Source organism: Mesobacillus subterraneus (assembly GCF_003937825.1).
Lineage (GTDB): Bacteria > Bacillota > Bacilli > Bacillales > Cytobacillaceae > Mesobacillus > Mesobacillus subterraneus.
The window spans coordinates 1-57,671 of the sequence record NZ_RSFW01000010.1 but is presented as its reverse complement, the minus strand read 5'-3'; the positions used below and the strand labels follow the sequence as shown (position 1 = coordinate 57,671).

Annotated in this window: 55 protein-coding genes and 1 riboswitch (1 of these 56 running past the window's edge); of the genes, 46 read left to right on the top strand and 9 right to left on the bottom strand. The window is 40.5% G+C overall.

Annotated elements, in window-relative coordinates; translation table 11 throughout:
- On the top strand, nt 1-732 hold the 3' end of the coding sequence (gene pheT / locus EJA10_RS07730) for a phenylalanine--tRNA ligase subunit beta (RefSeq protein ID WP_125479445.1). 1,683 nt of this gene lie to the left of the window's left edge; the window shows 732 of its 2,415 coding nt (coding positions 1,684-2,415); its start codon lies beyond the left edge, outside the window; the stop codon is at nt 730-732.
- 110 nt (nt 733-842) lie between these two features.
- Here pheT and rnhC read toward each other — a convergent pair whose 3' ends face one another.
- Nucleotides 843-1,772, bottom strand: a complete 930-nt coding sequence (rnhC, locus tag EJA10_RS07725) for a ribonuclease HIII (RefSeq protein WP_125479444.1) — start codon at nt 1,770-1,772, stop codon at nt 843-845.
- A gap of 236 nt (nt 1,773-2,008) precedes the next feature.
- On the opposite strand from rnhC, the gene zapA reads away from it, so the two are divergent.
- From zapA to EJA10_RS07700, 5 genes are all read left to right on the top strand, one after another.
- On the top strand, nt 2,009-2,272 hold the full coding sequence (gene zapA, locus EJA10_RS07720) for a cell division protein ZapA (protein WP_425462081.1): 264 nt from the start codon (nt 2,009-2,011) through the stop codon (nt 2,270-2,272).
- A gap of 8 nt (nt 2,273-2,280) precedes the next feature.
- Nucleotides 2,281-2,823: a CvpA family protein gene (locus EJA10_RS07715; protein ID WP_125479443.1), complete on the top strand. Its 543-nt coding sequence runs from the start codon at nt 2,281-2,283 to the stop codon at nt 2,821-2,823.
- Nucleotides 2,824-3,024: 201 nt separating this feature from the next.
- The gene (gene polX / locus EJA10_RS07710) at nt 3,025-4,746 is read left to right on the top strand and encodes a DNA polymerase/3'-5' exonuclease PolX (RefSeq protein WP_125479442.1); all 1,722 of its coding nucleotides are present in this window, start codon (nt 3,025-3,027) and stop codon (nt 4,744-4,746) included.
- A gap of 89 nt (nt 4,747-4,835) precedes the next feature.
- The gene (locus tag EJA10_RS07705) at nt 4,836-7,190 is read left to right on the top strand and encodes an endonuclease MutS2 (protein WP_125479441.1); all 2,355 of its coding nucleotides are present in this window, start codon (nt 4,836-4,838) and stop codon (nt 7,188-7,190) included.
- 84 nt (nt 7,191-7,274) lie between these two features.
- Nucleotides 7,275-7,679 (top strand): DUF350 domain-containing protein, encoded by a 405-nt coding sequence (locus EJA10_RS07700; RefSeq protein ID WP_125479440.1) that lies wholly within the window; start codon nt 7,275-7,277, stop codon nt 7,677-7,679.
- 382 nt (nt 7,680-8,061) lie between these two features.
- Here EJA10_RS07700 and EJA10_RS23300 read toward each other — a convergent pair whose 3' ends face one another.
- Nucleotides 8,062-8,232 (bottom strand): hypothetical protein, encoded by a 171-nt coding sequence (locus tag EJA10_RS23300; protein ID WP_170169091.1) that lies wholly within the window; start codon nt 8,230-8,232, stop codon nt 8,062-8,064.
- Nucleotides 8,233-8,422: 190 nt separating this feature from the next.
- On the opposite strand from EJA10_RS23300, the gene EJA10_RS07695 reads away from it, so the two are divergent.
- The 16 genes from EJA10_RS07695 (at nt 8,423) to EJA10_RS07620 (ending at nt 26,877) form a co-directional block, all read left to right on the top strand.
- Nucleotides 8,423-10,126: a long-chain-fatty-acid--CoA ligase gene (locus tag EJA10_RS07695; protein WP_125479439.1), complete on the top strand. Its 1,704-nt coding sequence runs from the start codon at nt 8,423-8,425 to the stop codon at nt 10,124-10,126.
- Nucleotides 10,127-10,342: 216 nt separating this feature from the next.
- A complete protein-coding gene (locus EJA10_RS07690; RefSeq protein ID WP_125479438.1) occupies nt 10,343-10,945 on the top strand; it encodes a fatty acid metabolism transcriptional regulator FadR in 603 nt (200 codons plus the stop codon).
- Nucleotides 10,946-11,064: 119 nt separating this feature from the next.
- The gene (locus EJA10_RS07685) at nt 11,065-11,838 is read left to right on the top strand and encodes an enoyl-CoA hydratase (protein ID WP_125479437.1); all 774 of its coding nucleotides are present in this window, start codon (nt 11,065-11,067) and stop codon (nt 11,836-11,838) included.
- A gap of 85 nt (nt 11,839-11,923) precedes the next feature.
- Nucleotides 11,924-12,697: an electron transfer flavoprotein subunit beta/FixA family protein gene (locus tag EJA10_RS07680; RefSeq protein ID WP_125479436.1), complete on the top strand. Its 774-nt coding sequence runs from the start codon at nt 11,924-11,926 to the stop codon at nt 12,695-12,697.
- Between the two features lie 39 nt (nt 12,698-12,736).
- The gene (locus EJA10_RS07675) at nt 12,737-13,714 is read left to right on the top strand and encodes an electron transfer flavoprotein subunit alpha/FixB family protein (protein WP_125479435.1); all 978 of its coding nucleotides are present in this window, start codon (nt 12,737-12,739) and stop codon (nt 13,712-13,714) included.
- Between the two features lie 198 nt (nt 13,715-13,912).
- Nucleotides 13,913-14,227 carry a thioredoxin gene (trxA, locus tag EJA10_RS07670; protein ID WP_125479434.1) on the top strand — a complete coding sequence of 105 codons (315 nt, stop codon included), beginning with the start codon at nt 13,913-13,915 and terminating at the stop codon, nt 14,225-14,227.
- A gap of 240 nt (nt 14,228-14,467) precedes the next feature.
- Complete coding sequence (locus tag EJA10_RS07665; RefSeq protein ID WP_125479433.1) at nt 14,468-15,682, top strand: hypothetical protein; 1,215 nt, start codon at nt 14,468-14,470, stop codon at nt 15,680-15,682.
- A 91-nt stretch (nt 15,683-15,773) separates the two neighbouring features.
- Entirely contained in the window at nt 15,774-16,727 is a 954-nt protein-coding gene (locus EJA10_RS07660) for an NAD-dependent epimerase/dehydratase family protein (RefSeq protein ID WP_125479432.1), read from the top strand.
- The gene (locus tag EJA10_RS07655) at nt 16,711-17,631 is read left to right on the top strand and encodes a lysylphosphatidylglycerol synthase transmembrane domain-containing protein (protein ID WP_125479431.1); all 921 of its coding nucleotides are present in this window, start codon (nt 16,711-16,713) and stop codon (nt 17,629-17,631) included. Before EJA10_RS07660 ends, EJA10_RS07655 begins: the two co-directional genes overlap by 17 nt.
- On the top strand, nt 17,628-19,094 hold the full coding sequence (locus tag EJA10_RS07650; RefSeq protein ID WP_125479430.1) for an alkaline phosphatase family protein: 1,467 nt from the start codon (nt 17,628-17,630) through the stop codon (nt 19,092-19,094). The genes EJA10_RS07655 and EJA10_RS07650 overlap by 4 nt, the downstream gene beginning before the upstream one ends.
- Nucleotide 19,095: 1 nt before the next feature.
- Nucleotides 19,096-19,869, top strand: a complete 774-nt coding sequence (locus tag EJA10_RS07645) for a glycosyltransferase family 2 protein (protein WP_246017719.1) — start codon at nt 19,096-19,098, stop codon at nt 19,867-19,869.
- Nucleotides 19,870-19,919: 50 nt separating this feature from the next.
- A complete protein-coding gene (locus tag EJA10_RS07640) occupies nt 19,920-20,672 on the top strand; it encodes a hypothetical protein (RefSeq protein WP_125479428.1) in 753 nt (250 codons plus the stop codon).
- A 36-nt stretch (nt 20,673-20,708) separates the two neighbouring features.
- Complete coding sequence (locus EJA10_RS07635) at nt 20,709-21,641, top strand: FTR1 family iron permease (protein ID WP_125479427.1); 933 nt, start codon at nt 20,709-20,711, stop codon at nt 21,639-21,641.
- Nucleotides 21,642-21,737: 96 nt separating this feature from the next.
- Nucleotides 21,738-23,198: a glycosyltransferase family protein gene (locus EJA10_RS07630; RefSeq protein WP_125479426.1), complete on the top strand. Its 1,461-nt coding sequence runs from the start codon at nt 21,738-21,740 to the stop codon at nt 23,196-23,198.
- Nucleotides 23,199-23,213: 15 nt separating this feature from the next.
- Nucleotides 23,214-24,986 (top strand): excinuclease ABC subunit UvrC, encoded by a 1,773-nt coding sequence (gene uvrC / locus EJA10_RS07625; protein ID WP_125479425.1) that lies wholly within the window; start codon nt 23,214-23,216, stop codon nt 24,984-24,986.
- 70 nt (nt 24,987-25,056) lie between these two features.
- A riboswitch (Lysine riboswitch) is annotated at nt 25,057-25,234 on the top strand.
- A 410-nt stretch (nt 25,235-25,644) separates the two neighbouring features.
- A complete protein-coding gene (locus tag EJA10_RS07620; protein WP_125479424.1) occupies nt 25,645-26,877 on the top strand; it encodes an aspartate kinase in 1,233 nt (410 codons plus the stop codon).
- Between the two features lie 100 nt (nt 26,878-26,977).
- Here the strand turns inward: EJA10_RS07620 and EJA10_RS07615 are convergent, their stop codons facing one another.
- Entirely contained in the window at nt 26,978-27,433 is a 456-nt protein-coding gene (locus tag EJA10_RS07615; RefSeq protein WP_125479423.1) for a YslB family protein, read from the bottom strand.
- 467 nt (nt 27,434-27,900) lie between these two features.
- Here EJA10_RS07615 and EJA10_RS07610 point away from each other — a divergent pair, with 467 nt between their 5' ends.
- The 7 genes from EJA10_RS07610 to EJA10_RS07580 all read left to right on the top strand — a co-directional run bounded on the left by EJA10_RS07610 (nt 27,901) and on the right by EJA10_RS07580 (nt 35,268).
- Entirely contained in the window at nt 27,901-28,509 is a 609-nt protein-coding gene (locus tag EJA10_RS07610) for a succinate dehydrogenase cytochrome b558 subunit (protein ID WP_125479422.1), read from the top strand.
- A gap of 92 nt (nt 28,510-28,601) precedes the next feature.
- On the top strand, nt 28,602-30,359 hold the full coding sequence (gene sdhA, locus EJA10_RS07605) for a succinate dehydrogenase flavoprotein subunit (protein WP_125479421.1): 1,758 nt from the start codon (nt 28,602-28,604) through the stop codon (nt 30,357-30,359).
- Between the two features lie 6 nt (nt 30,360-30,365).
- Nucleotides 30,366-31,127 (top strand): succinate dehydrogenase iron-sulfur subunit, encoded by a 762-nt coding sequence (sdhB, locus tag EJA10_RS07600; protein ID WP_125479420.1) that lies wholly within the window; start codon nt 30,366-30,368, stop codon nt 31,125-31,127.
- A 156-nt stretch (nt 31,128-31,283) separates the two neighbouring features.
- Nucleotides 31,284-31,865, top strand: a complete 582-nt coding sequence (locus EJA10_RS07595) for a class D sortase (protein ID WP_125479419.1) — start codon at nt 31,284-31,286, stop codon at nt 31,863-31,865.
- A gap of 225 nt (nt 31,866-32,090) precedes the next feature.
- On the top strand, nt 32,091-34,367 hold the full coding sequence (locus EJA10_RS07590) for a DUF6359 domain-containing protein (protein ID WP_125479418.1): 2,277 nt from the start codon (nt 32,091-32,093) through the stop codon (nt 34,365-34,367).
- Between the two features lie 114 nt (nt 34,368-34,481).
- Nucleotides 34,482-34,949 carry an acyl-CoA thioesterase gene (locus tag EJA10_RS07585; protein ID WP_125479417.1) on the top strand — a complete coding sequence of 156 codons (468 nt, stop codon included), beginning with the start codon at nt 34,482-34,484 and terminating at the stop codon, nt 34,947-34,949.
- Nucleotides 34,950-35,091: 142 nt separating this feature from the next.
- The gene (locus EJA10_RS07580) at nt 35,092-35,268 is read left to right on the top strand and encodes a helix-turn-helix domain-containing protein (protein ID WP_125479416.1); all 177 of its coding nucleotides are present in this window, start codon (nt 35,092-35,094) and stop codon (nt 35,266-35,268) included.
- Nucleotides 35,269-35,459: 191 nt separating this feature from the next.
- On the opposite strand, the gene EJA10_RS07575 is transcribed toward EJA10_RS07580, so the two are convergent.
- Nucleotides 35,460-36,347, bottom strand: coding sequence for a hypothetical protein (locus tag EJA10_RS07575; RefSeq protein WP_125479415.1), 888 nt, complete (start codon nt 36,345-36,347; stop codon nt 35,460-35,462).
- Nucleotides 36,348-36,608: 261 nt separating this feature from the next.
- On the opposite strand from EJA10_RS07575, the gene EJA10_RS07570 reads away from it, so the two are divergent.
- The 5 genes from EJA10_RS07570 (at nt 36,609) to EJA10_RS07550 (ending at nt 41,590) form a co-directional block, all read left to right on the top strand.
- Nucleotides 36,609-37,223 (top strand): recombinase family protein, encoded by a 615-nt coding sequence (locus EJA10_RS07570; RefSeq protein ID WP_281274480.1) that lies wholly within the window; start codon nt 36,609-36,611, stop codon nt 37,221-37,223.
- A 336-nt stretch (nt 37,224-37,559) separates the two neighbouring features.
- Nucleotides 37,560-38,648 carry a helix-turn-helix domain-containing protein gene (locus EJA10_RS07565; RefSeq protein WP_125479413.1) on the top strand — a complete coding sequence of 363 codons (1,089 nt, stop codon included), beginning with the start codon at nt 37,560-37,562 and terminating at the stop codon, nt 38,646-38,648.
- A 594-nt stretch (nt 38,649-39,242) separates the two neighbouring features.
- Nucleotides 39,243-39,602: a helix-turn-helix domain-containing protein gene (locus EJA10_RS07560; RefSeq protein ID WP_170169090.1), complete on the top strand. Its 360-nt coding sequence runs from the start codon at nt 39,243-39,245 to the stop codon at nt 39,600-39,602.
- A gap of 12 nt (nt 39,603-39,614) precedes the next feature.
- The gene (locus EJA10_RS07555; RefSeq protein WP_125479411.1) at nt 39,615-41,327 is read left to right on the top strand and encodes a DUF262 domain-containing protein; all 1,713 of its coding nucleotides are present in this window, start codon (nt 39,615-39,617) and stop codon (nt 41,325-41,327) included.
- Between the two features lie 29 nt (nt 41,328-41,356).
- Nucleotides 41,357-41,590 carry a 3-ketosteroid-delta-1-dehydrogenase gene (locus EJA10_RS07550; protein WP_125479410.1) on the top strand — a complete coding sequence of 78 codons (234 nt, stop codon included), beginning with the start codon at nt 41,357-41,359 and terminating at the stop codon, nt 41,588-41,590.
- 27 nt (nt 41,591-41,617) lie between these two features.
- Here the strand turns inward: EJA10_RS07550 and EJA10_RS07545 are convergent, their stop codons facing one another.
- The gene (locus tag EJA10_RS07545; protein ID WP_125479409.1) at nt 41,618-43,105 is read right to left on the bottom strand and encodes a DUF2779 domain-containing protein; all 1,488 of its coding nucleotides are present in this window, start codon (nt 43,103-43,105) and stop codon (nt 41,618-41,620) included.
- 380 nt (nt 43,106-43,485) lie between these two features.
- Here EJA10_RS07545 and EJA10_RS07540 point away from each other — a divergent pair, with 380 nt between their 5' ends.
- The 9 genes from EJA10_RS07540 (at nt 43,486) to EJA10_RS07500 (ending at nt 51,637) form a co-directional block, all read left to right on the top strand.
- Entirely contained in the window at nt 43,486-43,992 is a 507-nt protein-coding gene (locus tag EJA10_RS07540) for an RAP domain-containing protein (RefSeq protein WP_125479408.1), read from the top strand.
- Nucleotides 43,993-44,052: 60 nt separating this feature from the next.
- Nucleotides 44,053-44,424, top strand: a complete 372-nt coding sequence (locus EJA10_RS07535; RefSeq protein ID WP_125479407.1) for a hypothetical protein — start codon at nt 44,053-44,055, stop codon at nt 44,422-44,424.
- A 149-nt stretch (nt 44,425-44,573) separates the two neighbouring features.
- Nucleotides 44,574-44,879, top strand: a complete 306-nt coding sequence (locus EJA10_RS07530) for a hypothetical protein (RefSeq protein ID WP_125479406.1) — start codon at nt 44,574-44,576, stop codon at nt 44,877-44,879.
- A gap of 6 nt (nt 44,880-44,885) precedes the next feature.
- Nucleotides 44,886-46,049 carry a competence protein CoiA family protein gene (locus EJA10_RS07525; protein WP_125479405.1) on the top strand — a complete coding sequence of 388 codons (1,164 nt, stop codon included), beginning with the start codon at nt 44,886-44,888 and terminating at the stop codon, nt 46,047-46,049.
- Between the two features lie 33 nt (nt 46,050-46,082).
- Entirely contained in the window at nt 46,083-47,123 is a 1,041-nt protein-coding gene (locus EJA10_RS07520) for an SIR2 family protein (protein WP_246017718.1), read from the top strand.
- A gap of 284 nt (nt 47,124-47,407) precedes the next feature.
- Nucleotides 47,408-48,238 (top strand): ATP-dependent DNA ligase, encoded by an 831-nt coding sequence (locus EJA10_RS07515; protein ID WP_125479404.1) that lies wholly within the window; start codon nt 47,408-47,410, stop codon nt 48,236-48,238.
- Between the two features lie 241 nt (nt 48,239-48,479).
- Nucleotides 48,480-50,054 carry an AlwI family type II restriction endonuclease gene (locus tag EJA10_RS07510; RefSeq protein ID WP_125479403.1) on the top strand — a complete coding sequence of 525 codons (1,575 nt, stop codon included), beginning with the start codon at nt 48,480-48,482 and terminating at the stop codon, nt 50,052-50,054.
- Between the two features lie 125 nt (nt 50,055-50,179).
- Entirely contained in the window at nt 50,180-51,412 is a 1,233-nt protein-coding gene (locus EJA10_RS07505) for a DNA cytosine methyltransferase (protein ID WP_125479402.1), read from the top strand.
- A 12-nt stretch (nt 51,413-51,424) separates the two neighbouring features.
- Nucleotides 51,425-51,637 carry a hypothetical protein gene (locus EJA10_RS07500; RefSeq protein WP_125479401.1) on the top strand — a complete coding sequence of 71 codons (213 nt, stop codon included), beginning with the start codon at nt 51,425-51,427 and terminating at the stop codon, nt 51,635-51,637.
- Nucleotides 51,638-51,653: 16 nt separating this feature from the next.
- On the opposite strand, the gene EJA10_RS07495 is transcribed toward EJA10_RS07500, so the two are convergent.
- From EJA10_RS07495 to EJA10_RS07485, 3 genes are all read right to left on the bottom strand, one after another.
- A complete protein-coding gene (locus tag EJA10_RS07495) occupies nt 51,654-51,854 on the bottom strand; it encodes a hypothetical protein (protein WP_125479400.1) in 201 nt (66 codons plus the stop codon).
- A gap of 50 nt (nt 51,855-51,904) precedes the next feature.
- A complete protein-coding gene (locus EJA10_RS07490; protein WP_125479399.1) occupies nt 51,905-52,324 on the bottom strand; it encodes a very short patch repair endonuclease in 420 nt (139 codons plus the stop codon).
- Nucleotides 52,325-52,877: 553 nt separating this feature from the next.
- Nucleotides 52,878-53,195: a hypothetical protein gene (locus EJA10_RS07485; protein WP_125479398.1), complete on the bottom strand. Its 318-nt coding sequence runs from the start codon at nt 53,193-53,195 to the stop codon at nt 52,878-52,880.
- Between the two features lie 271 nt (nt 53,196-53,466).
- On the opposite strand from EJA10_RS07485, the gene EJA10_RS07480 reads away from it, so the two are divergent.
- From EJA10_RS07480 to EJA10_RS07470, 3 genes are all read left to right on the top strand, one after another.
- Entirely contained in the window at nt 53,467-54,330 is an 864-nt protein-coding gene (locus EJA10_RS07480; RefSeq protein ID WP_125479397.1) for a GIY-YIG nuclease family protein, read from the top strand.
- Between the two features lie 182 nt (nt 54,331-54,512).
- The gene (locus EJA10_RS07475) at nt 54,513-54,968 is read left to right on the top strand and encodes a hypothetical protein (RefSeq protein WP_125479396.1); all 456 of its coding nucleotides are present in this window, start codon (nt 54,513-54,515) and stop codon (nt 54,966-54,968) included.
- Nucleotides 54,955-55,761, top strand: a complete 807-nt coding sequence (locus EJA10_RS07470) for a DUF6575 domain-containing protein (protein ID WP_125479395.1) — start codon at nt 54,955-54,957, stop codon at nt 55,759-55,761. The genes EJA10_RS07475 and EJA10_RS07470 overlap by 14 nt, the downstream gene beginning before the upstream one ends.
- A gap of 136 nt (nt 55,762-55,897) precedes the next feature.
- Here EJA10_RS07470 and EJA10_RS07465 read toward each other — a convergent pair whose 3' ends face one another.
- Complete coding sequence (locus tag EJA10_RS07465) at nt 55,898-56,884, bottom strand: hypothetical protein (protein ID WP_125479394.1); 987 nt, start codon at nt 56,882-56,884, stop codon at nt 55,898-55,900.
- Between the last annotated feature and the right edge of the window lie 787 nt (nt 56,885-57,671).

Sequence of the window (57,671 nt, the reverse complement as noted above, 5' to 3'; positions counted from 1 at the left end):
CTTGAAGTATTGAAATACAATATTGCACGCCAGAATGACAGTGTTGCTGTGTATGAAACAGGTGCAGTCTTCCTGAAGAACGGAGAAGATGAGCTTCCTGAGGAGCGCGAGCATCTGGCAGCAGCAATTACCGGCCTGTGGGAAAGCCACCCTTGGCAGGGAGAGAAAAAGCCAGTAGACTTCTTCGTCCTGAAAGGAATCGTTGAAGGATTGTCCGCTAAGCTTGGCCTTGACAGCCAGCTTGGTTTCCAGAAAGCTGAGCTGGATGGACTGCACCCGGGACGAACCGCTGAGATTTTGCTTAATGGAACTGTGATCGGCTTCATCGGCCAGGTCCACCCGACTATGCAAAAAGCACTCGACCTGAAAGAAACGTATGTATTCGAGCTTTCTCTTAAAGCTTTATTGGAGGCAGAAACAGCACCGCTTCAATACACAGCGATCCCGCGTTTCCCATCGATCACAAGGGACATCGCCCTCGTTGTTGAAAAAGATACGGCAGCAGGAAACCTGAAGCGAGTGATCACCGAAGCAGGCGGAACATTGCTGAAAGAAGTCCAGGTATTCGACTTGTATGAAGGAGAGAAAATGGAACCAGGCAAGAAATCCATCGCATTCTCATTGAAATACTTCGATCCAGAAAAGACATTGACAGATGAAGATATTGCAAAAGCTCATAACAAGGTACTTAAAGCCCTTGAAGAACAGGCAGGAGCAGTATTAAGAGGATAAGACATGTAAAAAGGCAGCCCGTGGGCTGCCTTTTGTTTTTTATTCCGTAATAATAGAGAGGATTCCAGTGGGAATCAACAGCAGAATTTATCAGATTCTAAAAAAGTGATTTACACCCTCGCAATCTTCTTCGCTTTTTCAGTGTTGGCAAAATGGAGCTTGACGAACTCAGGCAATACATCCAAGCCTTTTTCCAGGATCAGTCTGGCTGCTGCCTTATCCACAGCTGCGCCGGCTCCTTTTGGAATCGTGAAGCCAGCCCGTTTGCTCAGATTTTCAAAATGGCGCACAAACGCATAACGGGCAATCATCGATGCGGCTGCGACCCCAAGATGGATGCTTTCAGCTTTCGTGCTGAACAAAACATTTTCCCTGATGATCTTTCTCTGTCCCTTTAAGTGTGCATAATAGATTTGTTCCTTGGCAAACTCATCAATCAAAATTGCCTCGGGCTTTTCTGGCGCTATTTTTTCAAGAACATGGTTGATGGACTGATTATGGAGGAGGGCTTTCATTTTCCCCTGCGACATGCCTTTCATTTGCATTTGATTGTACTTTTCATTATGTAAGGTCAGCAGGCTGTGTGGCAGGAAGGTAACGAGCTGTTTGGCGATTTCGATGATTTTGTCATCCTTGAGATTTTTTGAATCCTGAACACCCAGCTCTTTCAAGATCGGAATATCCTGTCGCCTGACATAGGCTGCGACGACCGTGATCGGGCCGAAAAAGTCACCAGTTCCTACTTCATCTGAACCGATGATGGCAATCTCGCCAATATTCTTGGGCAAATGAGACCCGGGTGCGGGTGCCACTTTCTTCTTTGCTGCAGGAGCGGAGGAGATCCCCCACTTTGCTGCCTCGCTTTCCCCATCTTTTCCCTGGAACAATACTTTTCCTGATTTATAGGCAGTGATCGCACAGGTAGGTGTTTTTGCCGCAAAAACGCTGCCCGGAGGAAGCTTATCGATCAGGAACCTGCTGTAATACTCTTTCATCTTTCTGATTTCGTCCGGACTCTTTTGAAGGACACTATTTCCCATTGCATGACACTCCCTGTATTTACATTTGGTGGTTTCACATTTGCATATTACACATTTTTCTCGCATAAAAAGCCTTTTTGCTTCATCGTTTTACTTTGGGAGATAAACTAAAAAGATCGCATTTCAAAGTTAGACATTTTCTTCCATAAAACATACAGATTTGACAGCCATGTACTTCCCAGCCTTTTGTGTTCATGATATAGTATAAAATAGGATTCTTATGAATGGGGGCATAAATGTTGTCAGACACGAAAAAAAATAAGTCGACTGTCGATATATATGGACAGCAATATACGATTGTCGGCAAAGAAAGCACCAGCCATATCCGGCTCATTGCCTCGATGGTAGACGATAAAATGCGCGAGATAGGCTCAGCGAATCCTTCACTTGATACTAGTAAGCTAGCTGTATTGACTGCAGTCAATGCTGTTAATGATTACATAAAAATGAAAGACCGTGTTGAAGCGCTTGAAGCGGAAATTAAAAGGTTAAAGGACTGAAATCATTCATGCTTGATCTTGCTTTAATAGCTATATTGATTATTGGCTTTTTCGTAGGCTTGAAGAGGGGATTCATCCTCCAGACAATCCATCTGGCTGGATTCATCGCCGCCTTCGTGGTTGCCTATATTTATTACGACCAGCTTGCGCCAAAGCTTACCATGTGGATTCCGTACCCAAACCTGGGCAGCAACTCCACATTGAATCTGCTTTTTGAAAGTACTAATCTTGAAGATGCCTATTATCGGGCAATTGCCTTCGCAGCGATTTTCTTCGCTGTGAAAATTTTGCTTCAAATCATCGGATCCATGCTGGATTTTGTTGCGCACCTGCCAGTCCTGAAGCAGCTGAATGTGTGGGCGGGCGGATTCCTCGGATTTGTGGAAGTCTATCTTCTAGTGTTCATCGTTCTCTACATCGCAGCACTCTTGCCAATCCAGGCAATCCAGGGACCATTGAACGATTCAATTCTTGCCGAAAACATCATAAAAAATACCCCGGTATTTTCCCAGCAAATCAAACAACTCTGGATTGAATATATGGCTGCATAACTTCTCTGTTGCGGAGAAGTTTTTCTTTTATTTGGCTATGTTGAAGCACAATGCTCAAATCAACAGCAAATTGAATATAGTACTTCCTGCCACAGAAATTTTTCATAAGATTTCACAGTTGGGCTTGTTTTCTATAAAATAGAAGGCAATGACCGTTATCGGCAAAAGCGGGAACAGATTTGAAAAAGGCAGGTGGGCTTTATGTCTGTAAATAAGAAAGATATTGTACAATTGCTTGAAACGATTGCTATATATATGGAACTAAAAGGAGAGAACCCGTTCAAAGTATCTGCGTTTCGCAAGGCTGCTGCTGCTCTGGAGGCAGATGAGCGCAGTATGTCAGAGATGGGCGAACTAACGGAACTAAAAGGCATAGGAAAAGGGACTGCCAGTGTCATAATGGAATTCATGGAAACCGGGCAGTCGACAGAACTAAAAGAATTGCAGGAAGAGGTACCGAGCGGGCTGATTCCGCTGCTGCAGCTTCCTGGAATGGGCGGCAAAAAAATAGCCAAGCTGTATAAGGAGCTTGGTGTGGAAAGTATCCATGACCTTGAGGAAGCAGCGAAGGCAGGGAAAATCCGTGACCTTGCCGGCTTTGGCAAAAAGTCTGAGGAAAAGATCCTGGCAGCGATTGAAAACTTCGGCACAAGACCGGAACGTCTTCCACTTGCTTACATGCTGCCGGTGGCAGAATCAATTGAATCCTACCTTCAAAAGATAGAAGAAATCGCTCAATATTCCAGGGCGGGCAGTTTAAGAAGGATGAGGGAGACGATTAAAGACCTAGACTTCATTATCGCAACAGCTAACCCGGCTGCAGTGAAGGATGAGCTGGTCAAGCTGCCCGGCATCAGGGAAATCATCGCTGCGGGTGATACAAAGGTTTCCATTACACTCGGGCTCGATTATGATGTGAATATTGATTTCCGTCTTGTCTCTCCTGAAGAGTTTGCAACCGCGCTTCATCATTTTACCGGTTCCAAGGACCACAATGTCCGGATGCGCCAGCTGGCAAAGGAAAAAGGAGAAAAGATCAGTGAGTACGGGGTGGAGAATGTTGAAACGGGTGAAGTGACGACATTTACATCGGAAGAGGAGTTCTATCAGTATTTCGGTCTTCCATTCATACCGCCAGAGTTGCGTGAGGATGGGTCAGAGGTTGAGCAATATAAGGAAGATTCGAAGCTCATCACCCTGGCTGCGATTAAAGGTGACCTTCATATGCATTCAACCTGGAGCGATGGCGGCCATTCGATCGAAGAAATGGCCAGGGATTGTATCTCTCGCGGTTATAAATATATGGCGATCACAGATCACTCCCAGTACTTAAGGGTAGCGAACGGACTGACCCCGGAACGATTGAGAAAGCAAATCGAAGAAGTGAAGGAACTGAACAAGAAATTTGATAATTTCACGATTCTTACAGGAATCGAGATGGACATTTTACCGGATGGCACACTGGATTTTGAAGATGACCTGCTTGCAGATCTAGACCTGGTCATCGCCTCAATCCACTCATCTTTTTCACAGCCAACCGAAAAAATCATGAACCGTTTAAAGACCGCACTGGTCAATGCCCACGTAGACATCATCGCTCATCCGACCGGAAGGCTGATTGGCCGTCGTGAGGGCTATTCAGTGGACATTGATATGCTGATTGAGCTGGCAAAGGAAACAAATACAGCACTGGAACTGAACGCCAATCCAAACAGGCTCGACCTGGCTGCGGAATACCTGAGGAAAGCCCAGGATCAAGGCGTTAAGATTGTCATTAATACGGACGCGCATAAAGTGGATACACTTGAACATATGGCAATAGGTGTAATAGCTGCAAGGAAGGGCTGGATCAAAGAATCCTCTGTATTGAACGCTTTGGATTTGGATGATTTGCTTGATTTCCTGCACGGCCGTCATCAATAAGGGTTCCTGTTCGTCGTCAGGTGCAATTTCAACTGACGGGAAAGGACCTTACTATAAGAACCTTCGATTGAGAAGAAGGAGGAAATTTTGTGCAGCAGAGAGTTTTGAAAACCCTTGAATTTGATAAAGTCAGGGCCCAGCTGATTGAACATACATCATCTTCTTTAGGAAGAGAAAAAGCAATTGCGCTTGTGCCGTCTGCAGACTTTGCAGAAGTTTCGCGTCTGCAGGAGGAAACGGACGAGGCGGCAAAGGTATTGAGGCTTAAGGGAAATGTGCCTTTAGGTGGAATCCATGATATACGGCCACATGTGAAGAGAGCGCAAATCGGCGGCATGCTCAGTCCGCATGAATTGATCCAGGTGGCAAGCACCGTCCATGCGAGCAGACAGATGAAGAGGTTTGTGGAGGATTTGCAGGAAGTGACGGAAGTCCCGATTTTAGTGGGCTATACGGAAGGGATCATTGTACTTGCAACGCTGGAGGAAGCGATCAGAAATGCAATCGATGAGGGCGGCGAAGTGCTTGATGGTGCAAGTGAAACGCTTCGCTCCCTCCGCCAGCAAATGAGGACGAGAGAAGCCAGAGTGCGTGAAAAACTGGAGAGCATGATTCGTTCTTCAAGCGCAGCAAAAATGCTCTCGGATGCAATCATCACGATCCGGAATGATCGATTCGTCATTCCGGTCAAACAAGAATACCGCTCTCATTATGGCGGAATCATTCACGACCAGAGTTCCTCTGGCCAAACATTGTTTATCGAACCTCAATCCGTTGTTCAGCTGAACAATGAACTGCAGAGCATCAGGGTAAAAGAACAGCAGGAAATCGAGAGAATCCTGGCGGAACTTTCTGCCTTGACAGCTGAATACCATGATGAACTTTTGCAAATTGTCGTTATCTTGGGCGAGCTGGATTTCATGTTCGCTAAGGCTCGCTATGGCAGCAAAATCAAAGCATCAAAGCCAACTGTAAATGATGAAGGACGGATCAACCTGGTCCAGGCACGTCATCCGCTGATTCCAATGGACGAAGTTGTCCCAAACAGCATCGCTCTGGGTCAGGACTATACAACCATCGTCATCACTGGTCCGAATACAGGTGGTAAAACGGTTACCCTGAAAACATTGGGACTTTGCACGCTGATGGCTCAGGCAGGCTTGCAAATTCCGACGCTGGATGGTTCTGAAGTGGCCGTATTTGGATCGGTCTACGCCGATATTGGGGATGAACAATCGATTGAGCAAAGCTTGAGTACTTTTTCATCCCATATGGTCAATATTGTTGAAATTCTAAATAAGGTCGACTATAACAGTCTCGTTCTTTTCGATGAACTGGGGGCTGGTACCGATCCTCAGGAAGGTGCAGCACTGGCAATCTCAATTTTGGATGAAGTTTATAAACGTGGCGCAAGAGTGATCGCCACGACCCACTATCCCGAGTTGAAGGCGTACGGGTACAATAGGGAAGGCGTTATTAATGCTAGCGTGGAATTTGATGTGGAAACACTCAGCCCAACTTATAAATTGTTGATCGGTGTTCCTGGCCGAAGCAACGCTTTTGAAATTTCCAAAAGACTGGGGCTGAAGGACTCGGTCATTGAAACCGCACGCTCCTATATTAGTGCTGACAGCAACGAGGTCGAAAATATGATCGCTTCCCTTGAAACTAGCCGAAAGCGGGCGGAGAGAGACCGGGAAGAGGCCGATCAGCTCTTGAAGGATGCCGAGCACCTTCATAAAGACCTGCAGAAACAGATCGCAGCCTATTATGAGAAAAAGGATGAAATGGCCGAGAAGGCAAAGATCAAGGCTGCATCCATAGTTGAAAAAGCAAAAGAAGAAGCGGAGGAAATCATTCGTGATTTGCGCAAGCTCCGTCTCGAAAAAGGCGCGGAAATCAAAGAACATGAATTAATTGATGCAAAAAGGCGCTTAAGTGAAGCAACGCCTGAATTAAAACAGGTGAAAAAGGGTGGCAAAGCAAAGGCGGCCAAATATGAGTATAAGGCTGGAGACGAAGTCCAAGTCCTGACATTCGGCCAAAAGGGCCATCTTGTAGAACGTGCAAATGAAAAAGAATGGCAGGTGCAAATCGGTATCCTGAAAATGAAAGTGAAAGAATCGGACCTGGAATATATCAATTCGCCAAAGCCGGTCGAGACCAGGCCAATAGCCACGGTAAAAGGCAAGGACTTCCATGTCAGCCTTGAACTCGACCTTAGGGGAGAACGCTATGAGGATGCCCTGATGAGAGTCGAGAAATATATCGATGATGCCCTGCTCGCCGGGTACCCGAGGGTCAATATCATCCATGGTAAAGGGACGGGAGCATTGAGACAGGGAGTGCAGGAATACCTGAAAAACCACCGTTCCGTCAAGAAAATCAGGTTCGGTGATGCGGGAGAAGGCGGAACCGGTGTAACCGTCGTGGAGTTCAAGTAGGAACATTCTAAAAATAGCGTGTAAATCCTCCATTAATCGTCTTATAATGGGGATAGGGGTAAAATAAGTTCAGGGAGAATGGATATGGATCAATTCTGGGAAAATGAATATGTCGTAACAGCTGGATACTATAGTGTAGCGATACTCTGCATGGTGGTATTCCTGGCGGTTTTTGAACTGGTGACAAAGTACCGCAATTGGGATGAAATCAAGAAAGGAAATATTTCCGTTGCAATGGCCACCGGGGGGAAGATCTTCGGTGTCGCCAATATATTCCGTCATTCCATCAATCAGCATGACACCCTGCTGACCATGATCAGCTGGGGAGTATTTGGCTTTGTGCTGCTTCTGATCGGATATTTCATTTTTGAATTCTTGACGCCAAAGTTCAACATCGACAAAGAAATAGAAAATGACAACCGTGCAGTAGGCTTGATTTCCATGGTCATCTCGATTGGATTGTCCTATATCATCGGTGCAGGAATATAACAGGGGGAACAAAACAGATGGAAACACTGGCAAAAGTACTGCTGATTTTTTGTGGAGTATTCCTGTTAGTCGGCATGATTTATATGTTGTTTTTTGCTTGATCGTGAAAACCGCCCTAGTGGCGGTTTTTTTATGTTTCTGTTTATGAAAGATTTCCATTCCAGTGAGAGTAAGGATTATGCTCTCTGCGAAAAAAGTATATCAATACGCCAGCAAAGAAAGAAATGCTTCGAGTCATTGTGAAAGTTAGCTTCATCGTAACGAGTATGCAGAATGTTGACTTCTTCACTGCAAAAAAGGAGCTAATCACTGCGAAGAGAGGGTTCATTATTACAAAAAAGGAGCTAATCACTACGAATATTAGATAAATTGCTACAAAAAATTAGCCATTCACCACCACGATTGGCTTCATCACTACGAAAATTTTGCATATCACTACGAAAAATGGCTTTTGCACTACGAAAGTTGGCTTTTTCACTACGAAAATCCGTCCATTCACTACGAAAAACCACTTATTCACTACGATTTCCGCAATTTCCACTACTTTTTCCATATAATGGGCCCCGGAGCATCCCAAAGCATGTTCGACTACTTCTTCTTCCCAAAAAAATCTCTTACAAACTAGATTTTCAGGAGTTTGTCCCTATAATCCACCAAAAAACTATTCTAATTGTCATAAAAAGTCCATTATAATATAATGAGAGAAAGAATTTTCAAAAAATTTTAAATAAGGAGGCAACAAGATGGTAGTAGAAAAGCCTTGGCTGTCGCAATATCCCCCGGAAATTCCAGCACATTTGGACCTTCAGGAAGCACCGGTGCAGGATTATCTTAAGCAGACTGCCGAAATGTTCCCTGATAAAGTGGCAATCCATTTCATGGGCAAGGAACTTACGTATAAGCAGGTCTACAACTATGCGAAAAAATTGGCTGCTTATCTTCAATCGCTAGGGATTGAAAAAGGAGACAGGGTGGCAATCATGCTCCCGAACACTCCGCAATCCATCATCAGTTACTATGCAATCCTGATGGCTGGCGGTATTGTCGTCCAGACGAACCCTCTGTACATGGAACGTGAGATTGAATACCAGATGAAGGACTCTGGTGCCAAAGCGATCATTACGCTCGACCTTCTTTTCCCGAGGGTATCCAAAGTCATTGCAAATACAGACATTGAGAATGTAATTGTAACCGCTATCAAGGATTATCTGCCATTCCCGAAGAATCTTGTCTACCCATTCATCCAGAAAAAGCAGTATGGCATTATCGTAAATGTGAAGCATGAAGGCCAAAATCACCTATTCACTGAGATCATGAAAATGCCTGCAGGTAATATAAAAGAATATGAGATTGATTTCGAAGAAGATTTAGCACTTTTGCAGTATACTGGCGGAACAACCGGATTCCCGAAAGGCGTCATGCTCACTCATAAGAACCTGGTCGCGAATGCGGCGATGAGCAATGCCTGGCTGTATAAGTGCAAAGAAGGCGAAGAAACAGTTCTCGGCATCCTGCCATTTTTCCATGTATATGGAATGACTGCCGTCTTGATCCTGTCTGTCATGCAGGGACAAAAGATGGTGCTGCTGCCAAAGTTCGACCCTGAAACAACCTTGAAGACTATCCAAAAGCAAAAGCCGACGCTATTCCCAGGTGCTCCAACAATTTATATTGGGTTGCTAAACCATCCTGATATCAAAAAATATGATTTGTCATCGATTGATTCTTGCATCAGCGGATCGGCACCGCTTCCTGTGGAAGTCCAGGAGAAATTCGAGGAAGTCACAGGCGGGAAGCTTGTTGAAGGTTATGGCCTGACCGAATCATCCCCGGTCACACATGCCAATTTCCTCTGGGATAAAAAGCGCGTGAAGGGGAGCATCGGTGTTCCATGGCCGGATACGGATTCTGTAATTCTATCAATGGAAACGGGAGAGCCGCTGCCGCCTGGAGAAATCGGAGAAGTTGCTGTGAAAGGCCCTCAAGTCATGAAAGGCTACTGGAACAGACCTGAGGAGACGGAACAGGTCCTGAAGGATGGATGGCTGCTGACCGGAGACCTTGGCTATATGGATGAAGAAGGATATTTCTACATTGTTGACCGTAAGAAGGATATGATCATTGCGGGCGGTTTCAACATTTACCCTCGTGAAATCGAAGAGGTCCTATACGAGCATCCTGCAGTACAGGAAGTAGTGGCAGCTGGTATTCCAGATCCATACCGCGGTGAAACGGTTAAGGTATACATCGTTCTTAAAGAAGGGGCAAAGGCGACGGAAGAGGAACTGAATGAATATTGCCGCAAGCATCTTGCCGCATATAAGATTCCAAGATTGTATGAATTCCGCAGTGAATTGCCTAAAACAGCGGTTGGTAAAATCCTCAGAAGAGCACTTGTAGACGAAGAAAAAGCGAAAATACAGGAAGACCAGCAGAAGCGAGCTTAATTTTAAAAGCCGGCTCATCAATCGGCTCTTTCTTTTTGAAAATTAAGGGTTGTCCAAATGAAACACAAATTCTTGACAGATATGTGAGTGAATACTATTATAAAAATATGAATGACGATTCATTCAGTAAAAAGAGTTGCAGACTAAAATCGTAAACGGGAGTGTGCCACTGTAGCATTTAATGCTTGTGCTTTTCCTGGAGCGGGAGTGAAACAAATGAAAAAAAACAGGCCGAAATATATGCAAATAATCGATGCAGCAGTGGTCATTATCGCAGAAAACGGCTACCACCAGGCGCAAGTGTCTAAAATAGCGAAGCAGGCTGGAGTGGCCGATGGGACCATTTATTTGTATTTCAAGAACAAGGAAGACATACTGATTTCTCTGTTCCAGGAGAAAATGGGTTACTTCGTGGAGAATATCGAAGAAAAAATAGCAGGAAAAAAGACCGCCACGGAGAAATTATATATGTTGGTCGAAACGCATTTCAAAATGCTTTCACAGGACCGGCATCTTGCAATTGTAACCCAGCTGGAGCTAAGGCAGTCCAATAAGGATCTCCGGCATAAAATCAACGAGGTGCTGAAGGGCTACTTAATGCTGATTGATAAAATCATTGTGGAAGGCATAGAGAATGGAGAGTTTTCAAGCTCCCTTGATTTGCGTCTTGCAAGACAGATGATTTTTGGGACGGTAGATGAAACTGTGACTTCATGGGTGATGAATGAACAGAAATACAGTCTTCCCGACCTGGCAAAAGCGGTACATCAGCTGTTGATCAATGGCTGTGGTTACCAGGACACCAAACCAGTCCTTTAATCAGTCCGTCCATTCCTGCATCTTTGGAATGGATGGGAAAGAGCATTTCAAAAGGCTTATTTCGCAGGCAATATATGTCTGCGAATGTAACTCGCCTTTATGTAAAAGGAGGGGAAAATGTGGAGTATCTCAAATGGTCATCGGAGGACAGGATTGCAACGATTACGATTGCCCGTCCGCCAGCGAATGCACTTGCATCCGGTCTGTTAAAAGAGCTTTCCGCAGTACTGGACGAAATTGAGGGAAACGATGAAATCAGGGTGGTCCTGATTCATGGTGAAGGCCGTTTCTTCTCGGCAGGAGCAGACATTAAGGAATTCACCACAATCAAAACTGGCGAAGACTTTGCAAAGTTGGCTGAATATGGCCAGGACTTGTTCGAGAGAATGGAGCATTTTCCAAAGCCGATCATTGCCGCCATCCATGGTGCAGCACTTGGCGGAGGACTCGAGCTGGCGATGGCATGCCACTTCCGTCTGGTTGCGGAAAACGCGAAACTGGGCTTGCCAGAGCTGCAGCTTGGATTGATCCCGGGATTTGCAGGGAGCCAGCGTCTTCCACGCTATGTGGGAGTAGCCAGGGCAGCGGAGATGCTGTTTACAAGCGATCCAATCACGGGTGTGGAAGCAGTCCAGTACGGATTAGCCAACCATGCTTACCCTGAAGAGCAATTGCTTGAAAACGCATACAAGATGGCGGGCAAGATCGCAAAGAAAAGTCCGGTCTCCATCGGAGCGGCCATTAAGCTGCTCAACCATTCCAAGACAGAATCCTTCTATAAAGGTGTGAAGGAGGAAGCGAAGCTGTTCGGCGATGTTTTCCTGTCAGAAGATGGACAAGAAGGAATCAAGGCATTTCTTGAAAAAAGGAATCCTGAATTCAAGGGCAGATAAGCAAACTTTTAGCAATATTTTTTTGAAATAAATTTTTTTAATCTTTAGAACAGCTAAAATGTTTGAATACTTAGGAGGGGAACACATGAATATCTACGTTCTAATGAAAAGGACATTCGATACAGAAGAAAAAATCACGATCTCTAACGGCAAAATCAATGAAGATGGAGCTGAATTCATCATCAATCCTTACGATGAGTATGCCATTGAGGAAGCCATCCAGGTAAGGGACGCTCACGGCGGGGAAGTGACAGTTGTTTCAGTTGGCAACGAGGAAACAGAAAAGCAGCTGCGTACGGCACTTGCGATGGGTGCTGACAAAGCGGTGTTAATCAACATCGAGGACGATGTAGAAGACGGAGACCAGTTCACGACTGCAAAAATTCTTTCTGAGTACCTGAAGGACAAAGAAGCAGATTTGATCCTTGGCGGAAATGTTGCAATCGATGGCGGATCAGGCCAGGTGGGACCTCGTGTTGCCGAACAGCTTGGCATGCCATATGTAACGACCATCACGAAACTCGAAATCAACGGAACAACTGCGACGATTACAAGGGACGTAGAAGGGGACTCAGAAGTCATTGAGACAAGCCTCCCTGTTCTTGTCACTGCACAGCAAGGCCTGAATGAGCCGCGCTATCCATCTCTTCCAGGAATCATGAAAGCAAAGAAGAAGCCTCTTGATGAGCTTGAACTCGATGATTTGGATCTGGAAGAAGACGATGTAGAAGCAAAAACTAAGACAATTGAAATTTATCTTCCTCCTAAAAAAGAGGCAGGAAAAGTCCTTCAAGGCGAACTTGCCGATCAGGTAAAGGAACTTGTCAACCTGCTTCATACAGAAGCGAAAGTCGTTTAAAACACTCAAGGAAGAATAAATACGCAGGAGGTAAATCAAATGGCTAGAAAAGTATTGGTATTGGGAGAAGCGCGTGACGGACAACTAAGAAACGTATCCTTCGAAGCAATTGCAGCAGCTAAAACCGTTGCAGAAGGCGGAGAAGTGGTTGGAGTATTGATCGGTGATTCTGTTAGTTCATTAGGAAACGACCTTTATCAGTTTGGTGCTGACAGAGTGGTGGCAGTAGAAGATGCTAAGCTTGCCCAGTATACGCCGGATGGCTACTCACAAGCCTTGATTGCAGTAATCGATCAGGAAAACCCAGAAGGCCTGATTTTCGGTCATACATCCCTTGGAAAAGACCTTGCTCCTAAAATCGCAGGCAAACTGAATTCTGGTCTTATTTCGGATGCAGTTGCTGTAGAGGAAGCAGGAGGAAACCTTGTTTTCACACGCCCAATCTATTCAGGCAAAGCTTTTGAAAAGAAAATCGTTACAGATGGATTAATTTTTGCAACAATCCGTCCTAATAACATCGCTCCGCTTGAAAGGGATGGAGGCAAATCAGGCGAAGTTTCAACTGTAAGTGCCGAAATCAAAGATTTAAGAACCATCATTAAAGATGTTGTCCGCAAGGCTACTGAAGGTGTCGACCTTTCTGAAGCGAAGGTGGTTGTCGCTGGCGGGCGCGGAGTGAAGAGCGAGGAAGGTTTCGAGCCGCTCAAGGAACTGGCAAACGTTCTTGGAGGCGCTGTTGGAGCTTCCCGTGGAGCATGTGACGCTGACTATTGTGATTATTCATTGCAAATTGGCCAGACTGGTAAAGTTGTCACTCCGGACCTTTATATCGCTGCCGGAATCTCTGGCGCAATCCAGCACCTTGCCGGCATGTCCAACTCTAAAGTGATCGTGGCTATCAACAAAGATCCAGAAGCCAACATCTTTAAAGTTGCTGACTATGGAATCGTCGGAGATTTGTTTGAAGTCATTCCAATGCTGACGGAAGAGTTCAAGAAGCTTAAAGTAAACGCTTAATAATCAATAATGTTGATGCTCTAATAGATGAGCACAACAGTCGAAAAACGGACGTAAAACACGTCCGTTTTTTCATGGTTTTTATGGAATATTCGCGCTCGAAAAGGGTAAATTACAACGAGAGCAAATAAATAGCATCAATTGGTAAACGGTGATATACTGACGATAATATTCAGATTTCATTTAGGAGGCATTTAAATGGCTATTACACACGCTACTGACGCAAACTTTGAAAACGAAACAGGATCAGGCCTAGTGCTTGTTGACTTTTGGGCACCTTGGTGCGGACCTTGCAAAATGATCGCTCCAGTGCTTGAAGAACTAGATGCAGAAATGGGCGACAAAGTAAAAATCGTCAAGCTTGATGTTGATGACAACCAGGAAACAGCTGCTAAATACGGTATCATGAGCATCCCGACACTTCTAGTGCTTAAGGATGGTCAGACAGTGGATAAAGTTGTCGGCTTCCAGCCGAAAGAAGCTCTAGCTGGCCGCCTGCAACAGCATATCTAAGCAATCAAGAAATCCCGTCTTCTCCGGAAGGCGGGATTTTTATGTTTTTCTGATTGTTTTCTAACAAATCAGCAAAAATTATAAAGAAATACAATATGAGCAAAACTAAGTGTTCACCTGTTTGTCAAAGTTTTCTCATAAAGTCCGTTGACAGTGAAAATCATTCTCGATTATAATTACAATTGTTAATGAAAATCATTATCACTTAAAAACACGAATTTACATAGGGGGATATCTAAGATGAAGAAAAAGCACCTGAAAGCGGTTTTCGCAAGTTTCTTAATGGCAAGCACAGTACTGGCGGCTTGCGGAGGAAACGAGAGCGCGGAGAAGCCGGAAGAGAAAAAGCAAACTGAAACAGAAAATAAAACAGATAATAATGCTGAAGAAACAAAAGAAGTCAAAGTTGAAGATACAGATGCAGCCAAGCAAGCAAACGCATATGCAGAAATGACTGCTGAAATGGGGAAAGCCAAGGAAAACCAGGAAGTTGATTGGAACCTCGTAGAAGAGCGATATAATGCCGGTCTCCAGAAAGATGTAGCGGAACTGACACCTGAATTTGACCAGGCAATCCAGGCTGCCATCACTGCTGGAAAAGGCGGAGAAATGGAGCCGATCATCGCCGTCCAATTGATCGATAAGACAACGCAATCATATTTCTACCAAAATCAAAAGGCACTTCAAAAAGAAGCGGTTGCTGCTATGACAGAAGATAAAAAAGATGAAGCAAACGTAGCTTTCATGCAAATCAAGCACCTTGCAGAAAAAGTTTTCGTTCCAACAGCTGAGAAGCGTGATACTTATTATGAGTTAAGCGGTGATTCCAGCCTGGTTGAAAATATCAATGCTGGCCTTTCCGCACAGGAAGAAGCGCTAAACGCAGGAAACGCGGATGATTTCCAGGTCTTCCTTCAAGTAACGGATAAGTCAATCTACAGAAGCTATTACCTTGCAGCGAAATCCTATGCCGAGAAAATTGAAGCGGGAGCAAAAGAAGGCAAGGATTCGAAGGAATTATCCATTATGCAGGCAGAGGCATGGGGATTCTATCAAGCCATTAAGGGCTCACTTGGCGGTGGCGATGAAGCTGCTGCAGCCAAACTTGACGAATTGTTCACATTAAATACAACGGACCCTGCAACGATCAAAGCGTCCGAAACCAATGCATTGTTCGCGAAAGCCATTGCTGGAAAAATCAGTGGTTACTATGAAAAAGCTCCCCAGCTATTAACTGAAGGCAATGAAGTGGAAGCGAAAGTAGGCGCAATGGAAGGAAACATGTTCTTGAAAATGCTGCAGGGACAGCTGACAGAAGCATTAGGGGAAGAAAAAACGAATGCTGTCTTCGCTGATGCTGAAGCGTGGTTTACCGCAATTTCCGATAACAAACCTGAAGAAGCGGAAGCCAAGGGTGAAGCTGTAATGTCTGCAGTGAACGAGTTGGCAAAATAAAAACAATAGAGCCGCAGCGATGCGGCTCTATTTTCGCTTTTAACATGAAATACTATGTTAAAATGGCTAGAGAAAGAAAGAGGTGGCATGAGTGAGGATTTTGATCACAGGAGGAGCAGGGTTTATCGGAAGTCATTTGGCCGTGAAGATGCTGAAGGAACAGCATGAACTGGCCATCCTCGATAATCTGCATCCGTACTACTCTGTGGAGAGGAAAAAACAGCACCTGGAAGTCATAAAGCTCGCAGGGGATTTTGAATTCTATCAATCCGATCTCCTTGATCGTGAGGAAACCATTAGAATCATCGAAAAGTTCTCTCCTGAAGCCATTGTCCACCTTGCTGCATTGCCAGGAGTGGCATATTCGATACTGCGTCCGCTTGAATACATCGATTATGATGTAAAGGCAACCGTCAATGTCCTTGAGGGAGCCGGGAAGGCAGGCGTCAGGCAGGTGGTTTTCGCTTCGTCTTCGTCGGTTTACGGGATGCAGAATCAAGAGATTCCTTTTAAAGAGGACATGGCGACAGGAAAGCCGATTTCACCATATGCCGCATCAAAATATGCCGCCGAATCGTTTTGCCATGTATACGGGCATCTATATGGGCTGGACATGAAAATATTGAGATTTTTTACGGTGTATGGCCCTTGGGGAAGACCTGATATGGCAATCGTCAACTTCATCAAAAAACTAAAGCAAGGTGAGGAGATCACTGTTTTTGGACAGGGAGGATCTCGGGACTATACATATGTAAGCGATATTGTGGCGGGAATTGAACGGGCTATTGAAAAGCTGCAGCACAGTGCCATCCTCAATATTGGATCAGGCAGGCCTATCTCGATGGAACAGCTGCTGGCCGAGCTGAAGCTCTACTATCCAGACATGGTGATTAGACGAGACGGGGAGCGTGCCGGTGATGTCGACAGGACATGGGCCGACATATCGGCAGCAAGGGAATTGCTTGGCTATGAACCAAAGATGGATTTTAGCAAAGGAATCGCAGAAACAGTAGCCTGGGCAGAGCAATATGAAAAATTCCTTTAAGAAGATAATCTCCATCCTGCTGATCACTGCTTTTTTTGTCATGACAGCTTATTACCTTGATGTAGGCAGCATGATGGATGAAATAAGAAGCCTTGCGTCAAATTCAGTTGCACTGTTCCTTATATTGATCAGCTATTTTTCGGCCTTTCTGGCGAGGGGAATAGCCTGGCAGATCTATCTGAAAGGAAAAGCAACTCTTAAGACGTGTATGTATGGATTGTTTTACAGTCTGTTGCTGAATCATCTGCTGCCGGTAAAAGCCGGGGATTTTGCGAGGGTTGGCATCCTGAAAGCAAGGGAACCTCATATCACTGTACATGAAGCCTTTAATTCAGTCGTTGTCCTGCGGCTGCTTGACACGGCGATATTATTTGGAATGGCGATGGCCGGCTTGGCATTCCTTGAGCTTCCTGTCAATGGGATGCTTTTTGTGTGGCTGATGGCTGCTGGTGCTGGATTGTCTGTGGTAGTTTATTTTAAATTCCGGGTGTTTTTTAACAAGCATATCATCATCATGAAAAGCGCTATTTCCGGGTGGAAAGGAATGGCCATCCTTGCTTTGACTTTGGCCAGCTGGATCATGGAAGCGGCTGTCATATATGGTGTGGTGATGAATGGCGGCAGCAGTTTTGGATTTATACAGGCCATCTGGGTGAACAGCATTACAGTGGCTGGTCAGATTTTTCAGATCACTCCTGGCGGGATTGCCAGCTATGAAGCGGTGATGGTCTTTGCGCTGGGAGCAGCAGGAATTGCTGGGGAAAAAGCCTATACCGCAGCGGTCATTACCCATGGATTGAAATATGTGTTTTCGTTTATTGTCGGGGGAATCGCACTGGCTGCCTACCCTGTACCGATACATTTACTGAAAAAATGGACTAAAGAAAGGGGCAACGAATCATGAAGAGTGCATCAAAGTTTGAAAAATTCGCGGCCCGAAGCTGGAATTTACTGAATGAAGGCAAGCCTTTTACGCAGATTTTCACGGTTGGCACGATGGTGTTATTCCATCTTGGGGATTTAGGAAGTGCGGATAGGGCAGGTGGCCTGCTGCTGTCGCTGCTGGCTGTCCTTCCTTTGTTTGTCATGTATTTTATATATGATTTTCCGCTTTTTTTGAGAAACTATTTATGGCTTCCGTTTATTGTTTTTATTGTTATTTGGCCTGATCTTACTATTCCCCTCCTGTTTTTTGCAGCTGGACTTTATTTTTTCTTTACGGTGTTTTTCTGGGGGACCTTGTATTATCACTTGAGGATTGGCACATCCTGGCTTAACTTTACAAGGTTTTGGAAGCTGGTATTGAAAAACAGTGATTCTACAAGCGGAAACGCTCAGGAGCAACTGCCGAAGGTGCTTCTGCTGCTCTCTGTATGGGAACTGGCATATGGATCTTTAAATGCCGGAAGTGGTTTGCCTCTTGCAGACCTGGCGTTGTTCTATGTATTTGTTTTCGTTCTGACCTTTATTTTGCACCGCTACCTGTTTGACTGGAAGCCGAAGGCGTATGAGACATATACAAAGGACGAAGGACCATCAGTGCCTGAAAACGGACTTTCAGAAAAAGTGATTGTCATCGTCATTGATGGGATGCGCAAGGAGCGTTTTTACGAGGCCCATACACCCTTCCTTGACCAGCTGAAAGAAAACGGAACTGAGTATCTCAATATGGAGACTTTGTATCCGGCAAGGACGGTCGTTTGTTTCAGCTCGATGTTCACTGGTACCTATCCATTTGAGCATGGAATCAAATCCAATATGGTCTGGAAGCTTGGTGTCAAAACAGAGACCATTTTTGACTCACTGCGCAAGGTTGGCAAAAGAGGAAGGCTTCTTGGCATCGCGCACCTTGTAGATGCAATGGGCAGTGATGTAGAGACGGTGACAGCTGTCATGCACAAGGACAAGGCTGACACCAATATGCTGGCGCGTGCACGAAAAATAATGGCAGAGCAGGATCCAGACCTTTTTGTGGTCCAAATGATCGGGACTGATCAGGTAGGACATAGCCGAGGAGTCCTCTACGATGATTATATTGAGAAAATTGAAGAAGCAGATGCTCTGATCAAGGAATTCGTTCAGTGGCTGGAAGCGGAAGGCAAAATGGAGAATACCACACTAGTAATCTGCGCGGACCATGGACAGGCTGATGGGATTGGCGGGCATGGGCATTTGGATGAAGGTGAAAGATTTGTTCCGTTTTTCATGAACGGTCCTCATATCGCCAAAGGTAATAAGGTACAGGAAAGACACAGTCTTGTCTCGCTCGCGCCAACGATTTCATTCTTGCTTGGGGCGCCATATCCGGAAAACAGCAGAGGCAAAGTGCTGATGGACGCAATAAATGTTGAGAAGGAAGAGGAATGATTTGAAAAAAGTAATCGTTTTTTTACCAGCTTTTAATGAAGAAGAATCGATCGGAGAAGTCATTGAGCAGATCCCCCGCAGCTTTGCGGGGGCAGGCATTGTCGAGGTACTGGTCATCGATGATGGATCTGCGGATCAAACGGTCGCTGAAGCCAGAAAGGCTGGCGCAGACCATATCATCAGTTTTGAGAAAAACCGCGGACTAGGTGCTGCTGTAAGAAAAGGGATTGAAGTATGCTATGAAATGGGTGCAGACGTCGGGGTAATGATCGATGCTGACGGCGAATATCCAGCATGGCAAATTCCCGATATCGTCCAACCTATTTTCAACAGTAAGGCAGATTATACAATGGGATCGCGATTTATGGGCACGATAAAAGGGATGAAATTTCACCGAAGAATGGGGAACTATTTTTTCACCTTCCTGCAAACCTTGCTTTTGAGGAAATGGCTTTATGACGGGCAGTCCGGAATGAGGGCTTTTTCAAGACAGGTTCTTAAGAATGCCGAAATCATCCATGATTACAATTACGCCCAGGTTCTGACACTGAACCTTGTCAGAAAAGGCTTCAGGGTACTTGAGGTACCGATTCAATATCGTGTGAGAACGACGGGTACTTCTTTCATTTCCTTTCGAAGGTATATGACAAACGTCGTCCCGGCCGTCTTCCGGGAAATGTCAAGACCGGTTACAAAGGTAGTAAAGGCAGAGAATTCCCAACTTAAGAGCAGTAAAAATAGTGACAAAAAAGTGACGATTATCAAATATGATTGACTTTCATAATGATAATCATTATCATTATCATTGTAGGAGGGAAACAACGAATGAAAAAAGCCATATTTTTTTGTTTTTCACTGATACTGATTCTCATTAACGGTATGCCACAGACTGCAAGTGCCTATTCATACGGAGATCCGAATGAAGAAAAGGTTGCTGAAGTCTATAAAGAAATGCAGGTGAAGTTGAATGAGAACCCTCCGAACTTCTCGGCGGCAAAGTCCCTGTTTGAAACGGTGAAAGAAGAAGTCGATATGCACATGGGAACCGAGCCAGGGCAGGTCATTATGGAAAGCCTAAATGACGAGGATAAAGAAGCAACCATTGAAAATATGGAAAAGCTGCTTGTCCTGAATGTCGCAAGAAGGCTTGAAAGCATTGAAAAAAGCTTTGAGCAATATGACACTTCCAAGAAGCTGCTGGCGAAAGGATATGCTACATATCAAGCGTTATCGCCAAAGGTTGAAGCAAACAATCCAGAAGTAAATAAAGAAGTTAAAGCAGACTTTGACGCGGCACTTGAAGCATTGGGAAATCCCGGGCTCTTTGGAGTAGGGAAGAAACCCTCCGACATAGAAGTTTTTAAAGAAAAGAAAGAAGAAATCCTGAATGCATTGCAAGATGAGTTCCATCTTCCAAGCCTGGAAGTCGGACATTTTACAGATACAGAAGAAGAAGAAGGTCCTGGCAAGAAGGACTGGACAGACCGTTCGAATATCCGTAATTGGATTCCTTTGATCCTGATAGTTACGGTCATCGGAGCGATTGTTGCTATTGGTATTAAGAGAAGAAAATCATAGAAATAGAGGACACCTTGGAGAGGGGAGAATCAGCAAATGGAAGTTCAAGCGTTATTGATTACTTTTCGTGAAGTATTGGAAGCGTTATTAATCATCGGGATCATCACCACATATCTGAAGAGGATGGATCACTCCAAATATACCAAGTATGTATGGCTTGGAGCGGGTCTCGCAGTCCTGGCAAGTATCGGGGTAGCGATCCTGTTCCAGGTTGTGTTCACCGGCTTCGCGGCAATGGGCAGCGAGATATACTTGAAAATCGGGATTATGGTTGTATCGACGGTTCTCCTGACACAGATGGTCTTCTGGATGGCAAGCCACAGCAAGGACCTGAAAGGCAATATGGAAGGGAAAATGAAAAAATTCATTTCAACCGGAAATATCGTCGGTATGGTCATTCACTCATTCCTTGTTGTCCTTCGTGAGGGGATTGAAACGGTATTCTTCTTCGCAGCGATCACAGGCGGAAATATCGGTGCCGCGATGCAAGGCTGGGGAGCGATTACCGGAACATTGATTGCCATTGTTGTCTCCTACATGTTCTTTAAAGGAACGATGAAGGTCAAGCTTAAGACATTCTTCCAAATTACGGGAGCATTCATTATCCTGATCTCTGCCGGGTTGCTCGTACAGGCAATCTCAATGATGCAGGACGTAAACATAATCGGAAGCGTCATGTACCATGTCTATGATATTACATGGCTATTGCCGGAACATCCAATTGATTACGCACACTATCTGCGCGACACAGGTGTTGCACCACTCATTTCGGGTGATGTCGGTATCTTCCTGAAGGCGCTGTTCGGATATTCTTCCATGCCTTCTATTGAAGAAGTCATCGCATATTTTGGCTACTTTGCAGCAATCTTCCTGTTGACTTCGTCTCGCAGCCCTAAGAAAGCAAAGGCTGCAGATAAGAAGACTGCAGAAAACAAGCAAGTCAATGTATTGGAGCCACAAGTAAAATAATTTTTCTCCTCTCTCCTAAAAAGTACAGGGATCTTCCTTGTACTTTTTTCATAGTTTTGAACAGATTTTTAAATGGTTGGCTGGTGATGAACATTGATGATTACCGATAAAATGAAAAGAGCGCTGCTGTTGGGTCTAAGTTCACTTGCTGTCCTGGCAGTTTTGGCGATACAGCTGGCAAATCTTAATCCCTATGCGGCTTCGTGGGATCAGGTTGACTTCTCACTGGCCTTGGAACGCTTTGATTTAAGGGCAATGCAGCCTCATTTCCCCGGCTATCCCTACTTTATCTTAGGGGGAATGCTGATAAAGCCGCTGGTGGATACTCCTCAGCAAGCATTGGTGTTATTTAATGTGTTAGTATATTCCAGCACGCTTCTCCCTGTGTATTTCCTTGCCAGAAGAATGCTTTCCGAGACAAATGCTTTTCTGGTTGCGGCTGCCATTTACACAGCCAGCTATCCTTTATTAGTCGTGAACCAGCCGATGTCGGAAGGCGCTGCACTTGCCGCTTTCTGGTGGTATTTCTGGAGCATCCTTGCTGCTGAATCCCGGCCAGCTGGAAGGTGGACGCTGCTCCCGCTGTTTTTATTCAGCGTCCTGCTGGGAATCAGGCTGAGCTACATACCAATGGGGATAGGACTGGTTTACCTGTTATACAGGAAATGGGCCAAGCGGGAAATAGATTTGCTGGGTATTCTCAAATATGTCGTGATCGCCGGGCTGTTTCAGCTAATATGGGTCGGAGGGCTCGTGCTGTCAGAGGGAGGCCTGGGGAATTTCCTCGAACTGGCCTTGGGCTTTACTGGCGGCCATTTTCAGGAATGGGGCGGCAGTTCGGTTTCAAATGAGTTATCTTTCTTTTCCAGAATCAAGCTATTTTTGTTTACCAACATTTTTTGGTGGGGAATCTTTTCACGAACAACTGTTTTGATGGTAATATATATAGTTATCGGCATCTTGATTTTTTTGCCGGCAAAAAACAGCAAAATCAGTAAAAATAACGTCTTGTTTACAGGGTCTTTCCTTCTGGGCGCATACGGACTATGGGCACTGTTTGCCCAGAATATCGAAAAACCGAGGCATATCCTGCCGGTGGCGCTGATGCTGACATTCCTTGGACTAATGGTGTTTTTAAAAAAACGGGCCCAGTTTTCAGCTGGCACTCTCGTTATCGCTCTCATCATTGCCCAGGCAATTTTTTCAACACATCTTGTAAAAGAACAGGCGGCCGAAGAGCCTGCTGTTTATCAGCTTGCAAGCTTTCTTAAGGTGCAGCCGCAGGATTTTGTTTTATATACATGGGAAGAGACAAGGGTGCTGCAGTATCTGGAGATGCCTTTCCCGCATAAACGAGTCTATACCTACGACGTCTTCCTGCTTGACCAGAGCATGTATAATGGTAAGACGATTTTTATGACAGACAGTGTTGCCGAAGGCTTCCGTTCGCAGGGCATGGAGCTCTATGGAAATCTGGAGAAGATTGAAACCTTTAAGTCAAATGAATTGATGGATCCAGTCTATCACGAGATTATTTTATATAAATGGACACCGTAACAGGAGGTGAACGGCATGAATGACCAGATCAGGAATAAGCTTGCACTGCTCCCTGCGCAGCCGGGATGTTATTTAATGAAGGACAGGCAGGGGACCATCATATATGTGGGAAAAGCGAAGGTGCTGAAAAACAGGGTGCGTTCGTATTTCACCGGTTCCCACGATGGCAAGACGCTTCGGCTTGTGAATGAAATCGTGGATTTCGAATATATCGTCACCTCTTCTGACATGGAGGCGCTGGTCCTTGAAATCAACCTGATCAAGAAGTATGACCCGAAATACAATGTCATGCTCAAGGATGATAAAAGCTATCCCTTCATCAAGCTGACCGCCGAACGGCATCCAAAGCTCATCATCACAAGGAAGGTAAAGAAGGACAGCGGTAAATATTTCGGTCCGTATCCTAATGTCCAGGCGGCCAATGAAACGAAAAAGCTATTGGACAGGATTTACCCGCTCAGGAAATGCTCAACGCTTCCTGACCGCGTATGTCTTTATTACCATATGGGCCAGTGCCTTGCTCCTTGTATCAAGGATGTGAGCAAGGAAGAGTACAAGCGAATCACGGATGAAATCACACGATTCCTCAATGGAGGCTTCAAGGATATCAAGGTTGATCTGACAGCTAAAATGGCTGCTGCTGCCGAAGAACTCGATTTTGAACGCGCGAAGGAATTTCGAGATAAGATTGCCCATATTGAAGCGACAATGGAAAAGCAAAAGATGACATCGACCGATTTTACAGACCGGGATGTGTTTGGCTATGCAGTCGATAAGGGCTGGATGTGTGTCCAGGTCTTTTTCATCCGCCAGGGAAAACTGATCGAGCGTGAGGTTTCAATGTTCCCGATTCATAATGAGCCGGAAGAAGATATCCTCACCTTCCTCGGCCAATTTTATTCAAAAAATGAGCATTTCAAGCCGAAGGAAGTACTGGTTCCAGAGGGTGTCGATCTCGAAATGGCAGAGGGGCTGCTAGGAGTGAAAGTGCTCAAACCGCAGCGGGGCCAGAAGAAGGATCTCGTCCGCCTGGCATCAAAGAACGCAGGAATCGCCCTGAAAGAGAAGTTTTCATTGATTGAAAGAGACGAGGAGCGGACAATCAAGGCAGTCGAAAATCTCGGCCAGCAAATGGGGATTTACACGCCTCACCGGATTGAATCGTTTGATAACTCCAACATCCAGGGAACCGATCCGGTTTCCGCGATGGTCGTGTTCATCGACGGAAAGCCTGAAAAGAGGGAATACCGCAAATACAAAATTAAATCGGTCAAAGGTCCTGATGATTATGAATCGATGAGGGAAGTGGTGAGGCGCAGGTATACACGCGCGCTGAGGGAAAGTCTTCCGCTGCCTGATTTGATTATCATCGATGGCGGCAAAGGCCATATCGAATCGGCCCGTGATGTGCTGGAAAACGAGCTGGGTCTTGATATACCGATTGCCGGCCTGGCGAAGGATGATAAGCACCGCACATCCCAGCTATTGTACGGGAATCCTTTGCAGGTCATCGATCTGCCTCGCAACAGCAAGGAATTTTACCTGCTGCAACGAATCCAGGATGAGGTGCACCGGTTCGCGATTACCTTCCATCGCCAGCTTAGGGGCAAAAGCGCCTTCCAATCGATGCTGGATGAGATTCCGGGCATTGGCGAGAAGCGCAAAAAAGCTCTGCTGAAGCATTTTGGTTCGGTGAAAAAGATGAAGGAAGCATCTGTGGAAGAGTTGACTGCGGCAGGGGTTCCGGCTAATGTGGCCATGGAGCTCTATGAGAAATTGCAGAATTAATGCTAGCATTGTATTTTTTAGTGTGCTATAATGATGAAAATTTCATATTGTTATCACTTTATAGCAATAAAGTGAAGATAGAGGTGCGAGCTTCAATAGTAAAGGCCTGGAGAATAGTAGGATTCAGCGATGGGCTTTGAAAGGGGATGTTCGCCGAAGTGGGGAAATGCCTAACCATTTTCACGCTGGTCCACCGTTGAATAAACGCTGGATTGTCAAGATTGCCATCTTGGAGTGCTATCTCATGTTGCAGCGTATATACACGTTTATCAAGCAATGGGAGACACTCTCATTGCTTTTTTCTGTTTTGGGGGCTTTTTAAAGTGTTATGTTAGAGGCAGCTGTTTCTTGAATGCTTGTTGATTGTAGTGGAAGGCGCGAAGACTCCGGCGGGATCAGCTGGACAGGTGAGACCCCACAGGAGCGAATAGCGACGAGGAGGCTCACCGTCAGCCCCGAGGAAGAATTGCTTATGAAAATGACGGCATAGGTATTTTTCATATTCTTCCCGCGGAAAGCGAAGCGCCTGGAACGAAAATCAACATCTTATTCTTTTAGTGCCTATAAAATAATTAACCCCTGGGGAAAGATACATATGCGGCGAAGCCATGAAACTCTGATTAAGGCAAAATACAGATGGAAAAGGAAGGGGAAACCAATGGGATTGATTGTACAGAAATTCGGTGGAACATCAGTTGGCAGTGTGGACAGAATCAGGAATGCCGCCAGCAGGACAGCAGAAGAACTGCAAAATGGTAATCAAGTCGTCGTCGTCGTTTCAGCAATGGGAAAGACGACTGACCATCTAGTGGACATGGCAAATGACATTTCCAGCACACCTTCAAAACGGGAGATGGATATGCTTTTAACGACAGGCGAGCAAATTACGATCGCCTTATATTCGATGGCATTGCAGCAAAATGGCATTGATGCTGTTTCTTATACAGGCTGGCAGGCAGGCATCAAAACTGAGGCAGTCCATAGCAATGCAAGAATCATAGACATTGATACGGAACGAATCAAGAATGACCTCAGCAGCGACAGAGTTGTCATTGTTGCCGGTTTCCAGGGAGTTACCGACGAAGGTGAAATCACTACCCTTGGCAGAGGCGGATCCGATACGACTGCAGTAGCCCTTGCAGCAGCCCTGAAGGCAGATAAGTGCGATATTTATACAGACGTCACGGGCGTATTCACGACAGATCCAAGGTATGTTAAAAGCGCGCGTAAATTATTGAGCGTTTCTTATGATGAAATGCTGGAGCTGGCAAATCTGGGTGCAGGTGTCCTCCATCCACGTGCGGTGGAATTCGCCAAGAACTATGGCCTTCCAATTGAAGTACGCTCAAGCATGGAAAAAGAAAGAGGCACGATCATCAAGGAGGAGAATGAAATGGAACAGAACCTGATTGTACGCGGAGTAGCTTTTGAAGACCAAATCACGAGAGTATCAGTCCTGGGAGTAAGCACCTCCCTAAAAGGGCTTTCAACTATATTCACTACATTGGCCCAGAACCACATCAATGTCGACATCATCGTCCAGAGCCGTACAGAAGCGAATACAGCCAATATTTCATTCTCGATCAAAAGCCATGATCTTACGGAAACATTGGATGTATTGGAGCGCAACAAGGAGCAGCTCAACTACAAGGCGGTCGAATCTGAAACTGGCCTTGCCAAAGTATCCATTGTGGGATCAGGGATGGTATCAAATCCGGGTGTCGCGGCGAAAATGTTTGAGGTTCTGGAAGGACACGGGATTCAGGTGAAAATGGTCAGCACTTCTGAGATTAAAGTATCCACGGTCGTGGAGGAAAGACAAATGGTGAGCGCAGTAGAATCATTGCATGAAGCATTTGAGTTGTATTCAGAAACTGTTAAAACGAAGTAATATAGCAGGAGAAAGCATTCCGGAAGTGCTGGAATGCTTTTTCCTGCATCACCTTTTCAAAAAAAATAAACCCAGGAATTATCCTGGATTTATTTGGAAGTTATTCGCTAACGGCGTCGTTTTTATCCCATTTAATCGTGAATTGGATTCGGGCTGAACGTTTGTTGGGGTGTTCGAAGGCTTCCGCTGCTACTTTTTTTTGCCCCTCGACCTGCTGGGCAATGAACCCGGCTTCAAGCTGGAATGTGGTGTTTGGGTTGTCTTTCAATCGGGAGGAAATCAAGTCGCTGGTAAGTTCAAGAACCATTTCTCGTCTGGATTCTTCTTTTACGCTTAGAAGCCCCCAGCCGGCGTCGTGGAAAAAACGGATCGTTTCTTCAATGCTATCCAATGGGAATTTGCGGGCGATGCGCTTTCCGGCCCAATAAAGGATTTCCGGCGTGTCTTTGCCGAGCAGTTCCGGCACAAGTATTTCTCGGATCAATTCATATCCGAAAGCAGGAACAGCAGGCGGCCCGCTTTCGGTCTTCAGCTCTGATGTTGTTAGTTCACTCATGTTTTCCCCTCTTTCTATGATTCTATTATAAACAATTTGTCTAAAAAACAACCTGTGTTCAAAGATTTTCCTTGTTGTTAAATTTTAGATTGCCAATCCTAATTCTATTAATTTTTTCCATGTTTATACCATACCCGAAACTTTCCTATATAAAAAAGATTCAGGCAAAAAATTTTTGAGAATGGGTTCATTAAGGCAATACTATTATTTTAATATACTCTAAAGTCGCTGAAAATAATTAGAAAGTGGGATTTTTCCAATATCAATATATTTTAAAAATTTTATTTATATAAGCATTTTTATGTATCCGTTTTCTTGACGCTCTATAATGATGGGAGTAAAATGAACATGTCACATAATTGTAAGAATTGCTATGTTTCGATGTTGGGTTGGATCGATCTGTTAGGTTAATAGGGATAGAAAGAGACACCTGTACATCACGGCCAAATTTCAAGGGGGGTATACATATGGCGGGTAAACAAGAGTTTTATTGGCGGAGGCTGCATTCGTTACTGGGTGTCATCCCAGTAGGTCTTTTCCTCGTGCAGCACTTGGTAATCAACCATTTTGCTACAGGGGGAGAGGAATCATTCAACAATGCTGCTCATTTTATGGAACAGCTGCCTTTTAGGTATTTTCTAGAAATCTTCATTATCTTCTTACCATTATTATTCCATGCAATCTACGGTCTTTATATTGCTTTCACGGCTAAAAACAATATAGGGCAATATGGCTATTTCAGGAACTGGATGTTCATGCTTCAGCGTGTATCTGGTGTGATTACGTTGATTTTCGTAGCATGGCATGTTTGGGAAACTCGTATTGCTGCGGCATTTGGTGCAGAAGTTAACTTCCAGATGATGGAGACGATCCTTTCTTCTCCATTCATGCTATGGTTCTATCTAATCGGTGTCGTTTCAACCACTTTCCACTTTGCGAACGGTTTATGGTCATTCTTCGTAAGCTGGGGAATCACTGTAACACCTCGTTCACAGGTGATTTCTACTTACATCACGATTGGTGTATTCATCGCGCTGACAATCGTTGGAGTCCGTGCGATCCTGGCATTCGTATAATTTTTCATGAGGCCTTGTGCTGATTGAAATGAAAATAGTAATTCTTTGATCGGATATGAAAGACAGACTTGGATTTAAGGGAGTGAGTCACGATGAGTAAAGGTAAGGTTATCGTAGTCGGCGGCGGTTTGGCTGGCTTAATGGCTACAATCAAAGTAGCAGAAACAGGAACTCCTGTTGAGCTGTTTTCTCTTGTGCCGGTAAAACGTTCCCACTCTGTTTGTGCACAGGGCGGAATCAACGGTGCAGTAAATACGAAAGGTGAAGGTGACTCTCCATGGGAGCACTTCGATGATACAGTATACGGCGGTGACTTCCTTGCAAACCAGCCGCCAGTTAAGGCCATGGCTGAAGCTGCACCTGGGATCATCCATCTTCTTGACCGTATGGGCGTCATGTTCAACCGTACGCCAGAAGGCTTGCTGGACTTCCGCCGTTTCGGAGGTACACAGCACCATCGTACAGCATTCGCTGGGGCTACGACCGGCCAGCAGCTTTTATACGCTTTGGATGAGCAGGTGCGCCGTCATGAAGTGGCTGGATTGGTCACGAAGTATGAAGGCTGGGAATTCCTGGGGATAATCAAGGACGAAGAAGGTGTGTGCCGCGGAATCGTAGCACAGAACCTGACTTCAATGGAAATCAAATCTTTCGCTGCTGATGCTGTCATCATGGCAACAGGCGGCCCTGGAATCATCTTTGGTAAAACGACGAACTCTGTCATCAACACTGGTTCTGCGGCAGCGATCGTTTACCAGCAGGGTGCATATTATTCAAACGGTGAATTCATCCAGATCCACCCGACTGCCATTCCTGGGGATGACAAACTCCGCCTGATGAGTGAGTCTGCACGTGGTGAAGGTGGACGAGTATGGACGTATAAGGATGGCAAGCCATGGTACTTCCTCGAAGAGAAGTATCCAGCATACGGAAACCTTGTTCCTCGTGACATCGCGACACGTGAAATCTTTGATGTGTGCGTTAGCCAGAAGCTTGGCATCAACGGTGAGAACATGGTTTACCTCGACCTTTCACACAAGGATCCTAAAGAGCTTGATATCAAGCTTGGCGGAATCATTGAAATTTATGAGAAGTTCATGGGCGATGACCCAAGAAAAGTTCCGATGAAAATCTTCCCTGCGGTTCACTATTCAATGGGCGGACTGTGGGTTGACTATGATCAAATGACAAACATTCCAGGCCTGTTTGCTGCAGGTGAGGTTGATTATTCACAGCACGGTGCAAACCGTCTTGGAGCAAACTCATTGTTGTCAGCAATCTATGGCGGAATGGTAGCAGGTCCGAATGCGATCCGTTACATCAACGGACTTGAAAAGAGTTCTGATGCTGTTTCTTCAGCACTTTTCGATGATGCTGTCCAGATGGAGCAGGAGAAGTGGAACAATATCATGTCACTTGATGGCACAGAAAATGCCTATGTTCTTCACAAAGAGCTAGGTGAATGGATGACGGACAATGTAACCGTTGTTCGCTACAATGACAGACTTCTGAAGACGGATGAGAAGATCGTCGAATTGATGGAGCGCTACAAGAACATCAATATCAACGATACTGCAAAGTGGAGCAATCAGGGTGCGGTGTTCACACGCCAGCTTCAAAATATGCTTCAGCTTGCACGCGTTATCACGATTGGTGCATATAACCGTAATGAAAGCCGCGGGGCTCACTATAAACCAGAATTCCCTGATCGTAACGACGAGGACTTCTTGAAAACGACTATGGCGAAGTTTGTTGATGCAAATACTGCGCCAGCTTTCCACTATGAAGAAGTGGATACTTCATTAATCCAACCGCGTAAGCGTGATTATTCTAAGAAGAAGGGGGAGTAATAAGGCATGTCAGAGAAGAAAACTGTCCGTTTTATCATTAGCCGCCAGGATACTCCTGATTCAGCCCCTTATCAGGAAGAATTTGTCCTTGATTACCGTCCTAACATGAACGTCATTTCTGCGTTGATGGAAATCCGCCGTAATCCAGTGAATGCCAAAGGGGAAGAGACTACCCCGATTGCCTGGGATATGAACTGCCTTGAAGAGGTTTGTGGTGCGTGCTCAATGGTCATCAATGGCCGTCCGCGCCAGTCCTGCTCTGCACTGGTTGACCAGCTGGAACAGCCAATCAGGCTTGAGCCGATGAGAACGTTCCCGGTTGTGCGTGACCTTCAGGTTGACCGCAGCCGCATGTTCGACTCCTTGAAGCGAGTAAAAGCATGGATTCCAATCGATGGAACATACGACCTTGGACCAGGGCCTCGTATGCCGGAGAAAAAGCGTCAGTGGGCATATGAGCTTTCAAAGTGTATGACTTGCGGTGTCTGCCTTGAGGCTTGTCCGAACGTAAACGACAAGTCAGACTTCATTGGACCACAGTCACTTTCACAGGTGCGCTTGTTCAACGCTCACCCAACAGGTGCTTTGAACAAAGGAGAGCGACTTGAAACAATCATGGAAGACGGAGGACTTGCAAACTGTGGTAACTCACAAAACTGCGTACAATCCTGCCCTAAAGGAATTCCATTGACGACTTCAATTGCTGCCCTGAACCGTGATACAACGTTCCAGTCATTCAAAAACTTTTTCGGAAGCGATCAAGTTTAATCAAACAGCCTCCTTTTCCTTTGGAAGAGGAGGCTTTCTTATGCTTAAGATAAAATTAGTTCTATTTTCCAGTCACCATCTCCTGTTATACTTGAAGCAGGGCGCTGCTTCAAAAGAAAGCAGGGGAGCTTCGACTAAATACCACTGGAGCGGATTATGAAGTTAACAAAGCTAATAGCCATCGTTATTGTCATGAGCGGCATCATCATTCTTGGGATTGGATTATGGCAGCTATGGGATATTAAAAAGCAGGAACAGATATCGTTGCAGGCTGCCAAGGAATTGGTCCAGGAAGGCAAACCAAAACTCAATAAAGGACAATTCAAGCCAAATACAGGCGAAGCAGCAGGATTGCTGGTCATTCCTAAGATCAAGGCAGAATTGGCGATTGTCGAAGGTACAGATCCGGATGACCTTGAAAAGGGAGTTGGCCACTATAAAGGCTCCTACTATCCAGAGGAGAATGGCCAAATTGTCCTCTCTGGCCATCGCGATACCGTTTTCCGCAAGGCTGGCGAACTGGAAATTGGCGATGTACTCACAATGAAAATGCCTTATGGCGAATATACATATGAGATCGTCGGAACGAAAATCGTCAGTGCCGATGATACCAGCATCATCACACTGCAAAATACAGAAGAAGAACTCGTTTTAACCACCTGCTACCCATTCAGTTATGTGGGGGATGCCCCTGACAGGTACATTATGTACGCAAAAAGAGTTTCTGATCAGGAGTAGAACCGTTTTCGATCAACACCAGCCAGGACCAAAAGTCCTGGCTTTTGTTATTGATCCAGTAAGATAGTTTCGGAGTATGAATCATCAATTTGATACATAAGATTCATTTTTTTGATTTTTACAAAAAACTTACAGTCGCTTCATGAAATCGCTTGATTATCCGTGTTATATTGCATCTGTCGGAAGGTTTCACAATCCGACAAAAGATATTCAGAGGAGGAATGCATGGTGGGAAAAATCAAGCGTAAAACATTTTCCTTGCTGACAGCTGTTATTTTTTCAATGAGCTATGTTTTTTCATTTATTGGACAAGCATCTGCTGAAGAAACCCTTACAGTCCAGCAGGCGATCGAGAATAACAGTGGAACAGGAACAGTCGAAGGATACATAGTGGGACATACAACAGGCACAAATAATTATGATTTTGAAGCACCATTTGGAAATGACTTTAACTTCGCACTGGCAGACAAGCCGGATGAAACAGATCCAGCAAAAATCCTGCCGGTACAATTGCCTTCCTCATTTAGAGGTACATTTGGTTTGCAAACCAATCCAGATATTGTTGGGGAAAAGGTTAGGGTAACGGGTTCGCTTGGAGCATACTTTACGGTTCCAGGCCTTAGATCACCTACATCCATCCAATTTTCTGATGGCAGCGGCGGAGATCCGGGAGAGCCCGAACCACCAGCAGTCACGGGATTAAGAATCCATGATATCCAGGGAGAAGGTCATGTTTCTCCGTATAAAGACCAGCAAGTAGCTGGAGTGAAAGGCATTGTAACAAAAATTGAAGGAAGCAGTTCGTTCTTTATTCAGGACCCTGAGGAAGATGGAAACCCGAATACTTCAGAAGCCATTTACGTCTATAAAAAAGACCACGGTCTCGCAGTAGGTGACCAGGTGGAAGTGGCCGGGCTGGTTAAAGAATGGGTACTGGATGGCTATAGCGAAAAGCTCCAGACAGATCTCGCCATGACGGAAATCAACGCAACAAGTATCAAGAAGCTGGCTTCAGGCCTTGAACTTCCAGCACCTGTCGTGATCGGAAAAGACCGTATTGCACCCGTCCAGGTTATTGATAATGACCAGTTTGGCGAGTTTGATCCCGCTGAGGATGGCATCGATTTTTACGAAAGCCTGGAAGGCATGCGTATAGGCGTTGACAGCCCTCAAGTGATTGGACCGCAGAAGTATGGAGAGGTACCGGTCATCGACTCAAAAGTTGAAGGAAAGGTTTACAGCCCGCAAGGCGGCATTCTCTTGACAAAAGAGAGCGCAAATCCGGAGCGGATGTTCCTGCTCATTAACCGTGATTTCGTGGCAAAAGCGGGAGACAGGTTCGATGGCCTGGTAACAGGTGTTGTGAGCTACAGTTTTTCAAATTTTAAAATTCTCGTAGATCAGGAAACTCTTCCGGAACTTATTGAGGGTGAACTGGCAGAGGATCAGACCTCTTTGGTAATAAACGATGATAAGCTGACGGTCGCTACTTATAATATCGAGAATTTCTCTGCTGCAACCGACGCCGCTAAAACTTCGAGGATTGCAGAATCAATCATCAATAATTTAAAAACTCCGGATATCATTGGCCTTGTCGAGGTGCAGGATAATGACGGACAGAAGGACAGCGGTTCCTCAGACGCTTCTCAAAGCTATGAAGCTCTGATTAGTGAAATTGCTAAACAAGGCGGCCCGACATACAGCTGGACAGATATAGCTCCGGTTTATAATCAGGATGGCGGAGCCCCAGGCGGCAATATCCGTGTTGGCTATTTGTACAATCCTGACCGCGTCCAGCTGAAGGATGCACCGAAAGGGACAGCAACAGACTCGGTTGCCTATGAAAATGGCGATCTGACGTTAAATCCCGGACGAATCGATCCGCAGAATCCTATTTTTGAAGATACCAGAAAAGCCTTGGCTGCAGAGTTTGAATTTAATGGCGAGGACATTATTGTCATCGCAAACCACTTCAATTCAAAGGGTGGGGATGACCCGTTATTTGGAAAAATCCAGCCTCCAGTGCTTGATAGTGAAGCAAAGAGAGTGGAAATTGCAAAGGTATTGAACCAATTTGTTGCCGGCATCCATGCGCAGGATCCAGATGCGAATGTGGTTGTCCTTGGCGACCTGAATGATTTCGAATTCTCCAGACCAATCGAGGAATTGAAAAACGGTCAATTGACCAACATGATCGAAATGCTTCCGCTTGAAGAGCGGTTCACTTATAACTATCAGGGAAATTCACAGGTATTGGACCACATCCTCGTCTCTAACCACCTTGCAGATAGAACAGAAGCTGATATTGTGAATATTAATTCTCTTTATATGGAAGAGCATGGACGAGCAAGTGACCATGATCCGGTGATCGTCCAGCTTGATTTGAATCCGCAGTCACAAGAGAAAAAATGTAAAGGCAATGATAAAGAAAAGCAGGATAACGGAAAACATTTGGGCCATGACAAAAAAGGAAAGGCATGCGGATATAAAAAGGCAGGCTGAATAGTGAAAGAAGGATTGGGAAATCCCAGTCCTTCTTTTTTATTTTCAAATTAACAAAAAATCCTTATAATAGAGAAAAGAATGAATGTTCATTCAGTTCTGGGAGGGTACATCATGAAAAATATTGGATACATTGATGAAATTGTTAGCTGGGAAAAAGAATTTGAATTTTTTTACAGTGTGAAGGTACGTTTTTCTGAAACGGATATGTTTGGGCATTTAAATAATACCGTTCCGTTTACATATTTTGAACAGGCGAGGATCGAGTATTTCAAAGCCCAGGGTTTCATGCAGGATTGGGTCAAACCACAGAATGAAACGATTCCTGTGGTCGCAGACCTGCAGTGCGATTATTTAAGCCAGGTTTATTTTGATGAGGATCTGAAAATATACGTGAAGGCCAATTCAATCGGCAATTCCTCGGTCGATCTGCACTATATGGGCAAAAAAGCAGATGGTTCCATTTGCCTGGCCGGCAGGGGCACGATCGTGCAAATTTCTAAGAAAACAGGCAAGGGAGTTCCATGGACAGAGGACATGAGGGACTTGTTTGCTAAAAGCAAAAAATCAGTGGTTCAGTGAGATTGGAAATAATTTAAAAAAATCCACCATGAAGTCCTTTAATTATTGTCACTTCAAATCTTTCCTTCACATATGATATGTTGACTAAATTTATACCCACCCCGCAGTTCACAGCTGGCGAAGGCAAGGAGGGTTACAATACTTGAAGGAAAATGAATATACTCACAAGCCATTACTCACTAAACGCGAAAGAGAAGTTTTCGAACTGTTAGTACAAGACAAAACAACAAAAGAAATCGCTAGTGAATTATTTATCAGCGAAAAAACAGTTCGGAACCATATTTCAAATGTAATTAGGTTTGAGTGCATAACTGAATAAATGTTGTTAAATCAACATTTAAAAAAGCGGGGACAAGCTGTCTCCCGCTTTTTTTTAAATGATTTTCTATAAATGCCAAGCCTCTCTCAGAAAAACACCATTTAAAATATTTTTATAAGGAGTTTCCCTTAAAGTTAATTGTTTTTGTTTAAATTCACTACGGAAATGATTTTTAAACTCTGATGGGTCCTCTAAAGCATTACGGAGTATATGAAATTGAGTTTGGAAAATTGGATGCTCATTGTTTTTTTGAGGTCTGCAAGCAACCTGTTTATATTGCCGCTGAAAAAGGCGAAAAATAATTCCATTTCTTCTTTATCCAAATCATGTGAACCACAGACTGACCAGCCCAATTCTAAAGTATTATAATTGCTTGCCAAATGTTGCTTTTCTCTTGCTAAATTTGATATTTTTTGCAGTTCACTAGTGTCTAATAAAATTTTTTCAAATAATTTATCAGGGATTTTTTCTGTGCAAAACGAGAAAGTTGCAATCTTTTGGAGGATTTCGTTTCGCATTGCTTTTTTGTAAATTGCCTTTGGGTTAAAAAAATCAGTCTTCTTTTCAAATATATATTTAAAACGTGCAATTGATGTCAAACTGGCGAGGTGTGTGATTAAGTAATATTCTTTTGCTTCCAGACTCCTATCGCTCTGAGGTGGAATTTCTCTCCTTCTCAGCTTTAATATATGAGAGTGAAGTTCTTTTCGATCAAGACTGACCCCATTAACAATTAGTGGGACATTATATTTCCGTATTGAATCATTTAACTCTTCTTTAGAATCGGCAGGTGTTAGATTAATATCGGCATTGATTTTATATGATAATTCGGTAGCCGCTTCGTGGAGAGCTGAGTCAATCCATCTTTGAAAGGAAAGATTTCCTAAGAATTCTGGATATCTGATAATTACTTTTTTAATATTATCAGCTTGGCACATTAAATCGAAATCAGAAATTTTTTGATGATGACCAGTGACTCTAGATCCATAAAGAACAATATCTTTTATATGGTAATCGTTCATTACTTTCTGAATCAGTTGCATTTGGTCTAATAACTCTTCTATATCATCGGTTCTCATTAAACTCACACCCGCCTTAATTTTTAGGAAAAGTTTATTAACATTATATAACACCTCACAAACATTAGTAGTTTAATAACAAAAAAATTGAACCTTAAAAAAAACGGTCGTTTTATTGCAAAAATTCAAGAATATTATAACTGATTGGAAATGAGAAGTTTTTAATAAAAAAACTTATAAAAAAAACATTTTAAAAAAACTGTTTTAAATAAAGGTTTTTTTTAATCTTTTCAAGATATTGAAATGAAAGGAGGGAGCCAATTGAATAAAAAGGAAAAAACACTAAAGAGAATCGAACCTAATCATAAATGGGGCTACGCGCGTGTTTCGAAGGAAGATATGGATTTAACTATGCAGATTGATTTTTTGATTGAAGCTGGGGTAAAAAAGGAAGATATTTTCACGGACGTTATCAGTTCAAGAAAAGACACACGACCAGGATTAGAAGAATTAATGAAAGTTCTTCGTGCAGGAAACCAGGTTTTAGTTTATAAATTAGACCGAATCGGAAGAAGCATGAAAGAGTTAATCGATATCATGAATATGTTCAAAGAACTAGGAGTCCAATTCACTTCATTAAATGATAAAGGAATGGATACGACAACGCCTGATGGAAAATTAATTTTTCATATTATGGCAGCCTTTGCGGAATTTGAAAGGGACATCATTTCACAACGAACAAAGTCATCTTTAAAATCAGCCCGTGCCCGTGGACGTGTAGGAGGAAGACCCAAAAAAGATGAAGAAGCATTGAAAGAAGCGATTACTTTATACAAGTCACAGGAATATTCCTTATCACAAATCAAAACGAGGACAGGGGTAAGTCATACAACATTGTACTATTACATGAAGAAAATGGGAATAGGAAAGAATTGATCTTTAGGATTTACATGGTATTGAAACTGGTAAATGGTAAAATCATTCGGATATCAGTTAAAAAGAAAAATAGGACGCTGATTTTGCCGATAACAAAGAAATAGCATGGAAAGAAGTAAAAAAAAGACACAGTGAGCTTGGAACTCAACGTGCCTGGTTTGTTGGAGTACCAGTCCAACATATAGTCAAAGATAGAATTCGGAAAACGCGATCTTTAATATTTATCAACCTAATACGTTGGTTTTTAATCGGTTATTCCATCATAGTATTTAAGAAAAATGACTGGGATTCCTTCAACTTAAAATTAATCTTTAAATTTTATTGGAGGATATGAGAATGAAAATGTATGAAATTAAAAGTAGAATTAATGAATTGTTCAAAGGAGATAAAATTCCTACACAAAATGAATTTAATATTTTATTAAAGGAAATTGATCCAAAGGTGCAATTGGCGATGATTGATATTGAAACAGGAGCAATTTTTAAAAGTGAAATGCATGCTATTGAAAACATCTACATCAAAGAAGCTGTTAAATATTTTAAAACAAAAAAACATGCTCAAGAAAAGAAAAAGAAAACCCGAAAAGGAAGTGGAATAAAATCACAACAACCAAAGTTCATCGCTTGTAGAAACATCGAAATAGAGAAAATTATAGATAAAATAAAAATTGAAGACGCACGGATTCTCATGTATTTGTTAAGTTGTCTCACAATGGAAAGCAAAGGAAAAGTAGTGGATGAAAGAGGAGTGCCTTTATCATTTGGAAAGATAATGGAAGGGTTGGACATTAGCTCAACTACATTAAAAGGTGCTATAAAAAGACTAAAAGAATTAGGAATCATCGAATCTAAGAAAAATGAGAATAACAAAAGAGAAACTCATTATATCATTAACAGACGTTTTCATAGTATGAACAAATCCGTTAATGAATCATTTACAAAACTAATAAAAAAACGTTTAAAGGAAGTTGTAAAAGATAAAAGAACAGGAAATGCTATTGGCGCTCTCTATAAACTACTAACTAAAGTTCATTATCAAACAGGATACATTTGTTGGAATCCTGACCATGATATTCGCAAACCTGGTGTAGAAAATCTTATGGATTGTTTAGATGATGAATACACGATCAAAGCAATAGATCATATGACACAAAAAGAAATGGCTTTAGTAGTTGGTGTTACACCGAAAACAATGAACATATATGTTGGATTATATGAAGAATTATGTATTATGAAAAGAGATGTAATGGGGGATAGTGTTTTGCATATTGTTGATCCTACCTTCATACTGAGAGTGGATTGGGAAAAAGATGATGGAAGTAGTCTGTATACAAAAGTGCTATCCTTCCAGTTCGAGCAACATAAAAAGACAAAAAATGGATTCCGAAAAAAATCAAATAGAGGAAGAAAGAAAAAGGAGAACTAAATGTTCTCTTTTTTTAAACATAGCAATAAAAAAATAATTAAAATAGTATTCAACCCTTGATAATACTACATTTAGAATTTACGCAAAAAGACCAAATTGAATTAACATAAAAAGACCCAATTAAAAGAATTAAATGTTTTAACATCAAGGATGCAAAAAAATATTATTTATTAGTAAAACACTTTAACCCCTTGATAATACTACATTTCGAATTAACATAAAAAGACCCAATTGAATTAACAAATAAAGACCCAATTAAAAGCGGGTAAAAGTTATACGCCCGTAGGGATAAATATGGTTTTCTTATTGCGCACTCTCTTAAATTCTTATACATAAAAAAAAACTAAATCAATCATAACGGGGTTGGTTATTATTTTATGCAACCAAAAGAAGGTTGCGTTTTTACTATAAATCGCACGTTATTATCTCTTTTTTGCTATTACAGAATCCGCTCGCTATTTTGATTATCTTGAAAAGACATGGAAATAACAATTGGATTAAAGACGTTGAACTTTTGGTTTTTTCATAAATACCTAAATATAACAATTAAATAAGTTATAATACAATTAAAAGTGTTTGGAGGAAGAATATATTTTGAGTACTTTTGGAGAAAAGTTGCGTTACTTAAGAGAAAAAAATAATCTATCCCAATATGAATTAGCTCATAAACTTGAATTTGCAAATACCTTGATACCAACATATGAATTGGGGAAGAAAGAACCTAGCTTAAATCATTTAGAATTAATCGCAGATTATTTTAATGTTTCAGTAGACTACTTGCTTGGTAGAGATGAAAAATTGTTCAATAATTTCCTAGTTAAACCACTTAATGAATTACTTGAGAAATATTCTTTTTACCTGGAAGATGAAAAAGTAACCAAAGAAGAGGTTATAGAAGCCATTACATACATAAAACTTAAACGAAACCTTATGAAGGACATTAAATCAAAATAAAGGAGAAGTAATATGTCATTCCAAACGCCCATCACAATCAAAGAAGCAATAAGTAAAATTGATAAAAAAGAGTATTTATTACCTTCCATTCAAAGAGAATTTGTTTGGAAGAATGATCAAATTGAGAGATTATTTGATTCAATAATGAAAGGATATCCAGTGGGAGCATTTTTATTTTGGGCAGTGTCTGGTGAAAACGTTAACAATTATCAATTTTATGAGTTTATTAGAGAGTATCATGAAAAAGATAATCGTCATAATCCAAAAGCAAATTTAACTGGAGTAAATTCTCTAACAGCAATTTTAGATGGACAACAGAGATTAACGTCACTGTATGTTGGTTTAAAAGGAACTTTTGCAGTAAGAGCACCTTATAAGAGAATTTATGAAAAAAAGAAGCTATATTTAAATCTTTTAAAACCGTCAGAAAGATTGGATTACAGGTATGATTTTCGTTTCCTTTCAGAAAAAGAATTAGGTGATTTCAATCAAAATGAATATTTATGGTTTCCTGTGGGAGAAATCCTTAATTTTAACGATTTTTCGGATATCTTTAGATACATAACGTCAAATTCCATAACCGATAACTTTGCATCAGAATGCTTAACGCTGCTGTTCCAAAAGGTTAATGTAGACGGAGTTATTAATTATTTCTTAGAGACAAGTAAAGAACTTGATAAGGTTTTAAATATCTTTATTCGTGTGAATAGCGGTGGAACTCCTTTGAGCTACTCAGATTTATTGCTATCAATCGCCACTGCACAATGGAAAAACGAAGACGCGAGGGAAACAATTACACATTTTGTTGATGAATTAAATGATTTTGGAGATGGTTTTGATTTTGATAAAGACCTAGTTTTAAAAGCTTGTTTAGTCCTATCCGATTTTTCTGATATTACTTTTAAAGTTGATAACTTTAATTCAACTAATATGAAAATTATCGAAAATAATTGGGATCAGATTTCCACTTCATTAAAATTAGCAGTGGAACTAGTGTCTAGTTTTGGATATAACTTTAAGACTTTGACTGCAAATTATGTCATTATTCCGATTGCTTATTATGTACATCAAAAAGGAAATCCCAAGAATATTGTTCAACATCCAAACTTTCAAAAGGTTAGAACTGAAATTAAGAAATTTACGATTGTTAGTCTTTTAAAAAGAATATTTGGTGGTCAACCAGACAATGTGTTGCGTCCTATGAGAGAAATCATTAAAAATATGCAAGGGGATTTCTCATTTGATGAGCTTAAAAATAATTTAAGAATAACCAATAAGAGCTTAAAAATTGATGTGGATGATATTAATGATCTAATGTATACCAAATACGGAAACAAATATGCATTTTCTTTATTATCATTGCTCTATCCAACTCTTGATTATAGAAATAATTTTCACCAGGATCATATCTTTCCAAAGTCGATTTTAAAATCTAAAAGCAAGTTGAGGAAATTAGGACTAAATGAACAAAGCATAACTTTCTGTAATGAAAACGTCGATTATATCGGTAATATTCAGCTCCTAGAAGGTACGCCAAACATTATAAAATCCGATACTCCGTTTGAAAATTGGATAAATGATACTTTTTCAGATCAACAAGAAAAATTGGACTACATGAAGAAACATCATATACCAATTGTTCAATTAAATGTAGGTAACTTTGAAGAGTTTCTAAAAGAAAGAGAAAAAATAATGATCGCTGAATTAAAGAAAATATTACTTTAATAAAAATGAACTTATATAGGAGTAGAATTATGGAAGAGGAAAGAAGAAGTATACAAGGCTATGAAGAACTGTATGACATTACGAGATCTGGCAAGATAATAATCAAAAAAAACAATCGTGCACGCCATAGAGAAGGTAATGAATATGGCTACGCTAATGTTCATCTCAATAAAAATGGTGGCAGAACACTATATAAGACGTTTGATATATGGAAAAAAGCATTTCCAGATGCAAATGTTAGTGAATACAAGGGGAAGAAGTAGATTATTAGCGGTACAAAAAAGAGTTCTTTAGGAACTCTTTTTTTGTACACTACTATTTAAGTGATCAAACACTTTCACCATCGCATACGTATCTAATTTACAGTATGCTAACAAATGTTCTCTGATGGTTTCTATTTTTTCTTTTGGGTAAGTATGGAGCTGTTCATAAATCTCCATTGCCATACTTCCATTTTGAATAGTTAGCGTTTGATAATTTAATGATTCATCATTTGGAAGCAATGCTGGCAAGACATATTTGATTGAATAACTGCCTTTCATTTCATTCTTGTAATACCATTTTTTTTGAAATGGCACCATTAAATCAACCATGTTATCATGAATATCCATTAGGTGATCCTCTAAATCAGGGAAATTATGTGCTAACCCTTTTAAGACCATTTTTTCAAAAGCCATATTAAAAGCAACAGAACACGAACCTTTTGGAATATCTTTTGTTAACCTTTCTGCTAATACTCTTCTGGGATCTGTTCCTTCTTTTGCTAAGAATTCTTTATGTTCCAAATCCCCATTAGAAGATTCTTGAATATGAAGTGAATATTGAAATGGAATCTGTTGATATGGTGAAATACCGTTAAATAAAGGAATCGTCTGTTGATACGTTTCGAAGTCTAAAAAGTATAACGGATATCTAAAGCAATCTAAATATTCTTTTATGTTATTTAAGTCAATTAAAGAACGGTTCTCTTTATAGGCAAATACCTGTACTTTTTGCGCTTCACTTAGCTTGAAATCATTTGGAACATCTGATATCGAAGTAATTCCGTCATAATAAAGATCAAATGCCTTTTTTCCGATCCTTGTGATATCAAAAACGGAGTGTTCTGGTATATGAGACCAACAATGTTCTTTAGCTGCACAAGGAAAGTCTTCTTTCCCATATTTGTTGCAGTGAATTCCGATGTCCTGCTTTGGTTCGGTACTGAAGTTATATCCAATAGAATGAATGTTACTAACATCAGCTTGAATCCTGAAAATGCGTTCTTTTAATTCGTCGGTCAGATCAGTAATACTAAACAGCTTGGTAACCTCAAGTTCACCATTCCGAACATATTTGTTATTGATATGAATAATAAGAGTGGAATGAATTGGCAAGAAATGTTGTACCACATGGTATTGGAAAGCCAAGTCATCCAGGTTTCGTTCTTTTATGGATGTAGAAGATTTAACCTCATAAATTTTCCATCCATCTTTATCTAAATGCAAAATGTCGCAAATAACAAACAATCCATCTATACCAAAAGCGGCTTCATAGATTGTTCTTTCACCCTTCATGATTAAATCTTTGGTCGTTGAAGCCATTTTATCTCGGTTTGAAGAGTAAGGAACTAAGCTTCCATTTGGGAATAGATTTCGAGCATGTTCTGTTACTTGGTTTCCTTTATCTAATCTCATTTGGTTTGCATTTTTATCAAAAACTTTCGGCGTTTTGAATTTATACCATATTGCCTTTGGACATTGTTTATAAAGTAGATAATCAGACTTTGAAATGAACATTTTCTTCACTCTCCTTATTTTTTATTAATTTCCAATCATTGGTTTTAAAGTCTGTATTTCTTCACTACATAAAAGTAATCCTCTTTCCAATCACTCCAAATAAGAAAAAAATTATATACATTTCTGTTAACGTTCCATATTGTATGGTATTCAAAAATAAATATGAGAAAAGAATATTAATTTCATACTCCTCTAACACTTTGATAAATCGTCGAGTAAGTTCACCAATATCAGCTATCTTTCAGCACTTTTTTTATTTTCTATGTCATAAAAATTTCAAAGGAGAATAGAATCATCGTAGATACAGAGAAATAAGGAGAAACAGGAGAACTTACAAGAGATGGAGTTTAATTGCGGAAAAAATCAACGAGGTGATCAATTTGGAACAATTAGAAAGAGTAGTTGCAAAAGAGCTTGAAGAAATAAGTAGAGAAGTAGAAAAGATGGATGTTGAACTTGATAACCATTCTGAAGGGAGAACATTCAAGGCATTCAACTACCCGACGAAGCCAAGCTTACGAACACGCCAAGTTATAGAAGCCCTGCATGAAATATCAAGATCTATTGGAATTAGCGGACCCATTCAGGAGTACAGAGTGGGTAATTCCAACTATTGGATTGACATCTGCTATATTCTAGACTGGAGCCCGAATGCAAAAAAAAAAAAAATCAAATATGGTTTTGAAATTCAAGATCCTTATCATTTTGATGAAAAGAATTTTCCAGATCAAAAACTAAAAGATAAAAGAAAAAAGAAATTTTTAGAAAAAGAAGGTTGGAAAGTAAAAATAATTCCCTATGATGAATGTGATCAAAAGGGACCAGAGAAAATTGCATGGGAAATCATTGCATTCATGATGGACCATGATTTGGGATTGGTAAAATAAGGGCTGGGGTTTCACTCCAGTTCTTTTTTCATAATTTTTTTCCGAAAGGAGTGAAGGTAAATGGAACAGATAGAAAAAATGGCTCTCAATTCTTTGCTTCATTATGAACTGGAATTACTCAGCTTCGATCCCGATTTTTATGATTATTATTCTGGGATGAACGAGTATATTTTAGAACCAAATATGCAAAAGGCGAGTCTTATTGGGGCTATTCAAGCACTTGAAATTCTTATATATGATTACGAAAGGCTAAGCGGAGAATTTGATGAATTAGAGTGGGTAAATATCACACTTGAATTTAATAAAAGAAAATTAAGGTATTTAGTCAATGAATTTACTTTAGTGGATTCAGAATATGAAAAACTTGTTCCAATTCTTAATAGGAAAATAGCAAACTTGATAATCAATCAGGAAAAATTAAATCGAAAATAAATCGAAAAAAAGACGGACGAGGGTCGTCTTTTTTTTGACCATTAATAGATGTTAGGAAATGTTTTACCAATTATTACAAAGGTTACTTTACAAGTTATTTAAAAGGGTATAATATATAACCATAAATGGAACTTAAGGAGATGGTTTAGGTGAGTGAAGTTTCAAAATTTATTGATCATGTAATTGGGGAGTCTGTTATGAAAAATAAGAAACATGAGGTGAAATTTACCGTTTCACTGAATGAAATCGATAATCGAAAACTGGAGTTAATTGCTAAATCAATAGGGATGAAAAAAGTTCCTTTTGTAAGAGAACTTATTCGGGCAGGTATTTCTGAAGCCATTCAAAAACTTGAACTAAATAATAGTGAAGAGTTCAAAGAGTTTTTGTTTAGTGATAAACCAGTGGATGAATTCCCAGTATCGTTCTTGGAAGAAGCAGAAGAGCAGGAGTAATGCCATATGAGTATAAAACTTGATTATGCCTATGCAGGGTCTGAACTTAAGCATATATCTGAAGAGTTAACGAGAAATGTAGTCTATAAATGCCCTTTTTGTGAAGAGGAAGTTATTTTTCGAAAGGGAGAAGAAAGAGAGCATCATTTTAGTCATAAGCCAGGATCAAATTGTGCAGCAGATAATGAGACTATTTTGCACTTTAACGCCAAAAATTATCTTGCCGATGAGTGCTTCGGTCCAAACGGATATTACGTACATCTTACCTTCCCATTAGACCAGTATCTTCCAGAACTGTATGAACAGCTTGCTTTGGTTGGACTTTCAAAAGATTATGATGCGAATTTACATGATATCCTGGTTTCCTTACGTGCATTAAAGGGTGCAAAAGTGGAAGAAAGAGTTGGACCGTACATTGCTGATGTTTTTTGTCCAACAGAAGTTGGAAATGGTTTAGCGATTGAAGTATGTGTTACACATGAGATGGAAGAGGAAAAACGCTCCTTTTATGCGGCAAAAGGAATTAGCTATCTTGAACTGATACCGAGAAAAGGAGAAAATAAGAGATATGAATTTGAAGTGAAGTCCAGTTCAATCGATTTGTTTTTCCAATCTTATAGGGGAAAAGTCGTTCAATATCAAGAAGAACATCTCTATTCTAAATATTATTCACAGCTAATCGCTGCTGCTCGTGAACCCTTGATGGAAAAAGAAGAATTACTCTATAAGCAGAAGGCAGTTCAAAAAGTGATTGATGACATTAACAACATTGGGATAGAAGACTATATCAGAGACCAAATTTTTAAGAACAGTACAACCATCAGAGCACAAGCATTTAATTCAATCATACGTAATAGTGAGCCACTAAATAATGTCCAATACGTATCAAGTAGAAGTGGAACAAAATATCTCATGGGAAATGATAAAACCTATTTTATCTCAAGTCAGCAAAATCTACTTTACGAAATATTGAAGAAAATGGTTTGGGCTGGAATAGAAGTGGATGCGTTGGTTGGGGGATGGGAAGACGGTAATAAAAATAGCATTATAGGATTTGATTTTAAACTACCAGATATAAGTAGTGTAGCAGATCTTCATCAAAATATAATAAAACAGTTTTTACTCGATTTGTGTTTGAAATTTGATCATAAAATTAAGAATTTTAGTTAGATACAAATACGATTAATAAAGAGGTGAATTGAATTGAGTGCAATTGAATATGAAAAACTTATGAAACAACGTCCACATGTAGTTTTATTAGGGGCAGGAGCGAGTGTTGCCGCTATACCTAATGGTGATAAAAATAGTAAGAAAACATCAGTAATGGCTGGTTTTATTGAAAAATTAGGAATGTCAGATGCAGTCCAAAAAGTTAATTTAAATACTCAAAGTGATAATCTGGAGGATATTTACTCGGAATTGAACAGCCGTCCTGAATGTCATGCAATCACTAAGGAACTCGAAAAAAGAATATACAATTATTTTTATGATTTTGAAATACCTACTAATCCTACTGTATATGATTTTCTATTACTTAGTCTTACTAAAAAAGACTTGATAGCAACTTTTAATTGGGACCCATTATTGCTTCAAGCTTACAATAGGGTGTCTAAGCTTACTGACAATTTACCTAAGCTTTCATTTTTGCACGGTAATGTTTATGTTGGCATATGTGAGGAAGACAAGCGGGCTGGAAATATAAGAAATAATTGCCCTGTTTGTGGTAATCCCTTTACCCCTACCAAACTTCTGTATCCAGTAAAAGATAAGAACTACACAGAGGATATTTTTATTAGAGACAATTGGAATTTAACGCAGTTTTATCTAAAAAAGGCATATATGTTTACTATTTTTGGATATAGTGCTCCTAAAACAGATGTATCAGCTATAAAACTTTTAAAGGACGCATGGGGTTCTAATGCAGAAAGGGAACTTGAAGAGGTTGAGGTAATTGATATAAGACCTGAAGAAGAACTAAGAGAAACTTGGGATGAGTTTATTTTTTCCCATCATTATTCTGTTCACTCAAGTTTTTTTGATTCCTCTTTAGGAAAGTTTCCCCGCCGATCTTGTGAAGCAACGTTTGATAGGTTAATGAATGTACGATGGCTAGACGGTTCAAAGGGTTTTAATCTAGAAATGACTTTTGAAGATATAGAACGGTATATAAAAGATTTGCTGACAGATGAGGAAAAAAATAATACAATTCTAAACAATCCTTATTTAGCGAATATCCATTATTAAGATCAGAGTGTGAAGAAAAGTATTGAAAAATAGTGCATTTGTTCAAAAATCACTTGAAATAAATAAATTAAAAATGGCTCAGTTCACCAAACAGAGCCATTTTTTTACTTAAATACTGTAAAAATGGCTTTTTTGAATAGTAAAAGAAAGAGACGATATTCGTCTTTTTTTGCACATTTATCGTTACTATCTGATTAAATGTAGAAGCTATGAAAATCTCTTTCCTTTCATTCCCATGCCCTCCCTAATTTATGGCTGGTAAAATGGAGGAAGGAGGTTTTTTCATGTTTATAAAACCAATGTTGCTACAAAAAACAAATGATCCGTTTGATAACGATAAATATATAACAGAATTAAAACTTGATGGGATTCGAATAATCCTTTCAAAGTGGGAAGGAAAAGTGAAACTATATACAAGGCATAACAATGATGTTACCTCTAAATTTAAAGAACTGTTGGATTTAAATGTCCCTAATGGAACAGTGCTTGATGGAGAAGTTGTTGTAACAGATCCACACACGGGAAAACCAGACTTTGAAGTGACAATGGAACGGTTTATGTCACTTAAAACGAACCATACTATAATGTTTTGTATATTTGATGTCTTATACTGGGAAGGTCATAAAACGACTCAAATGCCCCTTATAGAGCGAAAGAAACTATTAGGAGAGGTATTGCCCTCACATCCACATGTCACCCCAGTAAAATGGATTGTTGGAAACGGAAAAGCTTATTTTAATTTAGTGAAGGAACAGGCACTAGAAGGGGTGGTTTTTAAGCGAATCGACTCAATCTATCAGCATAAACGTTCCCATGATTGGCTAAAGTGTATTAACTATCAATTTGGTAGCTATTTTATTACTGGAGTTAGAAAAGACCAGTTCGGGGTTATGCTTGGGAAAGAGGAAAACAACAAGATCATCAATTTAGGTGTCATGGAGTTTGTCCCGCCAGAGGCTCGTAAGAAAATTTATCGAGAGTCAAACGAATTGATTACGAATGAAACGGATGAATGGATTTTTCTTAAAGCAAAGCTTCAATGTGAGGTAAAGTATAGGAATCTTACTAAGAAAGGGTTATTACGGATTCCATCATTTGTGGACTGGGTTTCATGAACTGTCAGTTACAAATAGTTATTGTAATGGGGACCTATTGGTTCCTTTTTCTTTTGAGAAATTTTTTATCATGAACAGTTTTTATCTCTCTATTTTATTTTAGCTCTCTAATCATTCTAAATGTTACAGCAGTAGAAGAGCACTTTTTTTACAGCTTCTTCAGATTATCAAGGCTTTTTGCAGGCATCTTGGCACTTCGTATAGAACTATATTACTAGAATATAGTTTAGGAGTGTATGTGATGATAAATAATTGGATGGTGCCAAGAAATAAAAGAAAACTGTATCCAGTCATTGATATTTTATCTCTTTTCTCCTTGCAGAATCTAGGAGATGTTTGGAGAGCAGATATAGGAAGACAGCTGGACTTTGAATCGGAGCTAGAAAGGATGGGCATAAAGCGTCCAGGCGAGAGAAGGGACCGACGGGCGGGAGGGGCAAGGACTTATGAATCCTGGCTGTATGCATTAGGACTTATTTTTCATGATACAGCTACTGATTCGGTACAGATTACGCTTGCTGGAGAAGAACTATTAAATGGTGAACCCCCTGTTCCGATTATCACAAATCAGTTAATGAAGCTTCAGTATCCTTCTTCCTATTCCTTGAGAAGCGGCGTTAACATCAACAGAAGGTTTAATGTAAGACCTTTTCGGTTTATGCTTACTTTGCTGATTGATGGCAGAATTGGACATCTGACAAAACAGGAAATCGGATATTTTGTTATGACTGAAGGTGAAAATGAATCCGATCAATGCATTGAGCATGTAATCCAGCGTATCCTGGATTACAGACGAAACGGGGATGCCGTGATTCCAGAAAATTTTGGAGAGCTTTATCCGAGTAGCAGAAACACTGGGCATACGCGCACAAAGGAAGAGGCAATGGAATCCCTTGCAGATACAGCTAATACATTCATTAATTTTATAGAATACACTCAGTTAGTGGTCCGCGATACGAAAACTGGTCCTATTTACATTCCAGCTCATAAACGGGTAGAGGTGAGAGCGATGTTAAGAGATGGGACAAGAATCCGTCCCATCGATACGAATCATACATACTGGGAAGAAAACTTTCAAAGGAATTACGGGCTTGCTCCTGGAGGAAGAAGAGATAACCGAAACTTTACTCAGCAACGAACGGTAACAGACCAGCTGTATCGTGAAAGACGGGTGCGAAGTGAGTATCTTCATATTGCTGGAACAAGACCGATTACAACGATTACAGCAGGATTAATCGATGAAATCGCTCATATAACAGGATTTAGCAACCAGCAGGTAGAAGCGGTGTTGCAAGGATTCAGACCAGATACATTGAGCATCTTTGAAACCAGTTATTTGAACATGGCAATCAGCGGAACCGAATTAGCGAGAGAGTTCGAACTGGCAACTAATCATATCTTTGAGCTTCTTGGCTTCCATTCCCGTCATATCGGGACTAGTCCGCTGCACCCAGATGTCTTTGCGGCATCTACTACGTATAATTTTTCAGGAATTATTGATGCAAAAGCATACCGCACATATTCCCTGACCAATGATCACAGGAACCGTATGATTAATAACTATATTCCAGACTGGAGCAACCGTTTTGGCAACCTGTCATTTTTTATGTATGTGGCAGACGGATTCGGAGCAAATATTGATAATCAGATTCAGCAAGTATCGAATGCATCAGGCAAAAACGGCTGCGTTATCTCAGCCAGAGATTTGCTGTACTTGTTGCAAAAACACTTAGCCAGCCCAGTTGACCATTCACGACTGAATAATATCTTCCAATATAACAGAAGACTTACAGTTGTAGATATTGAATCATTATAGTAATAAAGGAGACAGAACTGTCAATGTATGGTTCTGTTTTCCTTTTGCTCGAATAATGTCAAACGGTGCAATATGTTGTATAATGATTTTTATAGAATTGTTAGACTTAAATTGGGGATGTTAAAATGATTTTTCGAAAAGGAGAGCTGTTCTGCGGACCAGGAGGCTTATCCCTTGGCGCAAAGCAGGCAGTTGTTATAGATGAAGAAGGAAATCTTGTTTTAGATGAAAACGGCGAAGAATATAAAGTCGTACATGCATGGGCAAATGATTATCATGAGGAAACAGTCGAAACTTTTCGTCTTAATATCCTCGAAGAAGATGACGACCCTGAATCTGTTAAATTCGGAGATGTGAAGGATCTCGATATTGAATCCCTTTCTCCCATTGAATTATTTTCGTTCGGCTTCCCGTGCAACGATTTCAGTCTGGTTGGCGAAACCAAAGGATTGGAAGGAGAATACGGCGGTCTTTATACGTACGGAATAAAGGTGCTGAACCACCATAACCCTCTTGCCTTTATAGCAGAGAATGTTGGCGGGCTGGAATCAGCCAATGAAGGAAAAGCATTCGTCCAGATCCTCAAAGCTATGGAGGAAGCAGGCGAGCATGGGTATAATATCACTCCTCATAAATACAAATTTGAGGAATACGGCGTGCCGCAAGCGAGGCACCGCATTATAATCTGCGGAATTCGAAAAGATCTTGGGCTAAAATTTCAGGTGCCAAGAGCTCCGTATAAAAACAGGGAACAATGGACAACAGCAATGCAGGCACTGGAGAATCCTCCAATACCAGCTGATGCCATGAATCATGAATTTACCAAGCATCAGAGACAAGTGGTGGAAATGCTAGACCATATCAGACCTGGAGATAATTGCTGGGTAGACTATCTGCCTGAACAATACCGTCTGAACGTCAAGGGAGCAAAAATGAGTAACATATACAAACGTCTAGATCCAGACGCTCCAAGTTATACTGTTACTGGAAGTGGCGGGGGCGGAACCCATATGTACCATTATGCTGAGCCAAGAGCCTTAACGAATAGGGAACGAGCAAGACTGCAAACTTTTCCAGACTGGTATGAATTCTTTGGCGGAAAAGAAAGCGTCAGAAGGCAAATTGGTATGGCAGTTCCACCTAAAGGAGCAAAAGTCATCGTGGAAGCCGTTCTGAAAACCTTGGCAGGAATCCCGTACGAAACAGAAGAAGCTAAATGGGATGAAAACCATATCCAGGAGATGTTGGCAACAGGCGTAAACAAAAAGAAAAAGAAAAAGCGTACGGGCAAAGCTAAGAAGAAAGTAGAAACACCTGAAGGACAAGCATCAATGGAGCTGGAGGAAATAAAGCCGTAAAGGAGCAAAATCATGTTCTGTAAAGAATGCAACGGCATTTTAGATGTGATCCGTATTGAGGAGTATCCTGAAGGCTTTAAAGATATAATCGGCTACAAAAGGCTCTGCGATGTCCAGTGTCTTTCATGCGGAAATATTTATTATTCACAGCCATATGACTGGGGAAAAAGTGTCAACGAAGTTCGTAACCTAAATATTGCAAAAAAAAGGAGATCAAATAATTGATCTCCTTTTTTTTATTTTAGTCATAAATTTTGATGTAATGACCTTCCTCTGTAAGTTTTTCTGTATAAGCCACTTTGAAGTCCTTCAGTGCCTTCACCACATATTCGCCTACTTCTTCAGCTCCTGATCCAGTAACAATAATTTCCGTATTTTTATAAAGTTCCTGAATCACAATTGCAAGGTCTTGTACTGTTCCGATTGTATCCACTTTTTTCATGAACCTGCTCCCTTTCTTGCCTATTGTAAGGATATTTTACCATTAAATGACTAGTGGGCGATTTTTTTTTCTTGAATAAAAGATATAATGTCTTCGATGACCTTATCAAAGTTCTCTTTCACTTCATGCTCCCAGACTCTTTTCACATTCCATCCATTCTCAAGATAAAAATCAGTAATTTCTCTGTCCCTGTTCACATTCCGTTCCAGCTTCTTTTCCCAATAATCCAAATTGCTTTTAGGCATGTTTCCATGCTTGGGGCAAGCGTGCCAAAAGCAGGAATCAATGAAGATAGCGATTTTATATTTTTTTATGGCTATGTCAGGTTTCCCTTTTAGGTTCTTTACGTTTCTTCTAAATCGAACTCCCCTTCTCCACAGCTCTTTAGCAATTTCATATTCCAGCTTGGACACGGACCTGATTGCCTTCATATTCTTGCTTCTAGTTTCCTTTGATATACGGTCAGCCATATTTAACACCTCTTTTATTACCTATTTCCTTTTTAAAGCAGGATAAACAAGTCCACCTTTTGAGTTTGAATCACGAATGTTTGAAAGGAATATCTTAAAGAAAAATGAACTATCCGAAGATATGGTGAGGTATTCTTTAAAAGGTAGTGGAGGCTTTAGTTCACAAAGCAATTGAAATTCGCTTATTAGAAATGGCTCAGTTTAGAACTGAGCCATTATATATTTCTTAAACTTTTTGTACTGTTTGTTTAGTATTATTCTTTGTTTACTATTAAAGGGTACTTTAGTGAAAATTAAAACCCCAAGAACCCAAATATGCATCAAACAATGTATCATTGAGCTTCTTAGTTATTAGAAGGCAGTTTCTGTTAATGGTATTTGTTAATTGTATTGGCGATGTGTGGCAAATCTCTTGGCGGTCATAAAAAAGATCACGGTTGGTTAAAATCTTGTTTCTGTATACACAAATAGGTTACAAGGTGAAATCAAATCGATTTCACCCTTTAGTTTATAGGAATTTGAATACCATTAACTTTATCAATAATAATACAACTTAATCTTCAAAATGCTTAAAGACCTCTTCAATAAAGTTCTCATCCTTCTCATCATAGCCAAACTTCTTATAGTTGTAGAAACGGTTTGAATCAGTGTGTTCAAGTCGAAAAGACGCTTCTTCGCTGTCCAGTGGAATATCCCCAATCCGATTTTTCCCTTTTCCCCGTTTACCGTATCCAGGATCATGAAGATTCATTAGATTAGAGTTAGCAGGATGAAAACGTGCTTCCCAACCTCTCTCAATGCCTTTTAGAAAAGCAGCACGGTTTAAAGGATGTACAATACGATCTGCTATTTCTCTTGTACTCATTGTCACGAGGTCATTCCTCCTTAAAGATTATACTTTTAAGGTATGCTTTTGCGCAGAGAAATATACCAATTTATTATGATATGCTAGCAGACAAGCCATTATGCTTAAAAATTAATTTTTGTTTAAAAAATTTTATTAATTTTTTTCTCATTTTATTTTTTAACTTATAGTAATTAAGCTACTTATAGAAAAATAAAAGGAAAACAGTTAGACAGAAATCCTGCTCGATACACCAAATATCTGGTAATATAAGGATAACAGAGGGAAGGGGGATATAATGGAAGCTTTTGAGCCATTAATTGTAGATGAAAAAATAAACAAGGATCTTATTAAAGGGTTACATATAATTTCTCATAGCAACTTTAAGCTCACTAAAAAGAATGAGTATACATATTACTGTAAGAACATAGGCAGTGTATCAGGGAAATTTACTCTAGGTTATTTATATGTATTGTTAAATGAGTTTACTAGGCAAATATATATTGGTATAACATCTGATTTCGATAAAAGAATGAAGAGCCATGCTAAAGACCAGGTTTTAGGTCCTAATAGCGATGTAATAGTGAATGCTTTATTTATATTAGAGTTAGAAGAAATCTTAACTGATAAGAGAGTGTTGTCAATTAAAGGGCAACTCTGGACCATTGAACAAAAACTAAAAAAATATATGCAAGAATTGGGTTATGATGCTAGAACTCGATATGACGAACTAGATGTGGTCACAGAAAACGGTTTTATTGAAGACAACTTAGTGAGGAATTTGGAAGGAAAATTAATTAAAGAAAAAGTGAATGAAGAACTCCAAATTATAAAAGGAGCACTTGAACAGTTTATTTGGGTGGTAAATAGAGGGGGTTATCATTATTTCTCATTTTCTGAATTCGAACCTTATCACATTTTTACAAATGAAGAACTACAAATGCATGAAAGTGATGTTCGAACTTGTAAAGAGTTATTAATAAAACATCATTTGAAGTACAGTAACTCAGAATGGGAGTTTGTACAAAAAATACTTGAGCATAGCGGATTAAGGATTTCGTTATGGGAACAAGGGATTGGTGATCCAAGAGAGATGATCTTATTAAAAGATGCCAGGGCGAAGGGGTTTAAAAAGCAATATGAAAATCGCAAAAAGGTTTAACTGTTACTCTTTTGCAGTGAAAATAAAATGATTCTGTTAATGGTTAAAAGACGTGAGAATTTACGTAATAGTCTGTTTGCTTTATCAAGATAATTTATAACCTTTAACAATTCATTTGAGGAAGAATAATCGTATACAATCGACGAATAGATTATGGGGAATTTATTTATAGGAGAATAAAAATGAATTATAAACAATTATTACCAGAATTTATGTTTCCTGTACTTGATGAAATAATTAACAGAGGAGAACCAATTTCACCTAATTTAACACCCATATATAGAGCAACCAAGAAAAAGTACACTCTAGGTGTCAATGATTTCAAGTGCCAGATAGAAGAAGACAGAGGTAAAACCTTTGATGCTGGTGAATTTGCCTGTTCCGTGAATTTTGATGAAGATGGAAAAAATAATTTAGCATCTAAGTTAGAGTCAATAAAAGGGCTTCGTAAAAACAACCCTTTTGTAGCGAGAGGATTTTTAAGAAGTAATAGCGGTCTGATTGAGATTGATGGGGATAATCACGTTAATTGGTGGATATTTAAAAATGAGAAATCTAGTATACCAAATGATTTCCAACATTATTTAGATGTAAAAAGTTTTATTGAAGAAAAGGAAGTAAACAATGAATATAAATGATATTTTTCCAAAAAGAAAAAACATAATTGAAACATATGCTTATCACGATAAGCCTTTATATTTCTTATATAAGAGTAGCAAATCCATGTTTATTGTATTTTTTTATAAAGAAAACAGTACTTTTGAAAAATGGATTTGTGTGCCCATATCTACGGATAAAATAAATGAACTAAAAGCTTCCAAGTACCCATTAAATGAATTTATAAAGCGTGCTAACTTAATTGTTATATTAACAACTGATTATAAAAAGAATAATATAATTAATAGAGAAGAAGTTTCTTACTCTTATTTAGAAGAGGACTATTTACCAAATAGAGATTCATATTTAAAGGGTAATGCTTTATTTAATGTTAAGTTTAACACTGACATTGTTAAAGTTGAAAATCTCGTTCTTGAACATCTAACTAATAACGAGTTTAAACACTTCAAACAATATAAAGAGTTAAAATTGAAAAATTCAAATTTTATAGCTGATAGTGTTCTGATTGATGAGAAGGATAGAAAAATCTTCATTGAAGTTAAATACTTCAAATTTAGTAAAAATGTTCAATACCGCAAAATAACAGATCATATTATTAGCTTGCATAATCGTTATCAGTTAGGTAATAACTCTTCAGATAAGTTAATTTATATAATAATAATTAAAAATGAAGAGGAAGATAGTATTACGACGGTTCAAAGAAAATTAGGTTTAAATAAAAACTATATACGAGCAAATGCTATTAATAGTGAAGTTAGGATTTATAGTGTATATGATCTAATAGAAGGAGAATTACACTTTTTATCTTTATAATAAATAAACCATTAAGCAAAGTTCGTAGGGGATTAAATAAAAGAAATACTTTCAGAATAATTAATTAGACTATGTTGATAATGAATGGTAAAAATTGCAGGGATGTTCCTTTAAAAAAGAGTATCCCTGCAATTTTTTAGAATTTAACCAGAAAGAATTCTTCTTTTTTAATGTTGTTTTCCTTTGCATACCCAATTGCATTTTTTCTATCGTTTTCTTTTGTTTCTCTACTTCGATATTTTTTTGCGAGTTGGTGATAACTGTGTAGAGTTGCTAGATTTGGATAAAATTCTTTTTGATACACATATCCTCCTTGATTCTCAACGAATGACTTTAGCCAACTGATCGCATAAGAATTTTCAGCAGATACATCATGTCTTGATGGTCTTTTTTTGTATTTATGCAGATTTTCATAATAACAGTGTTCCATTACTCTCATATGTTCCAAAGGAATATCTCCTAATATAAAAAGGATGCCTGGCAAGTGGAACAAATTTTTAAAGTGTTGTTCTACATTAATTGGGGATGTTAATTTTTCAAAACTTTTTTCTAATAAATAGGGTGTTTGAAGATGTTCAAAAGCTTTTTTAAATGCATTTAACACATTGTCACTTCTTACTATTGCCTCGATTTTTTTTCTTTCTTCTTTGAACAGAGATTCATCACAAGTTTTCCATTGATTTGTCTTTTTATCGTAAATAAAGAAAAATTCTTTGCTATGTTCCTCTTTTACAATTTCTTTTAAGTAACGTTCATCATCACGGAGAACCACAAAGCCAACTTCATAGCGTATCTTTACAAGATGCAGCCTTCGGTATTCAATCTTATAATCAGCAAAGTTCCCATGCATTGAGTACACTTCGGTCTTAGTTTTCAATTCGATTGGTTTTAATATAGGTTCTTTCAAAATAGGAATAAGAACCTTTCCTTGTTTTAAATCTGAATCTGGAAAGTGGAGTTCAAAATCAGAAAGGTGAAGGGAACGCCGCCACAGTAGTTCCATTTTTTTGTCGAGTTCATATTCCATTGGAATCAGTTTGAGTAAAGTTGACGGTCTTTTGTCCTCAATTTCAAGTAAATCCATAAAACAATCCAAACCAATTACTTTAATAAAGTCTTTCATATACAATCACCTCCCAAAAAACTATAATTTTACAGATTCTACCACATGAAGTCAAAAAGAGCGTTAAAATTTATATATAGTTTTTGTTTCCTTTTCAGGAAACCTGCCTTTCAATAGGCAAACGGTCTGTAATTTGAAGAAACAGCTATTTTAACATTCATAATATGCAATCAATCAATTGGAAAAACAAATTCAAGTCCTTATAATGTGGAACAAAGGCAGTAAAGAAGGGTTCCGTCGAGCGATTGATTATATTCGCCTTTTCATCTCGAACGAAACAAAAAAATTCCATAAAAAACTGATAGACTCATATTCAGTTTTATGGGATTTCATACCTGGTATAGATAAATATTGATTTAATAAACTGTATTTAGCATATAAAAATAAGTCATTACAATAGGCTGGGTTCAATTGAAAAATAAAGTTTTATCCACATTCTAACTGGTTTTAGAATACGAGAAAACGGAAAATCAAAGAACTTACCTCATTGCAAATGAGTGGTTTAATGCAATCCCAAATATAGCGCGTAACAGCGCATTTGCACAATGATCCTAAGTCTTTTTCTTGGACCTCAAGAAAAGATATGGAGGCTGAAAGCAGGGGAACCTGTGAGTAGCTGTCGCTTTCACTTTGGAAACGAAGTGAAAGGTCGTGTCCATTTGGGCTAACTCAGATTAAGGGCTGGGGCGATGGTCGTAGGGGGTGGGGGTAGTGTCCCACATAATCCGCAGAATCCATTTTGATTTTTAAAATGGCATTCATGATGACTCGGCAATTAGCTGAGAAG

What these genes read in the sequence shown, in the direction of transcription:
- EJA10_RS07470 (WP_125479395.1), top strand. Translation starts at nt 54,955, where the DNA reads ATGAATATAAATGATATTTTTCCAAAAAGAAAAAACATAATTGAAACA.
- EJA10_RS07535 (WP_125479407.1), top strand. Translation starts at nt 44,053, where the DNA reads ATGGAACAGATAGAAAAAATGGCTCTCAATTCTTTGCTTCATTATGAA.
- EJA10_RS07675 (WP_125479435.1), top strand. Translation starts at nt 12,737, where the DNA reads ATGGCTAGAAAAGTATTGGTATTGGGAGAAGCGCGTGACGGACAACTA.
- EJA10_RS07490 (WP_125479399.1), bottom strand. Translation starts at nt 52,324, where the DNA reads ATGGCTGACCGTATATCAAAGGAAACTAGAAGCAAGAATATGAAGGCA.
- EJA10_RS07595 (WP_125479419.1), top strand. Translation starts at nt 31,284, where the DNA reads ATGAAGTTAACAAAGCTAATAGCCATCGTTATTGTCATGAGCGGCATC.
- sdhA (WP_125479421.1), top strand. Translation starts at nt 28,602, where the DNA reads ATGAGTAAAGGTAAGGTTATCGTAGTCGGCGGCGGTTTGGCTGGCTTA.
- EJA10_RS07610 (WP_125479422.1), top strand. Translation starts at nt 27,901, where the DNA reads ATGGCGGGTAAACAAGAGTTTTATTGGCGGAGGCTGCATTCGTTACTG.
- EJA10_RS07620 (WP_125479424.1), top strand. Translation starts at nt 25,645, where the DNA reads ATGGGATTGATTGTACAGAAATTCGGTGGAACATCAGTTGGCAGTGTG.
- EJA10_RS07565 (WP_125479413.1), top strand. Translation starts at nt 37,560, where the DNA reads ATGAAAATGTATGAAATTAAAAGTAGAATTAATGAATTGTTCAAAGGA.
- EJA10_RS07650 (WP_125479430.1), top strand. Translation starts at nt 17,628, where the DNA reads ATGAAGAGTGCATCAAAGTTTGAAAAATTCGCGGCCCGAAGCTGGAAT.
- EJA10_RS07615 (WP_125479423.1), bottom strand. Translation starts at nt 27,433, where the DNA reads ATGAGTGAACTAACAACATCAGAGCTGAAGACCGAAAGCGGGCCGCCT.
- EJA10_RS07465 (WP_125479394.1), bottom strand. Translation starts at nt 56,884, where the DNA reads ATGAAAGACTTTATTAAAGTAATTGGTTTGGATTGTTTTATGGATTTA.
- EJA10_RS07715 (WP_125479443.1), top strand. Translation starts at nt 2,281, where the DNA reads ATGCTTGATCTTGCTTTAATAGCTATATTGATTATTGGCTTTTTCGTA.
- EJA10_RS07575 (WP_125479415.1), bottom strand. Translation starts at nt 36,347, where the DNA reads ATGAGAACCGATGATATAGAAGAGTTATTAGACCAAATGCAACTGATT.
- EJA10_RS07665 (WP_125479433.1), top strand. Translation starts at nt 14,468, where the DNA reads ATGAAGAAAAAGCACCTGAAAGCGGTTTTCGCAAGTTTCTTAATGGCA.
- zapA (WP_425462081.1), top strand. Translation starts at nt 2,009, where the DNA reads ATGTTGTCAGACACGAAAAAAAATAAGTCGACTGTCGATATATATGGA.
- EJA10_RS07495 (WP_125479400.1), bottom strand. Translation starts at nt 51,854, where the DNA reads ATGAAAAAAGTGGATACAATCGGAACAGTACAAGACCTTGCAATTGTG.
- rnhC (WP_125479444.1), bottom strand. Translation starts at nt 1,772, where the DNA reads ATGGGAAATAGTGTCCTTCAAAAGAGTCCGGACGAAATCAGAAAGATG.
- EJA10_RS07635 (WP_125479427.1), top strand. Translation starts at nt 20,709, where the DNA reads ATGGAAGTTCAAGCGTTATTGATTACTTTTCGTGAAGTATTGGAAGCG.
- EJA10_RS07525 (WP_125479405.1), top strand. Translation starts at nt 44,886, where the DNA reads ATGAGTATAAAACTTGATTATGCCTATGCAGGGTCTGAACTTAAGCAT.
- polX (WP_125479442.1), top strand. Translation starts at nt 3,025, where the DNA reads ATGTCTGTAAATAAGAAAGATATTGTACAATTGCTTGAAACGATTGCT.
- sdhB (WP_125479420.1), top strand. Translation starts at nt 30,366, where the DNA reads ATGTCAGAGAAGAAAACTGTCCGTTTTATCATTAGCCGCCAGGATACT.
- EJA10_RS07700 (WP_125479440.1), top strand. Translation starts at nt 7,275, where the DNA reads ATGGATCAATTCTGGGAAAATGAATATGTCGTAACAGCTGGATACTAT.
- uvrC (WP_125479425.1), top strand. Translation starts at nt 23,214, where the DNA reads ATGAATGACCAGATCAGGAATAAGCTTGCACTGCTCCCTGCGCAGCCG.
- EJA10_RS07505 (WP_125479402.1), top strand. Translation starts at nt 50,180, where the DNA reads ATGATTTTTCGAAAAGGAGAGCTGTTCTGCGGACCAGGAGGCTTATCC.
- EJA10_RS07640 (WP_125479428.1), top strand. Translation starts at nt 19,920, where the DNA reads ATGAAAAAAGCCATATTTTTTTGTTTTTCACTGATACTGATTCTCATT.
- trxA (WP_125479434.1), top strand. Translation starts at nt 13,913, where the DNA reads ATGGCTATTACACACGCTACTGACGCAAACTTTGAAAACGAAACAGGA.
- EJA10_RS07555 (WP_125479411.1), top strand. Translation starts at nt 39,615, where the DNA reads ATGTCATTCCAAACGCCCATCACAATCAAAGAAGCAATAAGTAAAATT.
- EJA10_RS07510 (WP_125479403.1), top strand. Translation starts at nt 48,480, where the DNA reads ATGATAAATAATTGGATGGTGCCAAGAAATAAAAGAAAACTGTATCCA.
- EJA10_RS07585 (WP_125479417.1), top strand. Translation starts at nt 34,482, where the DNA reads ATGAAAAATATTGGATACATTGATGAAATTGTTAGCTGGGAAAAAGAA.
- EJA10_RS07690 (WP_125479438.1), top strand. Translation starts at nt 10,343, where the DNA reads ATGAAAAAAAACAGGCCGAAATATATGCAAATAATCGATGCAGCAGTG.
- EJA10_RS07680 (WP_125479436.1), top strand. Translation starts at nt 11,924, where the DNA reads ATGAATATCTACGTTCTAATGAAAAGGACATTCGATACAGAAGAAAAA.
- EJA10_RS07475 (WP_125479396.1), top strand. Translation starts at nt 54,513, where the DNA reads ATGAATTATAAACAATTATTACCAGAATTTATGTTTCCTGTACTTGAT.
- EJA10_RS07500 (WP_125479401.1), top strand. Translation starts at nt 51,425, where the DNA reads ATGTTCTGTAAAGAATGCAACGGCATTTTAGATGTGATCCGTATTGAG.
- EJA10_RS07695 (WP_125479439.1), top strand. Translation starts at nt 8,423, where the DNA reads ATGGTAGTAGAAAAGCCTTGGCTGTCGCAATATCCCCCGGAAATTCCA.
- EJA10_RS07550 (WP_125479410.1), top strand. Translation starts at nt 41,357, where the DNA reads ATGGAAGAGGAAAGAAGAAGTATACAAGGCTATGAAGAACTGTATGAC.
- EJA10_RS23300 (WP_170169091.1), bottom strand. Translation starts at nt 8,232, where the DNA reads ATGGAAAAAGTAGTGGAAATTGCGGAAATCGTAGTGAATAAGTGGTTT.
- EJA10_RS07515 (WP_125479404.1), top strand. Translation starts at nt 47,408, where the DNA reads ATGTTTATAAAACCAATGTTGCTACAAAAAACAAATGATCCGTTTGAT.
- EJA10_RS07545 (WP_125479409.1), bottom strand. Translation starts at nt 43,105, where the DNA reads ATGTTCATTTCAAAGTCTGATTATCTACTTTATAAACAATGTCCAAAG.
- EJA10_RS07655 (WP_125479431.1), top strand. Translation starts at nt 16,711, where the DNA reads ATGAAAAATTCCTTTAAGAAGATAATCTCCATCCTGCTGATCACTGCT.
- EJA10_RS07630 (WP_125479426.1), top strand. Translation starts at nt 21,738, where the DNA reads ATGATTACCGATAAAATGAAAAGAGCGCTGCTGTTGGGTCTAAGTTCA.
- EJA10_RS07590 (WP_125479418.1), top strand. Translation starts at nt 32,091, where the DNA reads ATGGTGGGAAAAATCAAGCGTAAAACATTTTCCTTGCTGACAGCTGTT.
- EJA10_RS07480 (WP_125479397.1), top strand. Translation starts at nt 53,467, where the DNA reads ATGGAAGCTTTTGAGCCATTAATTGTAGATGAAAAAATAAACAAGGAT.